General features: G+C 57.0%; 46 protein-coding genes (2 of these 46 only partly in view). 19 read left to right on the top strand and 27 right to left on the bottom strand.

Going from position 1 to position 57,671, the window contains the following annotated elements:
* The 3 genes in view from AM329_RS20080 to AM329_RS20070 are tightly spaced (at most 3 nt apart) and all read right to left on the bottom strand, a layout consistent with a single transcriptional unit that may run on beyond the window.
* Positions 1-67: the 5' portion of a hypothetical protein gene (locus tag AM329_RS20080; RefSeq protein ID WP_023314950.1), read on the bottom strand. 386 nt of this gene lie to the left of the window's left edge; only the first 67 of its 453 coding nucleotides appear in the window; it begins with the start codon at positions 65-67; its stop codon lies off the left edge, out of view.
* 3 nt (positions 68-70) lie between these two features.
* The gene (locus tag AM329_RS20075) at positions 71-562 is read right to left on the bottom strand and encodes a PilN domain-containing protein (protein ID WP_023314951.1); all 492 of its coding nucleotides are present in this window, start codon (positions 560-562) and stop codon (positions 71-73) included.
* Positions 562-1,335, bottom strand: coding sequence for a pilus assembly protein PilM (locus AM329_RS20070; protein WP_032608048.1), 774 nt, complete (start codon positions 1,333-1,335; stop codon positions 562-564). Before AM329_RS20070 ends, AM329_RS20075 begins: the two co-directional genes overlap by 1 nt.
* Before the next feature lie 120 nt (positions 1,336-1,455).
* On the opposite strand from AM329_RS20070, the gene mrcA reads away from it, so the two are divergent.
* Positions 1,456-4,008, top strand: coding sequence for a peptidoglycan glycosyltransferase/peptidoglycan DD-transpeptidase MrcA (mrcA, locus tag AM329_RS20065; RefSeq protein ID WP_003861623.1), 2,553 nt, complete (start codon positions 1,456-1,458; stop codon positions 4,006-4,008).
* Between the two features lie 94 nt (positions 4,009-4,102).
* On the opposite strand, the gene nudE is transcribed toward mrcA, so the two are convergent.
* A complete protein-coding gene (gene nudE, locus AM329_RS20060) occupies positions 4,103-4,663 on the bottom strand; it encodes an ADP compounds hydrolase NudE (RefSeq protein ID WP_003861622.1) in 561 nt (186 codons plus the stop codon).
* Positions 4,664-4,990: 327 nt separating this feature from the next.
* Here nudE and AM329_RS20050 point away from each other — a divergent pair, with 327 nt between their 5' ends.
* From AM329_RS20050 to hslO, 4 genes are all read left to right on the top strand, one after another.
* Positions 4,991-7,129, top strand: coding sequence for an intracellular growth attenuator family protein (locus AM329_RS20050; protein WP_032608050.1), 2,139 nt, complete (start codon positions 4,991-4,993; stop codon positions 7,127-7,129).
* 64 nt (positions 7,130-7,193) lie between these two features.
* Positions 7,194-7,877, top strand: coding sequence for a GMP/IMP nucleotidase (gene yrfG, locus AM329_RS20045; RefSeq protein ID WP_023314955.1), 684 nt, complete (start codon positions 7,194-7,196; stop codon positions 7,875-7,877).
* Entirely contained in the window at positions 7,874-8,275 is a 402-nt protein-coding gene (gene hslR, locus AM329_RS20040; protein WP_003861618.1) for a ribosome-associated heat shock protein Hsp15, read from the top strand. Before yrfG ends, hslR begins: the two co-directional genes overlap by 4 nt.
* Positions 8,276-8,299: 24 nt before the next feature.
* Positions 8,300-9,178, top strand: a complete 879-nt coding sequence (gene hslO, locus AM329_RS20035) for an Hsp33 family molecular chaperone HslO (protein WP_023304550.1) — start codon at positions 8,300-8,302, stop codon at positions 9,176-9,178.
* Between the two features lie 122 nt (positions 9,179-9,300).
* Here the strand turns inward: hslO and AM329_RS20030 are convergent, their stop codons facing one another.
* Complete coding sequence (locus tag AM329_RS20030; protein ID WP_032608051.1) at positions 9,301-11,058, bottom strand: DUF4153 domain-containing protein; 1,758 nt, start codon at positions 11,056-11,058, stop codon at positions 9,301-9,303.
* A 375-nt stretch (positions 11,059-11,433) separates the two neighbouring features.
* On the opposite strand from AM329_RS20030, the gene pckA reads away from it, so the two are divergent.
* Positions 11,434-13,053 (top strand): phosphoenolpyruvate carboxykinase (ATP), encoded by a 1,620-nt coding sequence (gene pckA, locus AM329_RS20025; RefSeq protein WP_003861616.1) that lies wholly within the window; start codon positions 11,434-11,436, stop codon positions 13,051-13,053.
* A gap of 97 nt (positions 13,054-13,150) precedes the next feature.
* Here pckA and envZ read toward each other — a convergent pair whose 3' ends face one another.
* On the bottom strand, positions 13,151-14,497 hold the full coding sequence (gene envZ / locus AM329_RS20020; protein ID WP_003861615.1) for a two-component system sensor histidine kinase EnvZ: 1,347 nt from the start codon (positions 14,495-14,497) through the stop codon (positions 13,151-13,153).
* Positions 14,494-15,213, bottom strand: coding sequence for a two-component system response regulator OmpR (gene ompR / locus AM329_RS20015; RefSeq protein WP_001157751.1), 720 nt, complete (start codon positions 15,211-15,213; stop codon positions 14,494-14,496). The genes envZ and ompR overlap by 4 nt, the downstream gene beginning before the upstream one ends.
* A gap of 228 nt (positions 15,214-15,441) precedes the next feature.
* Between ompR and greB the strand changes: the two genes are divergently transcribed.
* The 5 genes from greB to feoC all read left to right on the top strand — a co-directional run bounded on the left by greB (position 15,442) and on the right by feoC (position 21,476).
* Entirely contained in the window at positions 15,442-15,915 is a 474-nt protein-coding gene (greB, locus tag AM329_RS20010) for a transcription elongation factor GreB (RefSeq protein ID WP_003861614.1), read from the top strand.
* Between the two features lie 87 nt (positions 15,916-16,002).
* Positions 16,003-18,333: a Tex family protein gene (locus AM329_RS20005; RefSeq protein WP_032610142.1), complete on the top strand. Its 2,331-nt coding sequence runs from the start codon at positions 16,003-16,005 to the stop codon at positions 18,331-18,333.
* Positions 18,334-18,652: 319 nt separating this feature from the next.
* Positions 18,653-18,880 (top strand): ferrous iron transporter A, encoded by a 228-nt coding sequence (feoA, locus tag AM329_RS20000; RefSeq protein ID WP_003861611.1) that lies wholly within the window; start codon positions 18,653-18,655, stop codon positions 18,878-18,880.
* A 30-nt stretch (positions 18,881-18,910) separates the two neighbouring features.
* A complete protein-coding gene (gene feoB / locus AM329_RS19995) occupies positions 18,911-21,229 on the top strand; it encodes a Fe(2+) transporter permease subunit FeoB (protein WP_032608052.1) in 2,319 nt (772 codons plus the stop codon).
* Between the two features lie 10 nt (positions 21,230-21,239).
* Positions 21,240-21,476 (top strand): [Fe-S]-dependent transcriptional repressor FeoC, encoded by a 237-nt coding sequence (gene feoC / locus AM329_RS19990; protein WP_017384148.1) that lies wholly within the window; start codon positions 21,240-21,242, stop codon positions 21,474-21,476.
* On the opposite strand, the gene bioH is transcribed toward feoC, so the two are convergent.
* Positions 21,451-22,233, bottom strand: coding sequence for a pimeloyl-ACP methyl ester esterase BioH (gene bioH, locus AM329_RS19985; RefSeq protein WP_032608053.1), 783 nt, complete (start codon positions 22,231-22,233; stop codon positions 21,451-21,453). The two genes, feoC and bioH, sit on opposite strands and share 26 nt — an antisense overlap.
* A gap of 36 nt (positions 22,234-22,269) precedes the next feature.
* Between bioH and gntX the strand changes: the two genes are divergently transcribed.
* The 3 genes from gntX to gntT all read left to right on the top strand — a co-directional run bounded on the left by gntX (position 22,270) and on the right by gntT (position 25,209).
* Complete coding sequence (gene gntX / locus AM329_RS19980) at positions 22,270-22,950, top strand: DNA utilization protein GntX (protein ID WP_032608055.1); 681 nt, start codon at positions 22,270-22,272, stop codon at positions 22,948-22,950.
* Positions 22,951-23,011: 61 nt separating this feature from the next.
* Positions 23,012-23,587 carry a Fe-S biogenesis protein NfuA gene (nfuA, locus tag AM329_RS19975; RefSeq protein ID WP_003861601.1) on the top strand — a complete coding sequence of 192 codons (576 nt, stop codon included), beginning with the start codon at positions 23,012-23,014 and terminating at the stop codon, positions 23,585-23,587.
* Between the two features lie 305 nt (positions 23,588-23,892).
* Positions 23,893-25,209, top strand: a complete 1,317-nt coding sequence (gene gntT / locus AM329_RS19970; RefSeq protein WP_017384145.1) for a gluconate transporter — start codon at positions 23,893-23,895, stop codon at positions 25,207-25,209.
* Between the two features lie 85 nt (positions 25,210-25,294).
* Here gntT and malQ read toward each other — a convergent pair whose 3' ends face one another.
* Both malQ and malP read right to left on the bottom strand, forming a co-directional pair.
* Entirely contained in the window at positions 25,295-27,376 is a 2,082-nt protein-coding gene (gene malQ, locus AM329_RS19965; protein ID WP_032608056.1) for a 4-alpha-glucanotransferase, read from the bottom strand.
* A gap of 9 nt (positions 27,377-27,385) precedes the next feature.
* A complete protein-coding gene (gene malP, locus AM329_RS19960) occupies positions 27,386-29,779 on the bottom strand; it encodes a maltodextrin phosphorylase (protein ID WP_023314963.1) in 2,394 nt (797 codons plus the stop codon).
* Positions 29,780-30,351: 572 nt separating this feature from the next.
* Here malP and malT point away from each other — a divergent pair.
* Positions 30,352-33,057 (top strand): HTH-type transcriptional regulator MalT, encoded by a 2,706-nt coding sequence (gene malT / locus AM329_RS19955; RefSeq protein ID WP_003861595.1) that lies wholly within the window; start codon positions 30,352-30,354, stop codon positions 33,055-33,057.
* A gap of 62 nt (positions 33,058-33,119) precedes the next feature.
* On the opposite strand, the gene AM329_RS19950 is transcribed toward malT, so the two are convergent.
* Genes AM329_RS19950 through glpE form a run of 3 tightly spaced genes read right to left on the bottom strand, consistent with a single transcriptional unit; the run spans position 33,120 to position 35,105 of the window.
* Positions 33,120-33,878 carry a DeoR/GlpR family transcriptional regulator gene (locus AM329_RS19950; RefSeq protein ID WP_003861593.1) on the bottom strand — a complete coding sequence of 253 codons (759 nt, stop codon included), beginning with the start codon at positions 33,876-33,878 and terminating at the stop codon, positions 33,120-33,122.
* 16 nt (positions 33,879-33,894) lie between these two features.
* The gene (gene glpG / locus AM329_RS19945) at positions 33,895-34,725 is read right to left on the bottom strand and encodes a rhomboid family intramembrane serine protease GlpG (RefSeq protein WP_003861592.1); all 831 of its coding nucleotides are present in this window, start codon (positions 34,723-34,725) and stop codon (positions 33,895-33,897) included.
* Between the two features lie 47 nt (positions 34,726-34,772).
* A complete protein-coding gene (gene glpE, locus AM329_RS19940) occupies positions 34,773-35,105 on the bottom strand; it encodes a thiosulfate sulfurtransferase GlpE (RefSeq protein WP_003861590.1) in 333 nt (110 codons plus the stop codon).
* A gap of 254 nt (positions 35,106-35,359) precedes the next feature.
* Here glpE and glpD point away from each other — a divergent pair, with 254 nt between their 5' ends.
* The gene (gene glpD / locus AM329_RS19930; protein ID WP_023314965.1) at positions 35,360-36,868 is read left to right on the top strand and encodes a glycerol-3-phosphate dehydrogenase; all 1,509 of its coding nucleotides are present in this window, start codon (positions 35,360-35,362) and stop codon (positions 36,866-36,868) included.
* An 87-nt stretch (positions 36,869-36,955) separates the two neighbouring features.
* Here the strand turns inward: glpD and glgP are convergent, their stop codons facing one another.
* The 6 genes from glgP to asd all read right to left on the bottom strand — a co-directional run bounded on the left by glgP (position 36,956) and on the right by asd (position 47,667).
* Positions 36,956-39,403, bottom strand: coding sequence for a glycogen phosphorylase (glgP, locus tag AM329_RS19925; protein ID WP_023314966.1), 2,448 nt, complete (start codon positions 39,401-39,403; stop codon positions 36,956-36,958).
* A gap of 18 nt (positions 39,404-39,421) precedes the next feature.
* Positions 39,422-40,855: a glycogen synthase GlgA gene (gene glgA, locus AM329_RS19920; protein ID WP_003861584.1), complete on the bottom strand. Its 1,434-nt coding sequence runs from the start codon at positions 40,853-40,855 to the stop codon at positions 39,422-39,424.
* The gene (glgC, locus tag AM329_RS19915; protein ID WP_003861582.1) at positions 40,855-42,150 is read right to left on the bottom strand and encodes a glucose-1-phosphate adenylyltransferase; all 1,296 of its coding nucleotides are present in this window, start codon (positions 42,148-42,150) and stop codon (positions 40,855-40,857) included. The genes glgA and glgC overlap by 1 nt, the downstream gene beginning before the upstream one ends.
* Before the next feature lie 17 nt (positions 42,151-42,167).
* Positions 42,168-44,141: a glycogen debranching protein GlgX gene (gene glgX / locus AM329_RS19910; protein WP_032608058.1), complete on the bottom strand. Its 1,974-nt coding sequence runs from the start codon at positions 44,139-44,141 to the stop codon at positions 42,168-42,170.
* The gene (gene glgB / locus AM329_RS19905) at positions 44,138-46,324 is read right to left on the bottom strand and encodes a 1,4-alpha-glucan branching enzyme (protein WP_023314968.1); all 2,187 of its coding nucleotides are present in this window, start codon (positions 46,322-46,324) and stop codon (positions 44,138-44,140) included. The genes glgX and glgB overlap by 4 nt, the downstream gene beginning before the upstream one ends.
* A 239-nt stretch (positions 46,325-46,563) precedes the next feature.
* Positions 46,564-47,667 (bottom strand): aspartate-semialdehyde dehydrogenase, encoded by a 1,104-nt coding sequence (gene asd, locus AM329_RS19900; RefSeq protein WP_003861575.1) that lies wholly within the window; start codon positions 47,665-47,667, stop codon positions 46,564-46,566.
* Between the two features lie 178 nt (positions 47,668-47,845).
* On the opposite strand from asd, the gene yhgN reads away from it, so the two are divergent.
* Positions 47,846-48,439 (top strand): NAAT family transporter YhgN, encoded by a 594-nt coding sequence (yhgN, locus tag AM329_RS19890; protein ID WP_003861574.1) that lies wholly within the window; start codon positions 47,846-47,848, stop codon positions 48,437-48,439.
* A 79-nt stretch (positions 48,440-48,518) separates the two neighbouring features.
* Here yhgN and gntU read toward each other — a convergent pair whose 3' ends face one another.
* The 5 genes from gntU to AM329_RS19865 all read right to left on the bottom strand — a co-directional run bounded on the left by gntU (position 48,519) and on the right by AM329_RS19865 (position 53,460).
* Positions 48,519-49,859 carry a gluconate transporter gene (gntU, locus tag AM329_RS19885; RefSeq protein WP_003861572.1) on the bottom strand — a complete coding sequence of 447 codons (1,341 nt, stop codon included), beginning with the start codon at positions 49,857-49,859 and terminating at the stop codon, positions 48,519-48,521.
* Positions 49,860-49,862: 3 nt separating this feature from the next.
* Complete coding sequence (gene gntK / locus AM329_RS19880) at positions 49,863-50,390, bottom strand: gluconokinase (RefSeq protein WP_003861569.1); 528 nt, start codon at positions 50,388-50,390, stop codon at positions 49,863-49,865.
* Positions 50,391-50,516: 126 nt separating this feature from the next.
* The gene (gene gntR / locus AM329_RS19875) at positions 50,517-51,512 is read right to left on the bottom strand and encodes a gluconate operon transcriptional repressor GntR (protein WP_003861567.1); all 996 of its coding nucleotides are present in this window, start codon (positions 51,510-51,512) and stop codon (positions 50,517-50,519) included.
* 91 nt (positions 51,513-51,603) lie between these two features.
* Complete coding sequence (locus tag AM329_RS19870) at positions 51,604-52,299, bottom strand: pirin family protein (RefSeq protein ID WP_003861565.1); 696 nt, start codon at positions 52,297-52,299, stop codon at positions 51,604-51,606.
* 123 nt (positions 52,300-52,422) lie between these two features.
* Positions 52,423-53,460, bottom strand: a complete 1,038-nt coding sequence (locus AM329_RS19865; protein WP_003861563.1) for an oxidoreductase — start codon at positions 53,458-53,460, stop codon at positions 52,423-52,425.
* A gap of 257 nt (positions 53,461-53,717) precedes the next feature.
* Here AM329_RS19865 and yhhY point away from each other — a divergent pair, with 257 nt between their 5' ends.
* Positions 53,718-54,206 (top strand): N-acetyltransferase, encoded by a 489-nt coding sequence (yhhY, locus tag AM329_RS19855; RefSeq protein WP_003861561.1) that lies wholly within the window; start codon positions 53,718-53,720, stop codon positions 54,204-54,206.
* 87 nt (positions 54,207-54,293) lie between these two features.
* On the opposite strand, the gene ggt is transcribed toward yhhY, so the two are convergent.
* Entirely contained in the window at positions 54,294-56,039 is a 1,746-nt protein-coding gene (gene ggt, locus AM329_RS19850; protein WP_057979969.1) for a gamma-glutamyltransferase, read from the bottom strand.
* A 122-nt stretch (positions 56,040-56,161) separates the two neighbouring features.
* Between ggt and AM329_RS19845 the strand changes: the two genes are divergently transcribed.
* Positions 56,162-56,533, top strand: coding sequence for a DUF2756 family protein (locus AM329_RS19845; protein WP_022651960.1), 372 nt, complete (start codon positions 56,162-56,164; stop codon positions 56,531-56,533).
* Here AM329_RS19845 and ugpQ read toward each other — a convergent pair.
* Both ugpQ and AM329_RS19835 read right to left on the bottom strand, forming a co-directional pair.
* Positions 56,523-57,263 (bottom strand): glycerophosphodiester phosphodiesterase, encoded by a 741-nt coding sequence (ugpQ, locus tag AM329_RS19840; RefSeq protein WP_022651961.1) that lies wholly within the window; start codon positions 57,261-57,263, stop codon positions 56,523-56,525. The two genes, AM329_RS19845 and ugpQ, sit on opposite strands and share 11 nt — an antisense overlap.
* A protein-coding gene (locus AM329_RS19835; RefSeq protein ID WP_003861554.1) for a sn-glycerol-3-phosphate import ATP-binding protein UgpC crosses the window boundary here: on the bottom strand, positions 57,260-57,671 show its end. Its footprint extends 659 nt past the window's final position; only the last 412 of its 1,071 coding nucleotides appear in the window; its start codon lies beyond the right edge, outside the window; it ends in the stop codon at positions 57,260-57,262. Before AM329_RS19835 ends, ugpQ begins: the two co-directional genes overlap by 4 nt.

The raw sequence follows: 57,671 nt of genomic DNA, 5'->3' as shown, positions 1-57,671 counted from the left end.
CGATCAACCAGCAAAGGACGCGCCGGGAAGGACGTGCATCAGCCCAGCGTTGATACCAGATACCCACCGGCTACCTCCGGCTATGCAGTTTAAAAGAGAACATCCATCGCCCCAGGCTATCCTGTTGCAGTTCGCCTGCCGGTCCGGGGTTAAATCCCGTCACCCTTTTCAGCGCATCGGTCATGGCTGCGAGCGCTGGCAGTGAAGTGGTATAGCCGGTCAGGGTCAGCGAGGGTGGCTGATAACGCAGCGCCGTCAGCCACGCCTGCCGGGGCATTGCGCTGGCAAGCGATTCCAGCGCGGGTTGCCAGGCCGGATCAGACGGCGGCGAAGGGGTTTTCAGCCCCGCTGACTGCGGCTGACGGGCTCTCAATACTTTCTGCACCGCCCGAGTCCCCGCCAGTTCGCTCTGCAACGCCTGTAACGCGAGAGACTGCGTCGCCCGCAGACTGAAACCACCCGCCAGCATCACCAGCAATGAGGCGGCAAACAGCAGCCCCCAGAAACGCAGGCGCTGATTACGTTGCTGCCGACGCCAGGGTAAAAGATTGGGCATGCTCATTACGGCGCCTCGCTCATGGCCAGCGCCAGGGCGACGGTGTAATCAGCACCGCATTCCGGCAGCGGCGGCTGGCACAGCGTCACCGCTTCCCAGGGATCGCGGGCAGCATCAAACACGGCGATATCAGAAGAAGAAAGCGCAAGCAGCGCCGCCAGTTCATTCACCGTCGCCGCTTCTGTGGTGTAGCGCCGCCCCCACTGGTGACGCATCGCCCATAGCCACTGGTGTTGATCTCTCCAGGCGACGCACCGGGCGGGGGCAACAGCAGAGAGAAGATTAGCCAGCGCGCCGGCATCCGGGGCGATTGCTGCCAGACGCAAACGCAGCGCGTTCGCCAGCGTCAACAGGGTATCGACCTCTCTGTTTTGCGCTGCGGTAACCTGAAAAGTGTTGCTGAACGTATCCTGCGCGTAGTCAAAGCAGAGCGTATCGGCGGGCATCTCCAGCTCACGCGCTAATGCGGCGCCTACCCAGGTGAGCTGTTCGCTGTCACGCAAGGTAACGGATGGACGGGGCAACGCGCGTTGCAGAACGCGCGTTGCCGGAAATGAGAGGAATACCCGATGCGAGTGCGGCAATGTTTTCCGCCAGCCACGTAATGCGTTAACCAGCTCTTCTGGCTTAAGTATTTTGCCTTCCCCGATAACGCCGTCCGACAGCGGCACCGCCCACCAGCGCAGTAAACGCCATCCGGCCCGCTCTCTGGTCAGCGCTACCGCAACCACCTTATCCTGTTGAATATGAACACCTGTTTGCCACGTTTTAAAAGCCATGCTTCACGATCTCCTTATCGCCCGTCGGAGTGACGGCTATATCAATGAATCAGGCTTGCCTTTATACTACCGCGCGATTGTTTAGAAACTGCCCAGGCTAAACCAAATGGGAAATCTCCGGTGAAGTTCGTAAAGTATTTATTGATCCTTGCAGTCTGTTGCATTCTGCTGGGAGCAGGCTCGATTATTGGTTTGTACAAATATGTCGAGCCGCAACTCCCTGATGTCGCCACGCTTCGTGATGTGCGGCTTCAGATCCCTATGCAGGTCTATAGCGCCGATGGTGAACTGATGGCGCAATACGGCGAGAAACGTCGTATCCCTTTGACCTTAAATCAAATCCCACCCGTGATGGTGAAAGCTTTTATCGCCACCGAGGACAGCCGTTTTTACGAGCACCACGGTGTCGATCCGGTCGGTATTTTCCGTGCGGCAAGCGTGGCGCTGTTCTCCGGTCATGCCTCTCAGGGGGCAAGTACTATTACTCAGCAGCTGGCGCGTAACTTCTTCCTCAGCCCGGAAAAGACGCTGATGCGTAAGATCAAAGAGGTGTTCCTCGCGATCCGCATTGAGCAACTGCTGAGCAAAGACGAGATCCTTGAGCTTTACCTCAACAAGATCTATCTGGGCTACCGCGCCTATGGCGTAGGGGCTGCGGCTCAGGTCTATTTTGGTAAGCCGATCGATCAGCTCACGCTGAGCGAAATGGCGACCATTGCCGGCCTGCCAAAAGCGCCATCCACCTTTAACCCGCTCTACTCGCTGGACCGCGCCACCGCGCGCCGTAACGTGGTGCTGTCGCGTATGTTGAGCGAAGGCTACATCAGTCAGTCTGAGTACGATAAGGCGCGCAGCGACGTTATTGACGCCAATTACCATGCGCCGGAAATCGCCTTCTCTGCACCGTATCTCACTGAAATGGTTCGCCAGGAGATGGTGAGTCGCTACGGTGATAAAGCGTATGAAGATGGTTATCGCGTCTATACCACCGTGACCCGCAAAGTGCAGCAGGCTGCCCAGCAGGCGGTGCGTAATAACGTGATGGATTACGATATGCGTCACGGCTATCGCGGCCCGTCCAACGTGCTGTGGAAAGTGGGGGAAGGCGCATGGGACAGTAAAAAAATCACTGATTCCCTGAAAGCGCTGCCGACCTATGGCCCGCTGCGTCCGGCTGTCGTCACCCAGGCCGATCCACAGGAAGCGGTGGCGATGATGGCCGATGGCACATCCGTTTCGCTGCGCATGGAGGGTGTCCGCTGGGCGCGTCCGTACCGCTCTGACACTCTTCAGGGCCCGACGCCACGTAAAGTGACCGATGTGGTACAAACCGGACAACAAATCTGGGTCCGTCAGGTCGGTGATGCCTGGTGGCTGGCGCAGGTGCCGGACGTCAACTCTGCGCTGGTCTCCATCAATCCGCAGAACGGTGCCGTGATGGCGCTGGTTGGCGGGTTCGATTTCAACCAGAGCAAATTTAACCGCGCGACCCAGGCACTGCGTCAGGTTGGTTCGAACATCAAACCGTTCCTGTATACCGCGGCGATGGATAAGGGGCTGACGCTCGCCAGCATTCTCAACGACGTGCCAATTTCCCGCTGGGATGCCGGTGCGGGCTCTGACTGGCAGCCGAAGAACTCTCCGGCGCAATACGCTGGCCCTATCCGTCTGCGTCAGGGCCTTGGCCAGTCGAAGAACGTGGTCATGGTTCGCGCGATGCGTGCGATGGGCGTTGATTATGCGGCAGAGTATCTGCAACGCTTCGGCTTCCCGGCGCAAAACATTGTTCATACCGAATCTCTGGCGCTCGGCTCCGCGTCCTTTACGCCGCTCCAGGTCGCTCGTGGCTACTCGGTGATGGCGAACGGGGGATTCCTGGTCGATCCGTATTTCATCAGCAAAATCGAGAACGATCAGGGCGGCGTACTGTTTGAAGCGAAACCGAAAATTGCCTGCCCTGAATGCGATATTCCGGTGATTTACGGCGACACGCCAAAATCCAATGTCCTGGAAAACAAGGATATGGAAGATGTGGCGATCTCTCAGGAACGTCAGAATCTGGCGGTGCCGCAGCCTCAGCTGGAACAGGCCAATCAGGCGCTGGTCGCCCAGAGTGGCGCGCAGGAGTACGCCCCGCACGTGATCAGCACGCCGCTGTCGTTCCTGATTAAGAGCGCACTGAACACCAACATCTTTGGCGAACCGGGCTGGCAAGGCACCGGCTGGCGAGCGGGCCGCGATTTGCAGCGCCACGACATCGGCGGCAAAACCGGGACAACCAACAGTTCAAAAGATGCCTGGTTCTCAGGTTATGGCCCGGGCGTTGTCACCTCGGTCTGGATTGGTTTTGACGATCACCGCCGCACTCTGGGGCGCACAACCGCTTCTGGCGCGATTAAAGATCAGATTTCCGGTTACGAGGGTGGGGCTAAGAGTGCGCAACCGGCCTGGGATGCTTACATGAAGGCCGCTCTCGAGGGCGTGCCGGAGCAGCCGCTAACGCCTCCGCCGGGCATTGTCACGATCAATATTGACCGCAGCACTGGACAGCTCGCGAATGGCGGTAATAGCCGTGCCGAGTATTTCATCGAGGGTACGCAGCCAACCACGCAGGCGGTGCATGAGGTGGGTACAGAGATCATTGATAACGGCGAGACGCACGAACTGTTCTGACGCCAACTAAAAAGCCGGGTGGCGACTACGCCTGACCCGGCCTACAACATCAATGCAAAACGGCAACCTTCGGTTGCCGTTTTTAATGGTGGCGCTACAAACGACCCTGCCCCTTCAGCCACTCTCGTACCAGGAACAGTGCGCTCACGTTGCGTGCCTCGTTAAAGTCAGGATCTTCCAGCAAATCCATCAGATGAGCCAGCGGCCAGCGAACCTGCGGCAGCGGTTCCGGCTCGTCTCCTTCCAGCGATTCAGGATAGAGATCTTCCGCGACAACGATGTTCATTTTGCTGGAGAAATAGGACGGCGCCATGCTCAATTTTTTCAGGAACGTCAGCTCTTTCGCGCCAAAACCGACCTCTTCTTTCAGCTCCCGGTTTGCCGCTTCAAACACCGTTTCGCCCGGATCGATCAGTCCTTTGGAAAAGCCCAGCTCGTACGATTCTGTGCCCACGGCGTATTCACGAATGAGGATCAGGTGCTCGTCGACGATGGGCACAATCATCACCGCTTCACGCGAGGAGGGGCGCATACGCTCATAAACACGACGCACACCGTTGCTGAACTCCAGATCCACGCTTTCGACATTAAACAGACGCGATTTCGCGACGGTTTCAACATTCAGAATGGTGGGCTTTTGTAAGGGTTTGGTCATCTTGACGGGTCTTTGCTGGGTGAACTGGCTTTATTGTGCGATACGCCGCACGGTTTCGGCAATGTCAATTGCTCTTTATTTACATTTATGCAACGTAATTGAATGCGATTCTCATTTCAAAACAAATGTCAAGAGGTTGAAATGTTTCCAGGAATTTGCTGATATCGCGCCGGAACAGGCTTTGTTATCATTACCGGTCACTGGGATGCGCGTCAACATGCTCAAGTTAGACTCCATACTTGCCGATAGCCGACCACAGAATCTCATTCATTGTACAAAAGGTGCGACTGACAACACCTGTAAGAAGATAAGTAAGATGGGGAAAGCATGAGCACCATTTTGATTTTTCTCGCTGCTGTGCTGGCCTGCGCGTCGATTGCGGTGTGGGTATTCAGGCGCCGCGTACATCGCCGTTATCGGCTGCCCTTTTTGAACGCGTTCGCCGGGGCAAACACGCGCAAGCTTTCGCCAGAGGAACGCAGCACCGTTGAGCAGTATCTCGACACGCTGAACCGATCCCGACTTTCGCCTGGCCCTACCGGCGCCAGCACCGCCCCCGTATCGCTCAACCTTAACGCCCAAAGCGACACCGTTCTGTGCGTGACGCGCTCCATTACCCGCTACGGCATCACAACCGACGATCCCAACAAATGGCGTTACTATCTCGACTCTGTTGAAGTACACCTGCCTCCCTTCTGGGAACAGTATATTAACGACGAAAACAGCGTCGAGCTCATCCATACCGATACGCTGCCGCTGGTTATCTCCCTTAATGGTCATACTCTGAGCGAATATGTTCAGGAAGCGCCACGCTTTGCGCTGGAACGCGCGAGCGGAACGCAGGCCTCTATTCGTGGTGAAGAGACAGAGCAGATTGAACTGCTCAACATCCGCCAGGAAACGCATGAAGAGTACGTCCTGAGCCGCCCGGATGGCATTCGCGAAGCGGTGCTGATTGTCGCCTCGTTCCTGCTCTTTTTCATCTGCCTGCTGACGCCGGACGTGTTTGTTCCGTGGCTCGCGGGTGGCGCAGTACTGCTTCTGGCCGCCGGGCTGTGGGGCATATTTGCCCCGCCGGCAAAAACGTCATTACGCGAAATTCACTGCCTGCGCGGAACCCCAAAACGCTGGGGACTGTTCGGTGAGAACGATCAGGAACATATCAACAATATCTCGCTCGGGATCATCGATCTTATCTATCCACGCCACTGGCAGCCGTGGATTGCGCAGGACCTGGGCCACAAAACGGATATTGATATCTATCTCGACCGCCACGTTGTACGCCAGGGACGTTACTTATCCCTGCACGACGAAGTAAAAAACTTCCCGCTTCAGCACTGGCTTCGCAGCGCGGTGATTGCCGGTGGCGCCGCGTTAATCTTCCTCATGCTGCTGCTTTTCGTGCCGCTGGATATGCCAATTAAATTTACCCTGTCATGGATTAAAGGGGCGCAAACCGTGGAAGCCACCAGCGTACAGCAGCTCGAAGAAGCGGGTGTACGCGTGGGAGATACGTTGCGCCTCAAAGGCACCGGGATGTGTAATATCCACACGCCGGGCGCCTGGAACACGCGCCAGAACTCGCCGTTCGCGCCGTTCGACTGCTCTCAGATCATCTGGAATGACGCCTCTCCGCTGCCGCTGCCGGAATCAGATGTGGTCAACAAGGCCACTGCGCTCACCCAGACGATTAATCGCCAGCTCCATCCAAAACCGGATGATGATTCTCGCGTCAGCCCTGCCCTGCGTTCGGCTATTCAGAAGTCGGGCATGGTGCTGCTGGATGACTTTGGCGAAATCGTCCTGAAAACAGAGGATCTCTGTTCCGCCCAGGATGACTGTATCCGGCTCAAGAACGCGCTGGTCAACCTCGGCAACAGCAAAGACTGGGACGCGCTGGTGAAACGCGCCGAAGCGGGACGCCTGGACGGTGTGAACGTGCTTCTGCGTCCGGTCAGCGCCGAGTCGCTGGATAACCTGGTGGCGACCTCTACCGCCCCCTTCGTGATGCGTGAAACCACCCGTGCCGCCCAGGCGCTTAACAGCCCGGCGCCGGGCGGTTTTGTGATTGCCAGCGATGAAGGCAGCGACCTGGTGGATCAACCTTATCCGCAGGTTTCGCTGTATGACTATCCTGCCCAGGAGCAGTGGAGCGAATTCCAGCGTCTGGCGCAGATGCTGATGCAGACGCCATTCAGCGCGGAAGGGATCGTCACCACCCTCTTCACCGACGCCAACGGCACGCGTCATATTGGCCTGCACCGTATGCCGGATAGCGCTGGCCTGTGGCGCTATATAGGGACATCCCTGCTGCTGATTGCGATGCTGGCGTGCATCGTCTGGAACGGTTATCAGGCCGTACGCCGCTATCAGCGTTCCCGCACGCGGCTGGCAGAAATCCAGGCCTACTACGAAAATTGCCTTAACCCGAAACTGATCTCCTCTTCTGAGAGCCTGATCGGATAACGTCCCTGCGCGACAAGTTGTGCTACCCTGTCGCGCACGTTTCTTCTGGCTGGAGTTCCCCCTTATGCATCTTGATATCGACTGGCAGGCGGTCGATACCGTCCTGCTTGATATGGACGGCACGCTGCTTGATCTCGCCTTTGATAACTATTTCTGGCAAAAGCTGGTCCCGGAAACTTACGGTGAACAGCAGGGGATCTCCCCGGCAGAAGCGCAGGAATTCATTCGTTCGCAATATAGCGCGGTGCAGCATACGCTAAACTGGTACTGTCTTGACTACTGGAGCGAGCGACTCGGTTTGGATATTTGTGCCATGACCACCGCCCAGGGCGCACGCGCCGTACTGCGCGAAGATACGGTCCCGTTCCTGGACGCGCTGAAAGCCTGCGGTAAGCGCCGTATTTTGCTGACAAATGCGCATCCCCATAACCTGGCCGTGAAGCTGGAGCATACCGGGCTTGCTTCACACCTTGATTTATTGCTTTCCACCCACACATTTGGTTATCCGAAAGAGGATCAGCGGTTGTGGCATGCCGTGGTAGAAGAAACCGGTTTACAGCCGGAACGCACGCTGTTCATTGACGACAGCGAGCCGATTCTGGATTCTGCGGCCGCTTTTGGCATTCGCTATTGTCTGGGCGTGACCAATCCGGATTCCGGCCTGGCTGAAAAAAGCTATCTGCGACATCCGGGGCTGAACGACTATCGCCGGATGATCCCCTCACTCACCGTGAAGGAGACGCCATGAAAGAAAAACCCTCTGATGGGGTAAGACTGGATAAATGGCTGTGGGCCGCCCGTTTTTACAAAACGCGCGCCCTTGCCCGTGAAATGGTTGACGGCGGAAAGGTGCATTACAACGGTCAGCGCAGCAAACCGAGCAAGCTGGTTGAACTGAATGCCACGTTAACGCTTCGCCAGGGCAACGATGAGAAAACGGTGGTGGTGAAAGCCATTACCGAACAACGGCGGCCCGCAACCGAAGCCGTTTTGCTGTATGAAGAGACGGCCGAAAGCATAGAGAAGCGCGAGAAAACCGCGCTGGCGCGCAAAATGAACGCGCTAACTATGCCTCACCCGGACCGGCGACCGGATAAAAAAGAGCGCCGCGATCTGATGAAATTTAAACACGGTGAGAGCGAGTAACCCTCACCTGCACGAGAGATGAAAATGGCCCAACACGACCAATTACACCGCTATCTGTTTGAACAATTCGCCGTGCGCGGCGAGCTGGTCACCGTATCCGAAACCTGGAAACAGATTCTGGAAAACCACAACTACCCGCTGCCGGTGAAAACCCTGTTGGGCGAACTGCTGGTTGCCACCAGCCTGCTGACCGCCACGCTGAAGTTCGCTGGCGATATTACCGTTCAGTTGCAGGGTGATGGCCCGATGTCGCTGGCGGTGATCAACGGTAATAACCAGCAGCAAATGCGCGGCGTGGCGCGCGTTCAGGGCGATATCCCTGAAAATGCGGATCTGAAAACGCTGGTCGGAAATGGCTACCTGGTTATCACGATTTCGCCTGAAGAGGGTGAGCGCTATCAGGGCGTTGTCGGTCTGGAAGGCGACACGCTTGCCGCCTGCCTGGAAGATTACTTTATGCGTTCCGAACAGCTGCCAACCCGTCTGTTCATCCGCACCGGTGAAGTAGATGGTCAGCCTGCTGCCGGTGGTATGCTGCTTCAGGTTCTGCCTGCGCAGGATGCGCAGACCAATGATTTCGAGCATCTGGCAACGCTGACGGAAACCATCAAAGCGGAAGAGCTGTTCACCCTGTCGGCGACCGACGTGCTGTGGCGTCTGTACCACGAAGAAGAAGTGACGGTTTACGATCCGCAGGATGTGGAATTTAAGTGCACCTGCTCTCGCGAGCGTTGTGCCGGCGCCCTGAAAACGCTGCCGGATGAAGAGATCGACAGCATCATGGCGGAAGACGGTGAGATCGATATGCACTGTGATTACTGCGGTACGCACTACGTGTTTAATTCGATGGATATCGCGGAGATCCGCAATAACGCCTCTCCGGCGGATCCGCAGGTTCACTAAGCTCTGAGCCTGATGCCCGGCGGCGCTATGCTCGCACGGGCCTACAATGAATTGTGCAATTTTTTGATATGATTGCTAATTGTAGGCCGGGTAAGCGTAGCGCCACCCGGCAAGAAAAAGCACTAACGCCACTGCGCATTATTGTAACTGTCGTAGCTCATATCGACACGCTCCCCAAAAATCTCAATATCCGCCCAGGGCTTCACGACAGATTTCACTTTCCTCTGCCTTAATGCGCGGTCAAGTTCTCCTCTGGTCAATGCCTCCGGCATTTTCCACGCGTCCCCGGCGATCCTCCAGCCCGTGTTAGTTTGTGTGTAAGCCACGATCGTGCGATCGGTAAATTGAAATAGCACGGCTTCCGGCTTGCCGTCGCTGTTAAGATCCATCGGCATAAGTAAACAGTTACTCTGGGCGCTATCGCAGCTCTCGAAGCGATACTGATTGCTGAGCATGGCTTGCCACAATGTCTTATCAGGATGAGCCATTCCCGGTGCGAGCTGGACCTGTTTTTCCAGCATCGCGGCGGTCATCTTACCTGCTCCGCCAGCATTCCTGGAGAGAAGACCATTTATTTCACGCTGGCGTTTTGGGTTAGAGATAAACTGCGGATCGTTTTGCAGCGTGAGCATCGCCTCCCGCCCCTTTCGTCCAGCGTTACTGAGCATATACAGGCTGACTTGATCCGCAGTTATTCTGCCGTCCTGATAGCGGGCCATATGGCTTGCAACACTTATTCGCCACGGATCCAGCACGGGGGTATGGACCAACGCCAGGAAAATGAGGGAAAGCAGCCCGGTCGCCGGGATGACGTACGCATGGATCTTCTGCGGTTCACGGCGCTGAATCAGAGCGCTGGCGCAAAAACCGATCGCCCAGACCAGCGCCACGATGGTTATCAATACCCCGTACAGACGCTCGGGTGACCAGCCGTATTGCGAAATGCGTAGCCACAGCGCCCACCCCGCCAGAACCGGATACGCGGGTACGATAGCCACAGCGAGGCGAATCATCCCTCGCAGCGGGGCATAGTAAGGCAGTGTTTGACGCTGTGGATGCCACACTATCGTCACCAGGAATAACAGCAGCAGCGCTAAGGTGGTCAGCAAGCCCGCGGCGGATATTCTGGCTGAAATGGATTCAAAGCCGACAAAAGGCAACGCGCCAATAAAGAGCAGCGCCAGCGCCGCCATCAGGGGAAGCAGACCGGTGGCGATGAGGGTCAGCAGATTTTGCAGGGCAAAGATTAACCTTACCTGCATGCGCGTGAGCACGGCCGCACTGGCTGAAACCACGCCAATCGCCACTGAAATAAATCCGTCAGAATGAAAGAAAAGCCGATCAAAAAAGCCGATGCCGATAAGTTCGAAAAGCTCGGCCCAGAGGAAAAGCACCAGCCAGAAGAGACCATTCGAAACAAAAATAATGAGCAGTGTCAGCGCGTTATGCCAGTTTCGTTGATAAAAGTCGCTGTAGAACGAGGTAGTCGGGACGGGATCCAGACGCCGCTGAAGCCATGGCAACACGAACAGCGTCATCAGCAGCAGATGAAAGCCGAAAACGAGCATCTCATCTCTGAGATTCCAGCTTTCGAGTCCTGCAACGCTCCACTTAAGCCAGCCGCCCATACCCGCGACTGCCGCGCCGATCATCCCGAGTGACAGCCACAAAAATGGCTTTCTGAATGACGTCATGGCAAGAGACAACGTGGTTGTCATTACCACGGTGGCAGGTACTACACACATCAGCCACAGCGTATCCGATGGCAATTTTGCGTACTCGATATACCACGTGATTAGATAGCAAATTACGCCCTGTAGAGCCCCCGCCAGCACGACGGCTACGCGCGTTAAAGCGGATAACGTCTCACGGTTTTCCATTTCTCATCCCTTGTTCATGAAAATCTATTGTCTCATCAAAGCAAAACTCTGGCCCCCACCTCAAACTCTGAAAATAGCTGACCCAAGAGACCTGAATCGTTTTCCCAGTGTAACCCTTACGTAATTTTCTTACATGTATGCGATTACATTCACATTCTTCTGGATAAATTCACCAGAGATTAACCTTTTAAGAACATTTTCCCCATCCAAAAAGCGATTCCTGCGATAATCTGCCCGCCCTGTGACTGGAGTCGCAGCGTTTTCCGTTAGTAAGGGTTTTGACCAGATACGTAAATCTATGAGCCCCGTCGCGGTTAACATCCTCAGAAAAACCCTACAATTTCAGGCAGTACATATTGGCTAAGGAGCAGTGATATGCGTGTTAATGGTTTAACCCCGCAAGATCTCAAGGCTTATGGTATTCACGACGTCCAGGAAGTGGTCTACAACCCCGATTACGATACGCTGTATCAGGAAGAGCTCAATCCGGCACTGGAAGGATACGAGCGTGGTGTGTTGACGAACCTGGGTGCTATCGCCGTCGATACGGGTATTTTTACCGGTCGTTCGCCGAAAGATAAGTATATCGTCCGAGATGACACCACCCGCGATACGCTGTGGTGGGCTGATAAGGGCAAAGGTAAGAACGATAACAAACCGCTCTCCCCGGAAACCTGGCAGCATCTGAAAGGACTTGTCACCCATCAGCTTTCCGGCAAGCGTCTGTTTATTATTGATGCGTTCTGCGGCGCTAACGCCGACACCCGTCTCTCCGTACGATTTATCACCGAAGTGGCCTGGCAGGCGCATTTTGTGAAGAACATGTTCATTCGTCCAACCGATGAAGAACTGCAAGACTTCACCCCTGACTTTATCGTGATGAACGGCGCGAAATGCACCAACCCGCAGTGGAAAGAGCAGGGTCTGAACTCCGAAAACTTTATCGCCTTCAACCTGACCGAGCGTATCCAGCTGATCGGCGGTACCTGGTACGGCGGCGAAATGAAGAAAGGGATGTTCTCGGTCATGAACTACCTGCTGCCGTTGCGCGGTATCGCCTCCATGCACTGCTCGGCGAACGTCGGGGAAAAAGGCGATGTAGCAGTGTTCTTCGGCCTTTCCGGCACCGGTAAAACAACGCTGTCCACCGATCCAAAACGTCGTCTGATTGGCGACGATGAACATGGCTGGGATGATGACGGCGTGTTTAACTTTGAAGGCGGCTGCTACGCGAAGACCATTCGCCTGTCGGAAGAGGCAGAGCCGGATATCTACCACGCGATTCGCCGCGATGCGCTGCTGGAAAACGTCACCGTGCGTGCCGATGGCTCTATCGACTTCGACGATGCCTCGAAAACGGAAAACACCCGCGTCTCTTACCCGATCTACCACATCGAGAACATCGTCAAGCCGGTATCGAAGGCGGGTCACGCCACGAAGGTGATTTTCCTGACCGCGGATGCATTCGGCGTGCTGCCACCGGTTTCCCGCCTGACCGCCAGCCAGACGCAGTACCATTTCCTCTCCGGCTTTACCGCTAAACTGGCGGGTACCGAGCGCGGTGTGACCGAGCCAACCCCAACCTTCTCCGCCTGCTTCGGCGCGGCGTTCCTGTCGCTGCACCCAACGCAGTACGCGGAAGTGCTGGTGAAACGCATGCAGGCATCCGGCGCCCAGGCATACCTGGTAAACACCGGCTGGAACGGTACGGGCAAACGTATCTCCATCAAAGATACACGCGCCATCATCGACGCGATTCTGGATGGTTCGCTGGATAACGCCGAGACCTTTACGCTGCCGATGTTCGATCTGGCGATCCCAACAGCGCTGCCGGGCGTGGATACGCGTATCCTGGATCCGCGTAACACCTACGGTTCACCGGAACAGTGGCGTGAGAAGGCTGAATCGCTGGCGAAACTGTTTATCGAAAACTTCGAGAAGTATACCGACACCCCGGCGGGTGCTGCGCTGGTGAGTGCGGGACCGAAGCTGTAGGTAAAAGCAAAAAGGCAACGAAAGTTGCCTTTTTTAATGTTTTTTCCCTCTCCCCGTGGGAGAGGGCCGGGGTGAGGGCATCAGGCCCCACCCTTTTTTAACTCTCTTTCACCTGACCCCGTAAAACCGGCACCGGTAACCACGCACGAATGCTCAAACCACCCCGCTCGCTGGTGCCAATTTCCAGCAGTCCGTTATGGTTATCAACAATACGCTGCACAATCGCCAGGCCTAAGCCGGTTCCGCTGGTGCTGCGCGCGCTGTCGCCGCGCACAAATGGCTGGAACAGGTGCTTACGCTGCTCAGGCTTGATGCCCGGGCCATCGTCTTCCACCTGGAACCAGGCGCGGTTGAGTTCCGTACCGCTGCTGACTTTGATCCAGCCGTTGCCGTAGCGCGCCGCGTTGACCACCATATTCGCCACCGCGCGTTTAATGGAGAGCGGGTGCATACGTACCTGAATCTCACCTGCCTGAAGGTCGGTCGCAATTTCACGTTCGTAGCCGCTTTCGGCAGCAACCACTTCGCCCAGAACCGCATTCAGATCCGCCATCTCCATCGGCATCTCCTGCCCGGTGCGCAGGTAGTCGATAAACTGCTCGATGATGGCGTTACACTCTTCGATATCCTTGTTGATGGACTCTGCAAGATAACCATCCTGCTCGCCCATCATCTCCGTCGCCAGCCGGATACGCGTCAGGGGCGTGCGAAGGTCATGGCTGACCCCGGCCATCAGCAGCGTACGGTCGTCCGCCAGCTGTTTAACGCCTGCCGCCATGTGGTTAAACGCACGCGTTACCGAGCGCACTTCCGATGCGCCATACTCGCGCAGCGGCGGTGGGATAATACCTTTACCGACCTGTAATGCCGCATGCTCCAGGTCGACCAGCGGTCGGTTCTGGATGCGAATAAACAGCCATGCGCCGCCGATGGCCAGCAGCATGATCGCCAGGGTGTATCGGAACAGCGGTGAGAAGTCGCCCTGATGAATCTCGGTGAGCGGAACACGCACCCAGATGTTGGGTGACAGCCAGGTTTTCAGCCAGACAACCGGCGAGCTTTTATTGACCTCAACGCGCACTTCCGTCGGGCCGCCAAGCTGCTGCGCCATCTGCTGGCTGAGGAATTCATAGTGCTGCGCCCAGCGCAGGCCAGCATCTTCCGCCGCTTCGTTCGAGTAGAGAGAAATGCCCAGCTCACGGTAGATTTCCCGACGGAACGCCGGGGGAACAACCAACTGCGTGCCGTCCTCCAGTTGCAGTTTGTCGGTCATCAGCATACGCACTTCGTATGCCAGCACCTTATTAAACTGCTGGAGGCTCGGCAGGATTGCAAAGTTCAGCACCACCAGGTAGGTCGTCACCAGACTGACAAACAGCAGGGTGACGATCAATAACAGCGTGCGGGCAAACGAACTTCGCGGCGAGAAGCGCATTCGCCTCATGCTTTAGAGCCGTCCGGGACAAACACGTAGCCCAGACCCCAAACGGTCTGAATATAACGAGGATGCGCCGGATCTTCTTCCACCATACGACGCAGACGAGAGATTTGCACGTCGATAGAACGCTCCATCGCGGAGTATTCACGACCACGCGCCAGGTTCATCAGCTTGTCACGGGAGAGCGGCTCACGCGGGTGGCTGACCAGCGCTTTCAGCACCGCGAACTCACCGCTGGTGAGCGGCATTGGCTCATCTTCACGGAACATCTCACGGGTGCCGAGGTTCAGCTTAAACTTACCGAATGCAATGACGGCCTCTTCCTGAGATGGCGCGCCCGGCAGTTCGTTCGCCTGACGACGCAGCACGGCGCGAATACGCGCCAGCAGTTCACGCGGGTTAAACGGCTTTGGAATGTAGTCATCAGCGCCAATCTCAAGGCCGACAATACGGTCGACTTCTTCACCCTTCGCCGTCACCATGATGATCGGCATCGGGTTGCTCTGGCTGCGCAGACGGCGGCAAATAGAGAGCCCGTCTTCGCCAGGCAGCATCAGGTCCAACACCATCAGGTGGAAAGATTCACGCGTCAGCAGACGATCCATCTGTTCCGCGTTCGCGACGCTACGAACCTGGAAGCCCTGCTCGGTCAGATAACGTTCCAGCAGCGCACGCAGGCGCATGTCGTCATCTACGACCAGAATTTTGTAGTTCTCTTGCATTGTGTGTACTCCCAAAGGTTCGGATAAGCCTGGAACAGCGTATTCTAAAAAAGTGCACGGGTTCGACCAGCAAATTCTGGTATAAATTCTAGACGAAATTGTTACAAAGCATATTTAACAGCAGCTTATCTGTTCATTTCATCACATAAATCATTATTAATCTTGTCTGTTACACTGTGCGCTACGTATTGTGCGCAAAGACAGTTAACCGGCATTAAAGGCTGCACCATGAAAACGCCTCTGATCACCCGCGAAGGGTACGAGAAACTCAAAAAAGAGATGGATTACCTGTGGCGCGAAGAGCGTCCGGAAGTGACCAAAAAAGTCACCTGGGCCGCAAGTCTGGGCGACCGCAGCGAGAATGCGGACTATCAGTACAATAAAAAGCGACTGCGCGAAATCGATCGCCGGGTACGCTACCTGACGAAGTGTCTCGAGAATCTCAAAATTGTCGATTACTCCCCGCAGCAGGAAGGTAAAGTGTTCTTCGGCGCGTGGGTCGAAATTGAAAACGACAACGGCGACACCCTGCGTTTTCGTATCGTCGGCTATGATGAAATTTTCGGTCGTAAGGATTACATTTCTATCGATTCACCAATGGCCCGCGCCCTGCTGAAAAAAGAGGTGGGCGATTTAGCCGTTGTCCAGACGCCCGCAGGTGAAGCAAGCTGGTACGTCAACGAAATCGTGTATGTTAAATAGTCCGAGAGCGCCCTCCCCGGCTGGCATTTTTTGGTGTCAGCCCGTATAACTATCCCCCTGATTTTCGATCCACAAGATGAACTGACCATGATGAAAGAGTCGCTCTGCCGCATTATTGCGGGTGAACTTCAGGCCAGAGCCGAACAGGTAGAAGCTGCCGTTCGCCTGCTTGATGAAGGGAACACCGTGCCGTTTATTGCACGTTATCGTAAGGAAGTCACCGGCGGTCTGGATGACACGCAGCTGCGAAACCTGGAGACCCGTCTGGGCTATCTGCGCGAGCTGGAAGACCGACGTCAGGCGATCCTCAAATCTATCGGCGAGCAGGGCAAGCTGACCAGTGACCTGGAAAAAGCCATTAACGGTACCCTGAGTAAAACCGAACTCGAAGACCTCTATCTGCCGTACAAACCGAAGCGCCGCACGCGCGGGCAGATTGCGATCGAAGCCGGCCTTGAGCCACTGGCCGATCTGCTGTGGAACGAGCCGTCTCACGATCCGGAAACCGAAGCCGCCAAGTTTATCGACGCCGATAAAGGCGTAGCAGACACCAAAGCCGCGCTGGACGGTGCTCGCTATATTCTGATGGAGCGCTTCGCCGAAGACGCGGCGCTGCTGGCCAAAGTGCGTGATTACCTGTGGAAGAACGCGCATATCGTCTCCACCGTGGTGTCCGGCAAAGAGGAAGAAGGCGCGAAATTCCGCGACTATTTCGATCACCACGAACCCATTTCTACCGCGCCGTCTCACCGCGCGCTGGCGATGTTCCGCGGCCGTAACGAAGGCGTGCTGCAACTCTCCCTGAATGCCGATCCGCAGTTTGACGAGCCGCCTAAAGAGAGCCACTGCGAGCAGATCATTATGGATCATCTGGGCCTGCGCCTGAACAACGCACCGGCGGACAGCTGGCGCAAAGGCGTGGTGAGCTGGACCTGGCGCATTAAGGTGCTGATGCACCTCGAAACCGAGCTGATGGGCACCGTGCGCGAGCGCGCCGAAGACGAAGCGATCAACGTCTTCGCCCGTAACCTGCACGATCTGCTGATGGCTGCGCCAGCTGGCCTGCGCGCCACCATGGGTCTCGATCCGGGTCTGCGTACCGGCGTGAAGGTGGCCGTGGTTGACGGCACCGGCAAGCTGGTTGCCACCGACACCATTTACCCGCACACCGGTCAGGCAGCGAAAGCGGCTGTCGTCGTCGCCGCGCTGTGCGAGAAGTACAACGTTGAGCTGGTTGCCATCGGTAACGGTACGGCGTCCCGCGAAACCGAACGTTTCTATCTCGACGTGCAGAAGCAGTTCCCGAAAGTGACGGCGCAGAAAGTGATCGTCAGCGAAGCGGGGGCATCAGTCTACTCCGCCTCTGAGCTGGCAGCGCAGGAGTTCCCGGCTCTGGACGTTTCCCTGCGCGGCGCGGTCTCTATCGCCCGTCGTTTGCAGGATCCGCTGGCGGAGCTGGTGAAGATCGACCCGAAATCCATCGGTGTGGGCCAGTATCAGCACGACGTGAGCCAGACGCAGCTGGCGCGCAAGCTGGATGCGGTAGTGGAAGACTGTGTTAACGCCGTCGGCGTGGACCTGAACACCGCTTCCGTTCCCCTGCTGACCCGCGTGGCGGGCCTGACCCGTATGATGGCACAGAATATCGTCGCCTGGCGTGATGAGAACGGTCAGTTCCAGAACCGCCAGCAGCTGCTGAAGGTGAGCCGTCTGGGGCCGAAAGCATTTGAGCAGTGCGCGGGCTTCCTGCGCATCAACCACGGCGATAACCCGCTGGATGCCTCTACCGTTCACCCGGAAGCGTACCCTGTAGTTGAGCGCATCCTGGCCGCGACTCAGCAGGCGCTTAAAGACCTGATGGGCGACAGCAGCGCGCTGCGTAACCTGAAAGCGGTGGATTTCACCGACGAACAGTTCGGTGTGCCGACGGTCACTGACATCATCAAAGAGCTGGAAAAACCGGGCCGCGATCCGCGTCCTGAGTTTAAAACCGCGACCTTTGCTGACGGCTTAGAAACCATGAACGACCTGCTGCCGGGCATGGTGCTGGAGGGGGCGGTAACCAACGTCACCAACTTTGGCGCGTTTGTGGATATCGGCGTGCATCAGGACGGTCTGGTGCATATCTCTTCCCTCGCAGACAAGTTCGTTGAAGATCCGCACACCGTGGTCAAAGCGGGCGACATCGTGAAGGTGAAAGTGCTGGAAGTGGATCTCCAGCGCAAGCGTATTGCCCTGACCATGCGTCTGGACGAGCAGCCGGGCGACACTAACGCGCGCCGTGGCGGTAATGGCGGTGGCCGTGAACAGCAGCGTCCGGCAGCGAAAGCCGCGAAGCCACGCGGACGTGACGCACATCCAGCAGGCAACAGCGCGATGATGGATGCGCTGGCAGCGGCGATGGGTAAGAAACGCTAATACTGTAAATGCCCGGTGGCGCGACGCTTACCGGGCCTACGGTTTTGTAGGCCGGGCAAACGCAGTGCCGCCCGGCAAGCAGGCCGCAGGGAATTAAAATAAATAAGTTGTATCCATATTTAAACCACGAATTATCACCTCATTAACAAATAGCCTTCTTTTTATTTTCACCTCAATTTCGCAAATATTGAGCAAGGTCAAGCAGACCGCAAATTAATACGATTAACAACATCCCGTCACATTTTTATTATTGCTGATAAAAACTATTCTCATTATCATCGCAGTGTAGATTATTTAACCTCTCGTGGAATCAGGCGCTATGCAATTCACTCCAGACAGTGCGTGGAAAATTATCGGTTTTACCCGTGAGATAAGCCCGGCCTATCGGCAGAAGCTGCTGTCCCTGGGCATGCTACCCGGCTCATCGTTCCAGGTGGTGCGCGTTGCGCCGTTGGGCGATCCTGTTCATATCGAAACCCGACGCGTTAATCTGGTTCTGCGTAAAAAAGACCTCGCATTAATTGAAGTTGAATCTTTATCCCGTTAACAAGCCAGCGGTTTCAGTGAGTCTATTACAATGAAAAAATTAACTATTGGCTTAATTGGCAATCCTAATTCCGGCAAGACAACCTTATTTAATCAGTTAACCGGCGCACGCCAGCGTGTGGGAAATTGGGCAGGCGTAACGGTTGAACGCAAAGAGGGCCAGTTCACTACAACAGATAATCAGGTCACGCTGGTTGATTTACCGGGGACCTATTCACTCACCACGATTTCATCCCAGACCTCACTCGATGAGCAAATTGCCTGCCACTATATTCTGAGCGGCGACGCGGATCTGCTCATCAATGTGGTGGATGCCTCCAATCTCGAACGAAATCTGTATCTCACGTTACAGCTGCTGGAGCTGGGTATTCCCTGCATCGTGGCGCTTAACATGCTCGACATCGCCGAGAAGCAAAAGCTGCGCATCGACGTCGATGCCCTCTCCGCACGCCTGGGCTGCCCGGTGGTTCCGCTGGTTTCTACCCGCGCACGCGGCATTGACGCCCTGAAGCTGGCGATTGACCGCCACACGGGCAATGCCGACGTCGAACTGGTCCACTACGCCCAGCCGCTGCTGCGCGAAGCCGGGCAACTGGCGCAGGAGATGGACAACAGCATGCCCGCCAGACAACGTCTGTGGCTTGGCCTGCAAATGCTGGAAGGCGATATCTACAGCCGCGCCTACGCAGGCGATGCGGCGGATAAGCTGGGCTTCGCGCAGGCTCGCCTGAGCGACGAGCTGGACGATCCCGCTCTGCATATTGCGGATGCGCGCTATCAGGCCATCGCCGCTATCTGTGACGTGGTCAGCAATGCATTAACCGCTGAACCCAGCCGCTTCACCGCCGCCGTGGATAAGATTGTGCTCAACCGCTTCCTCGGTTTGCCGATCTTTTTACTGGTGATGTACGTGATGTTCCTGCTCGCCATTAACATCGGCGGTGCATTACAACCTATTTTTGATGGCGGCTCTGTCGCTATCTTCGTACACGGTATTCAGTGGCTGGGCTACACCCTCCACTTCCCGGAATGGTTGACCATCTTCCTTGCGCAGGGGATCGGCGGCGGGATCAACACCGTCCTGCCGCTGGTGCCGCAGATCGGCATGATGTACCTGTTCCTCTCCTTCCTTGAGGATTCCGGTTACATGGCGCGCGCGGCCTTCGTGATGGACCGCCTGATGCAGGCGCTGGGGCTGCCGGGCAAATCGTTCGTGCCGCTGATTGTCGGTTTTGGCTGCAACGTGCCGTCAGTCATGGGCGCGCGTACGCTGGATGCCCCGCGCGAACGCCTGATGACCATCATGATGGCGCCGTTCATGTCCTGCGGCGCGCGTCTGGCGATCTTCGCGGTCTTTGCCGCGGCGTTCTTTGGTCAGGAAGGGGCGCTGGCCGTCTTCTCCCTGTATGTGCTGGGTATCGTGATGGCTATTCTCACCGGCCTGATGCTGAAGCACACCATCATGCGTGGCGAAGCGTCGCCGTTCGTGATGGAACTGCCGGTTTATCACGTTCCGCATCTGAAAAGCCTGATTATTCAGACATGGCAGCGCCTGAAGGGCTTCGTTCTGCGCGCCGGTAAGGTGATTGTGGTGGTCAGCATTTTCCTGAGCGCCCTGAACAGCTTCACCCTGAGCGGCCAGGCCGCGGACAACATTAATGACTCTGCCCTGGCCTCCGTCAGCCGGATCATTACGCCGGTCTTCAAACCGATTGGCGTTCAGGAAGACAACTGGCAGGCAACCGTGGGCCTGTTCACCGGCGCGATGGCAAAAGAGGTAGTTGTCGGCACCCTGAACACGCTTTACACCGCGGAAAACATCCAGGAAGAGGAGTTTAATCCGGCAGCGTTCAACCTCGGCGATGAACTGCTTGGCGCGGTGGAAGAGACCTGGCAGAGCCTCAAAGACACCTTCAGCCTGAGCGTACTGGCGAACCCGATTGAAGCCAGCAAAGGCGACGGCGAAATGGCGACCGGAGCAATGGGCGTGATGGGCCAGAAATTTGGCAGCGCGTCGGCGGCCTACAGCTACCTGATCTTCGTCCTGCTCTATATTCCATGCATCTCGGTCATGGGCGCCATTGCCCGTGAGTCCAGCCGCGGCTGGATGGGCTTCTCCATTCTGTGGGGGCTGAACATTGCCTACTCGCTGGCGACCGTGTTTTATCAGGCCGTCAATTACAGCCAGCATCCGCGCTACAGCCTGGTCTGTATCCTCGCGGTGATCCTGTTTAACGTAATGGTGATTGGCCTGCTGCGCCGGGCGCGTAGCCGCGTTGACGTTAACCTGCTGGCAACGCGCAAAACCCCAACGACCTGCTGTAACAGCCCAGCAGGCGACTGTCACTGAGGGGAAAAAGATGGCATCGTTGATTCAGGTTCGTGACTTACTGGCGTTACAGGGACGAATGGAGGCGAAGCAGCTCAGCCTCAGCCTGCATACGCCGCAGCCGATGATCGATGCCATGCTGGAAAGGCTGGAGGCGATGGGGAAAGCCGTGCGCATTCAGGAAGAGCCGGACGGTTGTCTGTCCGGCAGTTGTAAGAGTTGTCCTGAAGGCAAAGCCTGTCTCAGGGAGTGGTGGACGCTTCGCTGATAAAACCGGACAGCGCCGAACAAAACTCAGCAGGATGAGAGATGAACGGCGCATGTGCCGCTTTGGCAACCACCATTGATTTACTCTCCGGCCACTGCGCATCCAGCAGCGGAACCACCTTGCGCGGAACCAGTCCATCCAGATAGCCATAAATACGCAGATGCGGCACCGTTAACGACGCCAGCGGCTCGCGCAGATCGGCCGTTTTCAGGATCTCCAGTCCACCGTTCAGCACCTCAACCTCCGGCATCGGCAGAGAAAGCACCGTCTGCTTCAGCGTCCGTGCGTCCTGACGGGCGGTTTCTGTTCCCATGGTTTGTAGCGCCAGAAAACGCTCCACCGTCCACTGGAAGTCTTCGCTCAGCTGATGCTGGAACCCGGCCAGCACCTCGGGTTTAATGCCCGGCCACGCCTCGCGGGCGCTGAAACAGGGTGATGAGGCAACGGTGATCAGCGCCTGGACCCGCTCAGGATGGCGCAGCGCAATCTGGCTTACCACCAGCCCGCCCAGGCTCCAGCCGAGCCAGACGGCTTTTTGCGGCGCCGCTTCCAGAACCTGCTCCGCCATGTCGTCAAGCGTCATCGCGCCATAGCCGTGGCTACGGCCATAGCCCGGTAGATCCACCAGGTGTACCGTGAATTGCGAGGCCAGTTCCTCACTTATGCAACGCCACACTTCGGCGTTCAGTCCCCATCCGTGCAGCAGCACAAGATGACAATTTCCCGTCCCAACGGTCTGCCACCACAGCGTCTTCATCAGTTAACGTTCTCTTTTTTCACATGGAGGTTGCGTATGCTAACAGTGCCCGGCTTGTGCTGGCTATGCCGAATGCCACTTGCCTTGAGCGCGTGGGGCGTCTGTTCCGTTTGCACGCGAGCGCTGGGTTACCTGAAGGGCTGTCCGCAATGCGGCTTGCCTGCCGTCAGCCAGACGCTTCCCTGCGGCCGATGCCTGAAAAAAGCGCCGCCGTGGAGCGCGCTGGTGGCGGTGGATGATTATGTATTGCCGCTGAGTCGTCTGGTTCATCAGTTCAAATTTTCCAGCCAGATCGCGCTGGCGCAGCCGCTGGCACGCCTGTTATTACTGGCGGTATTGCAGGCGCGAAGAACGCGTGGGCTACCGCCGGTCGACACGCTCGTGAACGTGCCACTGTTTCAGCGCCGCCACTGGCGGCGGGGATACAATCAGAGCGACCTGCTGTGTCGTCCGCTCGCCCACTGGCTGGGTTGCCGGTACCCAGCCTCTGCGCTGAAACGTACTCATGCCACTGCCGTTCAGCACCGGCTCAACGCCCGGTCGCGCAAAAGGAACCTGAAAAACGCCTTTCGCCTTGAATTGCCGGTCAACGGCCTCCATATCGCGATTGTGGATGATGTCGTCACCACGGGCAGTACCGTGGCTGAACTTTCCCGACTGCTTTTGCAAAGCGGCGCCGCGTCAGTTCAGGTATGGTGTCTGTGCCGTACCTTGTAGCCCTTCTTCAATGGGCGTATGATTATACCCAGGTAATTTAGTCAACTATTAGGCCAAAGCTATGATCCGTATTTCCGATTCTGCACAAGCGCACTTTGCCAAACTGCTGGCAAATCAGGAAGAAGGGACGCAGATCCGCGTGTTTGTGATCAATCCAGGCACTCCGAATGCAGAATGTGGTGTCTCTTATTGTCCTCCGGATGCCGTGGAAGCAACTGACACTGCCCTTAAATTTGAACAGCTCACCGCGTACGTTGATGAGCTGAGCGCGCCGTATCTTGAAGATGCGGAGATTGATTTCGTCACCGACCAGCTGGGTTCTCAGCTGACGCTGAAGGCACCGAACGCGAAAATGCGTAAAGTCTCTGACGATGCCCCGCTGATGGAGCGTGTGGAATATCTGCTGCAATCGCAGATCAACCCGCAGCTGGCCGGCCACGGGGGACGTGTTTCCCTGATGGAAATCACCGAAGATGGTCTGGCAATCCTGCAATTCGGCGGCGGCTGTAACGGCTGCTCCATGGTCGATGTCACCCTGAAAGAAGGGATCGAGAAGCAGCTGCTGAACGAATTCCCGGAACTGAAAGGCGTGCGCGATCTGACAGAGCACCAGCGCGGCGAGCACTCCTACTACTGATTCAGTGCCCGTCTGTATTGCCCGGTGGCGCTGCGCTTACCGGGCCTACATTTTCTTGCCTCCCCCTCTATATGTTGACCTGCGTCTCATAATTCAAATTTTGCCTCCCTGGGTGATTCTCAATCACATCATGTTACCCGTATCATTCTCGTGGGCACTCAACACCCTTATAACAGCCGACTAAACTTAACGTTTTCGCAGGCATCAGTATGAGTGCCGTTAACACTCTGTTCCCAGTTGGGACAACCGGAATTTGTCGTTGAAACAATGACGTTACCCATAACAATTCAAAGGCCAGGTCAATCATGCCATTAGTCATCGTCGCTATCGGTGTTGTGTTATTACTGCTCTTAATGATCCGCTTCAAAATGAACGGATTTATCGCTCTGGTTCTGGTGGCACTTGCAGTCGGTCTGATGCAGGGAATGCCGCTGGTTAAAGTTATCAGCTCCATTAAAGCCGGTGTCGGCGGTACGCTCGGCAGCCTGGCGCTGATCATGGGCTTCGGCGCCATGCTCGGTAAAATGCTCGCGGACTGCGGTGGCGCACAGCGTATTGCCACCACGCTGATCGACAAATTTGGTAAGAAGAACATTCAATGGGCAGTGGTGTTAACCGGTTTTACCGTCGGTTTCGCGCTGTTCTATGAAGTGGGCTTCGTTCTGATGCTGCCGCTGGTGTTCACCATCGCCGCTGCCGCCAACATTCCGCTGCTGTTCGTGGGTGTGCCGATGGCTGCGGCGCTGTCCGTCACCCACGGTTTCCTGCCGCCGCATCCGGGTCCAACGGCTATCGCCACCATCTTCCACGCCGATATGGGTAAAACCCTGCTGTTCGGTACGATTCTGGCGATCCCGACGGTGATTCTGGCAGGCCCGGTGTATGCGCGCTTCCTGAAAGGCATCGATAAGCCTATCCCGGAAGGGCTGTACAGCGCCAAAACCTTTACTGAAGAAGAGATGCCAGGCTTTGGCGTCAGCGTCTGGACCTCACTGGTACCGGTGATCCTGATGGCGATGCGTGCCATAGCAGAGATGGTTCTGCCGAAAGGTCACGCGTTCCTGTCCGTTGCGGAGTTCCTGGGCGACCCGGTAATGGCAACGCTGATTGCGGTATTGATTGCGATGTTTACCTTCGGTCTTAACCGCGGTCGCTCCATGGATCAGATCAACGATACGCTGACCTCTTCCATCAAAATCATCGCCATGATGCTGCTGATCATCGGCGGCGGCGGCGCGTTCAAGCAGGTGCTGGTCGACAGCGGCGTGGATAAATACATCGCTGCCATGATGCACGAAACCAACGTCTCTCCGCTGCTGATGGCGTGGTCTATCGCCGCCGTTCTGCGTATTGCGCTGGGCTCTGCGACCGTTGCGGCGATTACCGCAGGCGGCATCGTGGCACCGCTGATTGCCACGACGGGCGTCAGCCCTGAACTGATGGTTATCGCGGTCGGTTCGGGCAGCGTGATTTTCTCCCACGTGAACGATCCGGGCTTCTGGCTGTTCAAGGAGTACTTCAACCTGACCATCGGTGAAACCATCAAGTCCTGGTCCGCGCTGGAAACCATTATTTCGGTGTGCGGTCTGGTCGGGGTGCTGCTGTTGAATATGGTGGTTTGATGTAAAAAGCCGGGTAGCGCTGACGCTTACCCGGCCTACATTCTATTCCCTCTCCCTCTGGGAGAGGGTTAGGGTGAGGGTGAAACTACCGCTTATTACCCACCGCTCTTCTGCGCTTGTCCAAATCCTTAATCAACCTGTTCACCCCGTCATCGGCGAACATCGCTTCAAGCGTTGTGGACAGTTTGCGTCGCCAGTTTTTGTATTGATAGCTGGTGCCGGGGATGTTTACCGGCTCCGCCATATCAATCCAGTCTTCCGGTTGCAGACCGAGCAATGCGCTGTTGCTGTCGGCAATATAGCGCTGTAAGCCACGATTAAGCGTTGGCGTCATCGACATCAGCGACGCCTTATGCCCGGCGCGCTTCGGCAGACAACCATGTTTATGCAGCGCGTCCAGCAGCCCCTGCTTCGCCAGCTCGCGATCCTGATATAGCCCGCGCAGAACCTCTTCATCCGGGTAGAGACCTAACGTTTTGCCGAGCGTCAGGTCGCCGCTTTCCCAGTAGCCTCTGAGCGTAGGAAGATCATGCGTCGTCGCGACTGCCATTGACTGTTCAGGGTACGCTTTCGGCGCGCGGAAGGTTTTCTCATGGTCGTTTTCAAAATAGAGCACTTTGTAGGAGTAGACGCAGCTATCGCGGAGCTTACTGACAATTTCCACCGGCACGGTTCCGAGATCTTCGCCAATCACCATGCACTGATGACGTTTACTCTCCAGCGCGAGGATTGAGAGCAAATCGTCCACCGGATATTGCACGTACGCCCCGTGGTCAGCCGTTTCACCGTACGGGATCCACCACAGGCGCAGCACGGACATCACGTGGTCGATACGCAACGCGCCGCAGTTCTGCATGTTAGCGCGCAGCAGGTCGATAAACGGCTCGTAGGCACGCGCCGCCATCACGTGCGGATCCATTGGCGGTAAGCCCCAGTTCTGACCAAGCGGGCCCAGAATATCCGGCGGCGCACCCACCGAAGCTTTCAGGCAGTAAAGCTCGCGGTCACACCAGGTTTCCGCCCCGCCTTCCGCCACGCCGACGGCCAGATCGCGATACAGACCGATCGGCATGTTATAGCCCTGGCTCACCTGCCAGCAGGCGGCAAACTGGCTGTACGCCAGCCACTGCAACCAGAGATAGAAATCCACCTCGTCGGCATGCGTCTCACAGAACGCCTTCACTTCCGGGGTATCCACGGACTGATACGCTTCCGGCCACACCGGCCAGCCCCAGCGCATCTCATCCTCCTGGACCTGATACGCATGCAACGCATCAAACGCTGCCTGCCAGTAAAGGCTCTCACCTTCCTGCATCACAAACTGGCGGAAGGCTGCCATCTGCTCGTCGTCACGCTTCGCAAAGCCCTTCCATGCCAGACGCAGAGCCGCCATTTTCAGCGCGGTCACGGAGGCATAATCGACCCAGTCCGCATCGCGGGCCTGTTTCAGCATCTGTTGGGTGGTCTCAAGCTTCCACCACGCCTGCGCCTCTTTGCTGTTTTTGAAATCGTCTAACGCGTTAACGTCGATGTAGATCACGTTCAGCCAGCGGCGGGAAGACGGGCTGTACGGGCTGGCGCTTTCCGGGTTGGCCGGATAGAGGGCGTGGATCGGGTTGAGGCCGATGAACGCGCCGCCGCGCTCGCCCACGGATGCCAGCATCTTTTTCAGGTCGCCAAAATCGCCAATGCCCCAGTTGCTGTCCGAACGCAGGGTATAGAGCTGCACGCAGGCGCCCCACAGCTTTTTGCCTTCAAGCAGCGCCTGCGGCTCATAGCAACGCTTTGGCGCCACGATCACCCGACAGTGAAAACGCTGGTCGTCCCGGGTAAGCGTAAGCGTGTGGTAGCCCTCCGGCAGCTTCGCCGGAAGGTTAAGGGTTTTGCCGCCTGTGGCATGGCCTTTGTGCTGATGCCCCTCTTCGGTGGTGAGCAGCCAGCTGAACTCGCCGCGCCCTTCCACCGCCAGCGGCATCTTTTTGCCCGCGGTAAAGACCTTCACGTTCGGCACCGGCGCACCCGACGCTTTCGCGTCGGTTTTGTGCATGGCATCCAGCAAACGTCTTTTGGTGTCCGCACCAATAGACTGCGGTTTGCCGTGCGCATTGATGTAACTGAGGCTAATTCCCGCCGCCTGCGCGGCACTGTCCAGACGTTTACTCTCCATCGCGCTTCCTTAGCGTTTTGCCTGCCAGATACGAGCCTGATAATCACGGATTGAGCGGTCAGAGCTGAACATACCGCAGCGCGCGGTGTTCAGGATACACGCGCGGGTCCAGGCATCCTGGTCGCGATACAGCACGTCGACCTGCTTCTGCGCTTCAACATAAGCCGAGAAGTCAGCCATCACCAGGTACGGGTCGCCGCCCTGTTTGTCCATGCTGTGCAGCATCTGGTCAAACGCGTGCTTGTCGCCGTCGCTGTACTTCCCGCTTTCCAGCTCTTTGAGCACCGCATCCAGCACTTTGTCTTTTTTACGCCATTTCACCGGGTCGTACCCTTTGGCTTTGATGGCTTTCACTTCTTCAACAGTATGGCCGAAGATAAAGATGTTCTCTTCGCCGACCTTCTCGGCAATTTCGACGTTCGCACCGTCCAGCGTGCCGACGGTCAGCGCACCGTTCAGGGCCAGCTTCATGTTGCCGGTACCGGACGCTTCTTTACCGGCGGTAGAGATCTGCTCGGAAATATCCGCCGCCGGGATCAGCATTTCAGCCGCAGAAACGCAGTAGTCCGGCAGGAACACCACCTTCAGCTTGTCGCCCACTTTCGGATCGTTGTTGATCGCCGCCGCCACTTTATTAATGGCGAGGATAATGTTTTTCGCCAGGTAGTAGCCCGGCGCCGCTTTCGCACCGAACAGGAACACGCGCGGAACGCGGTCGGCCTGTGGATTCTCGCGGATCTCTTTATACAGCGCCAGAATGTGCAGCAGGTTCAGGTGCTGACGTTTGTACTCGTGCAGACGTTTGATCTGGATATCGAAAATCGCATTCGGGTTGATCTCAATTCCGGTGCGCATTTTCACGAACTCAGCCAGACGAACCTTGTTCTCCAGCTTAATGGCGCGGTACTGCTCGCGGAACTTCGCGTTGTCGGCCTGTTTTTCCAGGTTGATGAGCTGGTCCAGGTCGTTGGCCCACTCTTTCTTCAGGGTCTTGTCCAGCAGGCCAGCCAGCAGCGGGTTGCACTGCTTGATCCAGCGACGCGGCGTGATGCCGTTGGTCACGTTATGGAATTTGGTCGGCCACAGCTGGTGGTATTCCGGGAAGAGATCTTTGACCACCAGATCCGAGTGCAGCGCCGCCACGCCGTTCACCGCAAAGCCGCTGACCACGCACATGTTCGCCATGCGCACCTGTTTGTCGTGTACCACGGCCAGCTTCGCCCAGACGGCTTTGTCACCCGGCCAGGTTTTCTCCACCAGCGTTTTGAACTGGTCGTTAATCTTATTGATGATCTGCATATGGCGCGGCAGCAGCGTTTTCACCAGCTTCTCATCCCAGCACTCCAGCGCTTCCGGCATCAGGGTGTGGTTGGTGTAGGCGAAGGTGCGGCTGGTGATGGCCCAGGCGTCGTCCCAGCTCAGCTGATGCTCGTCGATCAGCACGCGCAGCAGTTCCGGGATGGCAATGGTCGGATGCGTGTCGTTAAGCTGAATAACTTCGAAGTCCGGCAGTTGAGCCAGCTTGCGGCCCGCCAGGTGGTGTCGACGCAGAATGTCCGCCACGGAGCAGGCGCACTGGAAGTACTGCTGCATCAGACGCAGCTTTTTACCCGCCAGATGATTATCGTTCGGATAGAGGACTTTAGTCAGCTTCTCGGCGTCGATCCCCTGCTGCTCGGCGCGCAGGAAGTCACCGTCGTTGAATTTGGTCAGGTTAAACGGATGCGCGTGCTTCGCCTGCCACAGACGCAGCGGCTGCGCCACGCCGTTACGGTAGCCGAGTACCGGCAGGTCCCAGGCTTCACCGGTAATGGTGAACGCCGGTTCCCAGAGTCCCTGCTTCGTGACTTTCCCGCCAATCCCGACCTGCACATCCAGCTGCGCGTTGTGGCGGAACCACGGATAGGTATTGCGGTGCCAGTCGTCCGGCGCTTCCATCTGATGGCCGTCGGCAAATGACTGACGGAACAGGCCGTACTGATAGTTCAGGCCATAGCCAATCGCCGACTGGCCCACCGTTGCCATGGAATCCAGGAAGCAGGCTGCCAGACGTCCCAGACCGCCGTTACCCAGCGCCGGGTCAACCTCTTCTTCCAGCAGATCGGTCAGGTTGATGTCGTGTTCTTTCAGCACGTCACCGACCTCCTGATACCAGCCAAGGTTCAGCAGATTGTTACCCGTCAGACGGCCAATCAGGAACTCCATCGAAATGTAGTTGACGTGACGCTGGCCTTTCACAGGCTTCGCCACAGGCTGAGCGTCCAGCTGTTCTGCGAGCGCCCCGCTCACCGCCTGCCACCACTGGTGAGGCGTCATCTCGTTTGCAGCATGAAGGCCAAAACGCTGCCACTGACGCGTCAGGGCAGCCTGAAATTGAGCTTTGTTGAAAGTAGGCTGTGACATAGGGAATCGGCATCCTGTAGAGAGAAAACACATTTGGCGCTAGTGTGCCTGGCTCATTGCGCCTCTTCCTCCTCCTGTCGGGGATTAGGCAGGGAGGAGTAGCGGGGATGAGCATAAAAGTGTGATCGAGGCCACTGTGTAAGTGTGCGCTTCGCGGAAAAAGCGATCCCGGAAGAACCTCAAAGAAATGAAATGCAGTTTCGGAAGAAATTAATCATCGCTGAAATGATTACTTACGTAGAATAATATTTCCGCGCGTCGGGATTATTCAGCACCACTATTAAGCCCATGCAACTTTCCCCAAAGTTAATTAACTTCACCGTCATTATCTCTTTCTGAAACCAGTTTCAGCGCAACCGAGCGTCATGCAGACAAGCCAGAAGCAGCGCGGCATCCAGCCATTTACGGAAAGTTCCATCAGTGATGAGAATGTTTTGTGACAGAGTGCAAATTCAGAGCCTCCAAACCCAGACATAACTTGCAATAGTTCCTCTATTGGCCGAACTTATAGATATTAATTACGAAGCGCAAAAAAAATAAATTCTCTCGTTCCCCACAGTGAAGTGAAAACTATGTTGATTCCGTCCAAATTAAGTCGCCCGGTTCGTCTTGACCATACTGTGGTCCGCGAGCGCCTGCTGGCTAAACTTTCCGGTGCGCATAATTTCCGACTGGCGCTGGTTACGAGTCCTGCGGGTTATGGAAAAACAACGCTCATTTCGCAATGGGCGGCAGGTAAAAGCGATCTTGGCTGGTACTCCCTGGATGAAGGTGATAACCAGCAGGAGCGTTTTGCCAGCTATTTAATTGCCGCGATTCAGCAGGCGACCAACGGACACTGCGTCACCAGCGAGGTGATGGTGCAAAAGCGCCAGTACGCCAGCCTGTCCTCTCTTTTCTCCCAGCTGTTTATCGAGCTGGCCGAATGGCATCGCCCGCTGTATGTGGTGATTGATGATTATCATCTGATCACCAACCCGGTTATTCACGAGTCCATGCGTTTCTTCCTGCGCCATCAGCCGGAAAACCTGACGCTGGTTGTCCTGTCGCGTAACCTTCCGCAGTTGGGCATTGCCAACCTGCGGGTGCGCGATCAGCTTCTGGAAATCGGCAGTCAGCAGCTGGCCTTTACCCATCAGGAAGCGAAGCAGTTCTTTGACTGCCGTCTGACGTCTCCGATTGAGGCGTCTGAAAGCAGCCGCCTGTGCGATGACGTTGCCGGCTGGGCCACGGCGCTGCAGCTGATTGCCCTCTCCGCGCGGCAAAACAACAGCCCGACGCATCAGTCCGCACGCCGCCTGGCGGGCATCAACGCCAGCCACCTGTCGGATTATCTGGTGGATGAGGTACTCGACAGCGTTGACCTCTCCACCCGCCATTTCCTGCTGAAAAGCTCCCTGCTGCGCTCCATGAACGACGCGCTGATTGTGCGCGTCACCGGTATTGAAAACGGGCAGCTCCAGCTCGAAGAGATTGAACGTCAGGGTCTGTTCCTGACGCGTATGGACGATCACGGCGAATGGTTTAGCTACCATCCGCTGTTTGGCAGCTTCCTGCGCCAGCGTTGCCAGTGGGAGCTGGCCGCAGAGCTGCCTGACATTCACCGCGCCGCCGCCGAAAGCTGGATGGCGCAAGGTTTCCCGAGCGAGGCTATCCACCATGCGCTGGCCGCCGGGGATGCCGGTATGCTGCGCGATATTCTGCTCAACCACGCGTGGGGACTGTTCAACCACAGCGAACTGACGCTGCTGGAAGAGTCGTTAAAAGCGCTGCCGTGGGAAAGCCTGCTGGAGAATCCGCGTCTGGTGCTGCTCCAGGCCTGGCTGATGCAGAGCCAGCATCGCTACAGCGAAGTGAACACCCTGCTGGCGCGCGCCGAGCAGGAGATGGAAAGCGAGATGGATACCACCCTGCACGGCGAATTTAACGCCCTGCGCGCACAGGTGGCGATTAACGACGGGGACCCGGATGAAGCTGAACGGCTGGCGATGGTCGCGCTGGATGAGCTGCCGCTGGCGAATTTTTACAGCCGTATTGTGGCCACCTCGGTACACGGCGAAGTGCTGCACTGTAAGGGCGATCTCACGCGTTCGCTTTCACTCATGCAGCAAACCGAACAGATGGCGCGCCGCCACGATGTCTGGCATTACGCCCTGTGGAGCCTGATCCAGCAAAGCGAGATTTTATTTGCTCAGGGGTTTCTGCAAGCAGCCTGGGAAAACCAGGAGAAAGCGTTCCAGCTGATCCGTGAACAACATCTGGAACAGCTGCCGATGCACGAGTTCCTGTTGCGTATTCGCGCTCAGCTGCTGTGGGCATGGTCGCGTCTGGATGAAGCAGAAAGCTGCGCCCGCCAGGGTCTGAATGTCCTTTCGAGCTTCCAGCCGCAGCAGCAGCTCCAGTGTCTGGCTCTGCTGGTGCAGTGCTCGCTGGCACGCGGCGACCTGGATAATGCCCGTAACCACCTTAACCGCCTGGAAAATCTGCTCGGCAACGGACAGTACCATAGCGACTGGGTCTCCAACGCCGATAAGGTCAGGGTGATTTACTGGCAGATGACCGGCGATAAAAAGTCCGCCGCCAACTGGCTGCGTCACACGCCTAAACCGGAATTTGCCAATAACCACTTCCTGCAAAGCCAGTGGCGCAATATTGCCCGCGTGCAGATCCTGCTGGGTGACTTTGAGCCTGCCGAGATCGTGCTGGAAGAGTTAAACGAAAACGCCCGCAGCCTGCGTCTGATGAGCGATTTAAACCGCAACCTGCTGCTGTTAAACCAGCTTTACTGGCAGGCAGGACGTAAAAACGATGCCCAGCGCGTACTGCTGGAAGCGTTGCAGCTGGCGAACCGCACCGGGTTTATCAGCCACTTTGTAATTGAGGGTGAAGTGATGGCCCAGCAGCTGCGCCAGCTGATTCAACTCAACACGCTGCCGGAACTCGATCAGCATCGCGCCCAGCGCATTCTGCGCGAGATTAACCAGCATCATCGCCACAAGTTTGCGCACTTCGATGAGAACTTTGTTGAACGTCTGCTGAACCATCCGGAAGTGCCGGAGCTTATCCGTACCAGCCCGCTCACCCAGCGTGAATGGCAGGTGCTGGGGCTGATCTATTCCGGCTACAGCAACGAGCAGATTGCCGGTGAGCTGGCGGTGGCGGCGACCACCATCAAAACGCACATTCGCAATCTGTATCAGAAGCTGGGCGTGGCGCACCGTCAGGATGCGGTGCAGCATGCGCAGCAGCTGTTGAAGATGATGGGGTACGGAGTGTAAATCCTTTGCGGTCTGATGCCCTCACCCCGGCCCTCTCCCACAGGGAGAGGGAGAATGGCTTCTCAACATAACTCTAACTGCAAATTATTATCTTTAATCACCTGCATCACGCCCGCCGGTGGCATCACATCAGTATAAACCGCATCCACCATGCTGATGCTGCCCATGTTCACCATCGCGTTACGACCAAACTTGGAGTGATCCACCACCAGCATCACGTGACGTGAGTTTTCAATGATCGCGCGCTTGGTGCGCACCTCGTGGTAATCAAACTCCAGCAGCGAGCCGTCGGTGTCGATGCCGCTGATCCCCAGAATGCCGAAATCGAGGCGAAACTGAGAGATAAAATCGAGCGTCGCTTCGCCGATAATGCCCCCGTCGCGGCTGCGCAGTTCGCCGCCCGCGAGGATGATGCGGAAATCGTCTTTCTGCATCAACGTGTTGGCCACGTTCAGGTTGTTGGTCACCACGCGGAGGTTCTCGTGGTTCAGCAGCGCATGGGCGACCGCTTCCGGCGTGGTGCCGATATCAATAAACAGCGTCGCGCCGTTCGGGATCTGGCTCGCCACTTTACGGGCGATACGCTCTTTCTCTGCCGTTTGCGTCGCCTTACGGTCATGCCATGAGGTGTTCACCGAGCTGGACGGCAGCGCGGCACCGCCGTGGTGACGCAGAATACGGTTCTGATCGGCCAGGTCGTTGAGGTCACGACGGATGGTTTGCGGGCTAACGGCAAACTGCTCCACCAGCTCTTCAGTACTGACGTATCCCTGTTTTTTTACCAGTTCGATAATGGCGTCATGACGTTGTGTTTGTTTCATGAAATATCCCTGGGAATTATGTTCGCTTTCGCGCATGGAGCGTATCAGCCAGCGCCATCGCCAGCCCGACCGCCAGGCCGGTAACGTGCGCACCATTGGCGATAGACATACCAAACAGATCAAACCATCCGGCAATAAGCCATATTAATGCAAAGGTTATTAATCCACGTTGTAAATAGATGCCGCTATCCGGGTCGCGCTCGCCTCTGAGCCAGGCGTAACCCATCAGGGCGTACACCACGCCGGATAACCCGCCAAACCATGGACCGCTGAATTTATGCTGCACGTAGCCGCTTAACAGGGCGCTGATAAGGGTGATCACAATCAGCTTGCCGCTGCCGAGCCGCTTCTCCACCGCCCCGCCGAGATACCACCACCACAGCAGGTTAAAGAGGATATGCATCACCGAGAAGTGCATCAGCGCATGCGTGAAGTAGCGCCAGACGTCAAATTGCAGGGAGGGATCGTACGGCCATGCGAGGGCAATCATCACGCTCTGGTCACCCACCACGCTCATAATAATGAAGACGATGATGCAGGCTACCATTAAAAGCAGCGTAAACGGTCCTGCGCGCTCGCGGAGGGTGGCGAGAAACGGAAAACGTTGATAGTGCAGGCCACTGCCGGTCTGGCCGGATTGCCAGCTTGCCGCCAGATAACGCGGGTCGCCCGGGTTTTCCAGGAAACGCGCCAGCTCGGCGTTCACGCGCCCAGCCTGGCTTTCGTCTGCCAGCCAGACATCCGTCTGTGTATGCTGCTGAATAGTCAGGATAATGCCCTGCGTCGCCATATAGTCGACAAACGCCTGGGCGACGCGCGGGTTGCTAAAAGAGGTGATCATCAACATGGGCAGCGGTCGCTTATTTCCACACAAAAGGGGACAGTATAGCGGGATCAGCGCTCAAACGCGTATTCAACTTCTGCCGGGAAATGACGATGCCAGGCATCGAAGCCGCCATCGACGCTGTATACCGCCTCGTAACCCTGCTGGAGCAGATACTGCGCCGCGCCTTTACTGCTGTTGCCGTGATAGCACATCACCATCACCGGGGTATCGAAGTCGTTATCGCGCATAAACGCGCCCAGCGTGTCGTTGGTGAGATGGAACGCGCCCGGCGTGTGGCCCATCGCAAAGCTCTGCGGATCGCGGATATCCACCAGCACCGCTTTTCCCTGGTGCATCTTCTGGTGGGCTTCTTCTACGTTAATACATTCAAACTGATCCATGGTGTTCTCATCTTATATTCAGGTGTGGTGCGGTTTTCCCCTCACCCTACCCTCTCCCGGAGGGAGAGGGCTGGGGTGAGGGCATCAGACCGCACGATTTTACCCCGTAGTGTACGTCCTGGCGGCGGGTAAACGCCATTATGTTATCCATATCACTCTAAATTGTTTTTTTGATGTTACCAAAAGCGCGTTCCTTTGCTATTATGAGCGATATCGAACATTTTTGAGCTTTAACGAAAGTGCATGAGGGTGTTATGGAAACCAAAGATCTGATTGTGATAGGCGGTGGCATCAACGGTGCCGGTATTGCGGTTGATGCCGCAGGACGCGGTTTATCCGTGCTGATGCTGGAAGCTAACGATCTCGCCTGCGCGACGTCGTCCGCCAGCTCCAAGCTGATCCACGGTGGCCTGCGCTACCTGGAACACTACGAATTCCGCCTGGTCAGCGAAGCGCTGGCCGAACGCGAAGTGCTGCTGAAAATGGCCCCGCATCTGGCGATCCCGATGCGCTTCCGCCTGCCCCATCGCCCGCATCTGCGTCCGGCGTGGATGATCCGCATCGGTCTGTTTATGTACGATCATCTGGGTAAACGCACCAGCCTGCCGGGTTCAACCGGTTTGCGTTTTGGCTCAGAATCGGTCCTTAAGCCTGAAATCGTGCGCGGTTTCGAATATTCCGACTGCTGGGTGGACGATGCGCGTCTGGTACTGGCTAACGCGCAGATGGTCGAGAAGAAAGGCGGCGAGGTGAAAACCCGCACCCGCGCCACCGCCGCACGCCGCGAAAACGGCCTGTGGATTGTGGAAGCGGAAGACGTGGATACCGGCGAGAAGTTTAGCTGGAAAGCGCGCGGCCTGGTGAATGCCACCGGCCCGTGGGTGAAACAGTTCTTCGACGACGGCATGCACCTGCCTTCACCGTACGGCATCCGCCTGATTAAGGGCAGCCACATCGTGGTGCCGCGCGTGCATACCCAGAAACAGGCTTATATCCTGCAAAATGAAGACAAGCGCATTGTGTTTGTGATCCCGTGGATGGACGAGTTCTCCATCATCGGCACCACCGACGTGGAGTACAAAGGCGATCCGAAAAACGTTGAGATCGACGAGAGTGAAGTCAGCTACCTGTTGAAAGTGTACAACGCGCACTTTAAGAAACAGCTGGCGCGCGATGACGTGGTCTGGACCTACTCCGGCGTGCGTCCGCTGTGTGATGACGAGTCTGACTCACCGCAGGCCATCACCCGTGACTATACGCTTGATATTCACGACGTTGACGGTCAGGCGCCTCTGCTCTCCGTGTTTGGCGGTAAGCTCACCACCTACCGTAAACTGGCGGAGCACGCGCTGGAGAAACTGGCGCCGTATTACAAAGGCATCGGCCCGGCGTGGACGAAAGGCGCCGTGCTGCCTGGCGGCGATATCGGCGATAACCGCGACGATTACGCCGCGAAGCTGCGTCGCCGCTTCCCGTTCATTACCGAAGGCATGGCGCGCCACTACGCCCGCACCTACGGCAGCAACACCGAACTGTTCCTCGGCGACGCGAAAGAGATTGCCGATCTGGGCGAGCATTTTGGCCATGAGCTATACGAAGCCGAGCTGCGCTACCTGGTGGAACACGAGTGGGTGCGCCGTCTGGACGATGCCATCTGGCGTCGTACTAAAGAAGGGATGTGGCTGAATGCCGAGCAGCAGTCTCGCGTGGCGCAGTGGCTGGCGCAACATGCGGGAAAGCGTGAATTGTCGCTGGCGTCGTAATTGAAAAAAAGCCGGGTGTCGGCTCCGCCTTACCCGGCCTACTCGATCCCGTAGGCCCGGTAAGCGCAGCGCCACCGGGCTTTGTTTTTACAACCGCACCGGATCAATATGCCAGATATTCTCGGCATACTCTTTGATGGTCCTGTCTGACGAGAAGTAGCCCATGTTGGCGATGTTATGCATCGCGGTGCTGGTCCACTTCTCCTGCTGACGGTACAGTTCGTCCACCTTATCCTGACAATCCACGTAGCTGCGGTAATCCGCCAGCACCTGATAGTGATCGCCAAAGTTAATCAGCGAGTCCACCAGGTCACGATAGCGTCCAGGCTCCTCAGGGTTAAACACTCCGGTGGCGATTTGCGTCAGCACCTGGCGTAACTCTTCATCCTCTTCATAATACTCACGCGGCGAGTAGCCCTGCTTGCGCAGCGCCTCCACCTCTTCCGCCGTATTCCCGAAGATAAAGATATTCTCCGCGCCCACATGCTCCAGCATTTCGACATTTGCGCCGTCCAGCGTGCCGATAGTCAGCGCGCCGTTCAGGGCAAACTTCATGTTGCTGGTGCCGGATGCTTCCGTCCCCGCCGTGGAAATCTGCTCAGAGAGATCCGCCGCCGGAATGATCAGCTGCGCCAGGCTCACGCTGTAGTTCGGGATAAACACTACCTTCAGCTTATCGCCAATGTCCGGATCGTGGTTCACCACCTTCGCCACATCGTTGATGAGATGAATGATGTGCTTCGCCATGTAATACGCGGAGGCCGCCTTACCGGCAAAGATTTTCACACGCGGCACCCACTCCGCCGTCGGGTCAGCCTTAATGCGGTTGTAGTGGGTAATGACGTGCAGGACATTCATCAGCTGACGCTTGTACTCGTGGATACGTTTGATCTGCACGTCGAACAGCGCTTTCGGGTTCGCCACCACGTTCAGATGCATCGCCAGCCAGACCGCCAGACGCTTCTTGTTCAGCAGCTTGGCTTCCCGTACCGCTTTGTTCACCGTCGGGAAATCGATGTGCTGCTCAAGCTCGCTCAGCTGGCTCAAATCGGTGCGCCAGGTGCGGCCAATGTTCTCATCCAGAACGTCGGAGAGCGGCTGGTTCGCCAGCGCCAGCCAGCGGCGCGGGGTGACGCCGTTGGTCACGTTGCAGAAACGCGTCGGGAAGATCTTCGCGAAGTCCGCAAACAGCGACTGCACCATCAGGTTCGAATGCAGCTCTGATACGCCGTTGACCTTGTGGCTGATCACCACCGCCAGCCAGGCCATGCGTACGCGACGCCCGTTGGATTCATCAATGATCGAGGCGCGGCTCAGCAGACCGGTATCGTTCGGGTACTGCTCCTGCAAGGTCTTGAGGAAGTAGTCATTGATCTCGAAGATGATTTGCAGATGGCGCGGCAGAATTTTGCCGAGCATATCCACCGGCCACGTCTCCAGCGCTTCACTCATCAGCGTATGGTTGGTGTACGAGAACACCTGGCAGGTTACTTCAAACGCGTCATCCCAGCTGAACTTATGCTCGTCAATCAGCAGGCGCATCAGCTCAGGGATCGACAGCACCGGATGGGTATCGTTGAGGTGAATAGCGGTTTTTTCCGCCAGATTCGCATAGGTTTTGTGCAGCTGATAGTGACGGCTAAGGATATCCTGAATCGTTGCCGAGACGAGGAAATACTCCTGACGCAGGCGCAGCTCGCGGCCTGAGTAGGTCGAGTCATCCGGATACAGGACGCGGGACACGTTCTCAGAGTGGTTTTTATCTTCCACCGCCGCGAAGTAGTCGCCCTGGTTGAATTTACCCAGGTTGATCTCGCTACTGGCCTGCGCGTTCCACAGGCGCAGCGTATTGGTCGCATCGGTGTCGTAGCCGGGGATGATCTGGTCGTAGGCCACGGCCAGGATCTCCTCGGTTTCCACCCAGCGGGATTTTTTACCTTCCTGCTGAATACGCCCGCCAAAACGCACCTTGTAGCGCGTGTTGTGGCGCTTGAACTCCCACGGGTTACCGTACTCCAGCCAGTAGTCCGGGGACTCTTTCTGACGGCCATCCACGATGTTCTGCTTGAACATGCCGTAGTCGTAGCGAATACCGTAGCCGCGCCCCGGCAGCGCCAGCGTCGCCAGTGAATCGAGGAAGCAGGCGGCAAGACGCCCGAGACCACCGTTACCCAGCCCCGGGTCGTTCTCTTCGTCAATCAGCTCTTCTAAATCCAGCCCCATCTCTTCCAGTGCGTTTTTGACGTCGTCATAAATCCCGAGCGATAACAGCGCATTGGAGAGGGTGCGACCAATCAGAAACTCCATCGACAGGTAATACACCTGTCGCGTCTCCTGCGAAAGCTGGGCGCGGTTGGAGCGCAGCCAGCGTTCGACCATACGGTCGCGCACCGCAAACAGCGTGGCGTTCAGCCACTCATGTTTGTTGGCAATAACGGGATCTTTCCCAATGGTAAACATCAGCTTATAGGCGATGGAGTGTTTCAACGCCTCAACGCTGAGCGTGGGGGAAGAGTAGCTAAATGGAGCATTCATATCAGTAACTTCGCCTCGTTACATCAAGCGTTGATAAAGGTCGCGGTAGGACTGCGCCGCAACGTGCCAGCCAAAGTCCATGGACATCGCCTGACGTTGTACGTAACGCCACAGGGATGGACGGGACCACAAGACGAAAGCACGCCGGATCGCCCGAAGCAGCGACCAGGCATTACTGTCCTCGAAAACAAACCCGCTGGCGATACCATCCGCCAGGTTTTCCAGGGAGCTGTCAGACACCGTATCCGCCAGCCCGCCCGTGCGGCGTACCAGCGGCAACGTACCGTATTTCAGACCATAGAGCTGCGTCAGGCCGCAGGGCTCGAAACGGCTCGGCACCAGAATCACGTCCGCGCCGCCCATGATGCGGTGCGAGAACGCTTCGTGATAGCCAATCTGCACGCCCACCTGCCCCGGATGTTCCGCCGCGGCCGCAAGGAAACCTTCCTGCAATACCGGGTCGCCCGCGCCGAGCAGCGCCAGTTGCCCACCCTGCTCCAGTAATCCCGGCAGCGCTTCCAGCACCAGATCCAGCCCTTTCTGGCTGGTCAGGCGGCTGACCACCGCAAACAGCGGTACCTTGTCGTTGACCTTCAGCCCCATCGCAATCTGTAGCTGGCGCTTGTTCTCCGCTTTGTCCTCCACGGAGTCGCGTCCATAGCGCGCCGCCAGCAGGAGGTCCGTTTCCGGATTCCAGATCTGTTCATCTACGCCGTTCAGAATGCCCGACAGACGACCTTCACGGTGGCGCTGTTGCAGCAGCCCTTCCATACCGTAACCGAACTCCGGCTGGGTAATTTCACGCGCGTAGGTTGGGCTGACCGCCGTGATATGGTCGGCGTAGTACAGACCCGCCTTCAGAAACGAAATCTGTCCGTTAAACTCCAGCCCGTGCATGTTAAAGAACGACCATGGCAGATCGATGTCATTCATATGATGCGCGTAATACATGCCCTGATACGCCAGGTTGTGCACCGTAAACACCGATTTGGCCGGGTGCCCCTTCGCCGCCAGATACGCAGGAGCCAGCCCCGCGTGCCAGTCGTGCGCGTGCACCACGTTCGGACGCCAGAACGGATCCAGCCCGACGGCCATCTCCGCCCCCACCCAGCCGAGCAGGGCAAAGCGCAGCACGTTATCGGTATAGGCGTACAGGTTGGTATCGTGATACGGGCTGCCGGGTCGATCGTATAAATGCGGGGCATCAATCAGGTAAATCCCTGTGCCATTGTAATGTCCAAACAGCAGGGTGATACGTCCCGCGAAGGTCTCGCGACGGGTAACAACCTTTGCATCGGGAATACCACGCCGGATATCCGGAAAAGCGGGCAACAACACGCGGGTATCCACCCCTCCGGCAATTTGCGCCGCCGGTAGTGCACCAAGAACATCCGCCAGTCCGCCCGTTTTTAACAACGGGAACATCTCAGAACATACGTGTAAAACCTGCATCATCGCTCCTGTTTGATTTGCAGCTTCCGCAACATTTCCCGTGTTACTAACACGATCCCCTCTTCCGAACGGTAGAAACGACGCGCATCTTCTTCCGCATTTTCCCCAATCACCATCCCTTCGGGAATGACGCAGGCACGGTCGATAACGCAGCGACGCAGACGACATGAGCGCCCTACCCAGACATCCGGCAGCAGGACTGCCGAATCGATATTACAGAATGAGTTTATACGCACGCGCGGGAACAGCACGGACTGCACCACCACCGAACCGGAGATAATGCACCCGCCAGAGACCAGCGAGTTGAGCGTCATACCGTGGCTGCCGGAGCGGTCCTGGACGAACTTCGCCGGCGGCAGCGATTCCATATGGGTGCGAATCGGCCAGTTCTGGTCGTACATATCCAGCTCAGGCGTGACGGACGCAAGATCGAGGTTGGCTTTCCAGTACGCTTCCAGCGTTCCCACATCGCGCCAGTAAGGTTCCGCATTCGGATCGGACTGCACGCAGGACAGCGGGAAGGGGTGTGCATACGCCATGCCAGCTTTGGTAATTTTCGGGATAATGTCTTTGCCGAAGTCGTGACTGGAGTTCTCGTCTTTGTCGTCCTCTTCCAGCAGTTCATAAAGATAATCGGCATCAAAGACATAGATCCCCATGCTGGCGAGCGATTTGGTGTCGTCTCCCGGCATGGTTGGCGGGTTCGCCGGTTTTTCGACAAAGTCGATAATCTTGTCGTCGCCATCTACATGCATCACGCCAAACGCGGTTGCTTCCGCAACAGGCACCGGCAGGCACGCCACGGTGCAGCGCGCCCCTTTTTCGACGTGGTCGATCAGCATGTGGGAGTAATCTTGCTTGTAGATGTGGTCCCCGGCGAGGATAACGATGTATTCCGCGTTGTAGCGGCGAATGATGTCGAGGTTTTGGGTCACGGCATCCGCCGTGCCGCGGTACCAGTTCTCCCCGTGAACGCGCTGCTGCGCCGGGAGCAGATCGACAAACTCGTTCATCTCTTCGCTGAAGAATGACCAGCCGCGCTGAATGTGCTGCACCAGCGTGTGCGACTGATATTGGGTAATGACGCCAATACGGCGAATGCCTGAGTTCAGGCAGTTTGACAGTGCAAAATCGATAATACGGAACTTACCACCAAAGTGAACGGCCGGTTTAGCGCGCTTGATGGTCAAATCTTTCAGACGGGTACCACGCCCGCCCGCGAGTATCAGGGCAACTGTTTTTAATGGTAGCTGGCGCGCCAACATTAACGGATCGTTCTTCTCTAATCTAACCATGACTAACTCCTTTTTTATCATCTTTGGAATACGCACACTCCGTGCGCAGGCCCGTGCCAGACAGCCATAACAACCGGATTATCCGCTCCGGCAAAGGGAGGAATGGCTCGCCACTCCCCGTCAGGTAAAACAATCTCTGCGACGTCATCCGTCGCGTTCAGCGTCACCAGCCACGCATCCGAAAGCAGGATTTGCAGACAGGGTATGCCGTGTTGCCACTCTTGCGCGCTTAACGGTTGCGCGTCTTTATTCAGCCAGCGAACGTTGCCGTCGCCCTCTTCCCACCAGCGATCGGCGGTGAGCGCGGGGATGCGCTGGCGAAGATGGATCAGCGCCGCGGTGAAATGGGTCAGCCCGCTGTTCGCTTCTCCCCAGTCGAGCCAGGTCAGGGTGTTGTCCTGGCAATAGGCGTTGTTGTTGCCGTGCTGGCTGTGGCCGTGCTCATCGCCCGCCAGCAGCATCGGCGTGCCCTGCGACAACAAAAGCGTCGTCAGCAGCGCATGAACGCTGGCGCGTCGCCGCTCGATCACATCCAGACTTCCGCCTAACCCTTCTATACCATGGTTAAAGCTATGGTTATTGTTAGTCCCATCGCGATTCTCCTCGCCGTTTGCCTCATTGTGTTTCTGATTGAAACAAACGCAGTCGCACAGCGTAAAACCGTCGTGCGCCGTCACCACGTTAATGGTGGCCGACGGACGTTTGCCGTCACGCTTAAAGAGATCGCTGGAGCCGGCAAAGCGACTGGCAAACTCCCCCAGCGACAGATCGCGCGTCAGCCAGAAGCGGCGGACGGCATCGCGGAAGTGGTCGTTCCACTCGGCAAACAGCGGCGGGAAGTTCCCCACCTGATAACCGCCCTCGCCGATGTCCCAGGGCTCCGCAATCAGCTTCACCTTTGAAAGCACCGGGCAGTTTTTGATGGCCTCAAACAGCGGCGCCTGCTGGCTGAACGCCGGGGTGCGCCCCATCACTGGCGCCAGGTCGAAGCGAAAACCGTCCACGTGGAACGTCTCAACCCAGTATTTCAGGCACTCGTACGCGTAATGCGTAACGGCCGGATGACTGAGGTTGAGGGTGTTACCGCACCCGGTCCAGTTCTCGTAATCGCCGTCGTCCCTGATCCAATAATAGCTACGGTTATCGATTCCGCGCTGTGAGAGCGTCGGGCCGTCAAGATCGCTTTCCGCACTGTGGTTCAACACCACGTCCAGAATGACCTCGATACCCGCCGCGTGAAGCGCCTTCACCGCATCGCGAAACTCATCCCGCGCCTTCTCAGGATTCACCGCATAACGCGGATCGAGGGCGAACAACGCCAGCGGGTTGTAGCCCCAGTAGTTGCTTAACCCGAGACGCTGTAGCCGCGGCTCGCTGGCGAAATGCGCCACGGGCAACAGCTCCAGCGCGGTGATCCCTAAGTGCTTCAGGTACGCGACCATCGTCGGATGCCCAATCGCTTTGTAGGTGCCGCGCATCTCTTTGGGAATTGACGGGTGCAGATACGTCAGCCCTTTGACGTGGGCTTCATAAATAACGGTGTTGCCCCAAGGCGTACGCGGCGGGGCATCGTCTTCCCAGTCGTAGAGATCGTGCATCACCACGCTTTTGGGCGCGACGGGCGCGCTGTCGCGGTGGTCAGGTTCGCCGTAGCCAACGTGGAACAGCGGGTCATCTTTAAACTCACCGTCCACCCGGTGCGCACAAGGGTCAATCAGCAGCTTCGCCGGGTTAAACCAGTGCCCCTGAGAGGGCTCCCAGGGGCCGTGTACGCGAAAACCGTAGTGCATCCCCGGCCGTCCTCCGGCCAGATAGCCATGCCAGGCATCCCCCGTGCGCGCCGGTAAATCGTAACGGTGCTCGTTACCTTCCCCGTCAAACACACAGAGTTCCACCCGCTCCGCATGGGCGGAAAAGAGCGTGAAGTTCACCCCCTTTCCGTCAAAACTCGCCCCGAGCGGTTCGGGTTTACCTGCCGTAAGCTGCGTCATTCTCCCTCCCGCACCAGCCAGATTGTGCCAAGCGGCGGCAGCGTCAGGCTCAGGGAGTTCGGACGGCCATGGCTTTCAATGGCATCGCTCTGCACCAGCCCGCCGTTACCCGCATTGCTGCCGTGGTAGTGCATGGAGTCGGTATTGAGAATTTCGCGCCATTTGCCCGGCTGGTTAATGCCGAAGCGGTAGTGTTCACGCGGCACTGGCGTGAAGTTGCTGGCGACGATGATCTCGTTACCCGCCTTGTCGCGGCGCGCAAAGACAAACACCGAGCGCTCGTGGTCGTCCACCACCAGCCACTCAAAGCCGTACGGGTCGAAGTCCAGCTCGTGCAGCGCTTTGTGGTGGCGATAGGTCAGGTTCAGGTCGCGGACCAGACGCTGTACGCCGTGGTGCCAGTTGTCCGCACCTTCCAGCAGATGCCAGTCAAGGCTGGTATCGTGGTTCCATTCGCGCCCCTGCGCAAATTCGTTGCCCATAAACAGCAGCTTTTTGCCCGGGAAGGCGAACATCCAGCCGTAGTAGGCGCGCAGGTTGGCAAACTTCTGCCACGCGTCCCCCGGCATGCGGTCGAGAATGGATTTCTTGCCGTGCACCACTTCATCGTGCGACAGCGGCAGCATGAAGTTTTCGGTGTAGTTGTAGAGCAGCCCGAAAGTGAGCTTATCGTGGTGATACTGACGATAAACCGGGTCGAGCTTCATGTAGTCGAGCGTGTCGTGCATCCAGCCGAGGTTCCACTTGTACCAGAAGCCCAGTCCGCCCATTGACGGTGGACGGGAAACGCCCGGGAAGTCGGTGGACTCTTCCGCCATGGTCACGGCACCTTCCACCTGCTCCCCGATGATGCGGTTGGTGTTGCGCAGAAACTCAATCGCTTCGAGGTTTTCACGCCCGCCATACTCGTTCGGGATCCACTCACCCTCTTTGCGGCTGTAGTCGCGGTAAATCATCGACGCCACCGCATCGACGCGCAGGGCATCAATGCCGAAACGCTCGATCCAGTACAGCGCGTTCCCGACCAGGTAGTTCGATACTTCACGGCGACCGTAGTTGTAGATCAGCGTGTTCCAGTCCTGGTGATAGCCTTCGCGCGGGTCGCTGTGCTCGTAAAGCTTTGTGCCGTCGAACTCTGCCAGCGCAAAATCATCCGACGGGAAGTGGCCCGGCACCCAGTCGAGGATGACGTTCAGCCCGGCGGCGTGCGCGGCATCGATGAAATAGCGGAAGTCATCGCGCGTACCAAAGCGGCGCGTAGGCGCATACAGCCCGGTTGGCTGATAGCCCCAGCTGCCGTCGAACGGGTGCTCGTTGATCGGCAGCAGTTCCAGGTGCGTAAAGCCCATCCATTTGGCGTACGGCACCAGCTGGTCCGCCAGCTCGCGATAGCTCAGCCAGAAGTTGTTATCGGTGTGGCGACGCCACGAGCCGAGATGCACTTCATAGACGGAGATCGGCGCATCAAAGCGGTTAGCCTGCTTGCGCTCTTCCGTCTGGACAACCTTCTCCGGCAGGCCGCAAATCAGCGAGGCGGTATTCGGGCGCAGTTCGGCCTCAAAGGCGTACGGGTCAGATTTAATGCGCAGCTTGCCGTTGGCATCGATCATCTCGAATTTGTAGAGCTGACCGTTGTGCGCGCCGGGGATAAACAGCTCCCAAATGCCGGTTTCCCGGCGCAGGCGCATGGGGTGACGACGACCGTCCCAGTAGTTGAACTGCCCGACAACGGAGACGCGCTGGGCGTTTGGCGCCCATACGGCAAAACGCGTGCCGGTGATACCGTCCATGGTATCCGCATGGGCACCCAGCGTTTCGTAAGGGCGTAAATGGGTCCCTTCGGACAGCAGCCAGGCGTCCATCTCTTTTAAAAGCGGGCCGAAGCTATAGGGATCGTCAATCAGGTTTTGCTGACCGTGCCAGATAACGGCAAGCTGATAACGAAAAGGATTTTTACGGCGGGGCATGACGCCCGAGAAGAAGCCACGCGAGTCGAGGCATTCCAGATTACCCACCTTGCGGCCGGTTTTGGGTTCGATAACCCACACTTCTGTTGCATCCGGTAACAGCGCACGAACTTCCAGTCCGGCCTCTGTACGGTGCATCCCTAGCACAGAAAAGGGGTCGGCAAAGTGACCCGCAATAAGCGCATTAATCACGTCTCTCGAAATACGATCGGACATGGTATTCATCCTGTTTTTTTATGTCGCCCTTTTTACGCGCTCCGGGACGACTTTTAATGTGACCTAAACGGTGCAGTTAATCCTCTCTGCTCCGCCCTACCCTCAGGTGAGAAATAAATCTTCCTTAAAGCATAGCCAACGTCGTGGGTCCTCCTGATAAAAAATAAGACATCTGCGTTTTACTCCATGTAGTACGCAAAAAAAGGGGGTGACAATCACCCCCCGTGTTTAACAAATTATTACGCCAGCTGGCGCAGCATGCGGCGCAGCGGCTCGGCGGCACCCCACAGAAGCTGGTCGCCAACGGTGAACGCGGAGAGGTACTCCGGCCCCATGTTCAGCTTGCGCAGGCGGCCAACCGGGGTGGTCAGCGTGCCGGTGACGGCTGCCGGGGTCAGTTCGCGCATGGTGATATCGCGATCGTTTGGCACCACTTTCGCCCACGGGTTATGCGCGGCCAGCAGCTCTTCCACGGTCGGAATAGACACATCTTTTTTCAGTTTAATGGTGAAGGCCTGGCTGTGGCAGCGCAGCGCGCCGATACGCACGCACAGACCGTCAACCGGAATGGTGTTCGCGGTGCCGAGGATTTTGTTGGTCTCAGCCTGGCCCTTCCACTCTTCGCGGGTCTGGCCGTTATCCAGCTGTTTGTCTATCCACGGGATCAGGCCGCCGGCCAGCGGTACGCCGAAGTTATCCACCGGCAGCTCGCCGCTGCGGGTGAGCTGAGTGACTTTACGCTCGATATCGAGGATCGCGGACGCCGGGTCTGCCAGCTCGGCAGCGACGCTCTGGTGCAGCTGGCCCATCTGGGTCAGCAGCTCGCGCATATGACGCGCGCCACCGCCGGACGCCGCCTGGTAGGTCGCCACGGAGACCCACTCCACCAGATCCTGTGCGAACAGACCGCCGAGAGACATCAGCATCAGGCTGACGGTGCAGTTACCGCCAACAAAGGTTTTCACGCCGTTGTTCAGGCCGTCGGTGATGACGCCCTGGTTAACCGGGTCGAGAATAATGATGGCATCGTCTTTCATGCGAAGCGAAGAGGCCGCGTCAATCCAGTAGCCCTGCCAGCCGCTTTCACGCAGCTTCGGATAGATTTCGTTGGTATAATCGCCGCCCTGGCAGGTCACAATAATGTCGAGTGCCTTCAGCGCCTCCAGGTCGTAAGCATCCTGCAACGTGCCTGTGGTACCCCCAAAGGACGGTGCAGCCTGGCCGAGCTGGGAAGTGGAGAAGAAGACCGGGCGGATGGCGTCGAAATCGCGCTCTTCAACCATGCGTTGCATGAGTACAGAGCCGACCATACCGCGCCAGCCGATAAAACCAACGTTTTTCATAGCATTTTTTTCCTGCAAGGGGTGTGTGCTGATTGTGCAAGCCAGTATTGAACTGGGATATGCTTCACATTACAAAATGCTGCCAAAGTCGCAAGCGAAATTAATCGATGATTGCCCGGCAATCAGAAAAAGTGCTAATCATCGCAATGACCACAATAAGTATCAGGGATAATTTAAGATGAGTGAAATCATTTCCGCAGCGGTTTTATTGATCCTGATTATGGATCCGCTCGGTAATCTGCCGATCTTCATGTCGGTGCTGAAGCACACCGAGCCGAAGCGCCGTCGGGCGATCATGATCCGCGAGCTGCTCATCGCCCTGCTGGTGATGTTTATCTTCCTGTTCGCCGGTGAAAAAATTCTCGCTTTCCTGAACTTACGCGCCGAAACGGTCTCCATTTCCGGCGGGATCATTTTGTTCCTGATTGCCATTAAGATGATTTTCCCGAGCGCGGAGGGCAGCAGCAGCGGCCTGCCTGCGGGTGAAGAGCCGTTTATCGTGCCGCTGGCGATTCCGCTGGTCGCCGGGCCAACGATTCTGGCCACGCTGATGCTGCTGTCGCATCAGTATCCGAATCAGATGAGCCATCTGGTGATTGCCCTGCTGATCGCCTGGGGCGGGACGTTTATTATCCTGTTGCAGTCGTCGCTGTTCCTGCGCCTGCTGGGTGAGAAAGGGGTGAACGCGCTGGAGCGCCTGATGGGGCTGATTCTGGTGATGATGGCAACGCAGATGTTCCTGGACGGGATCCGAGCGTGGATGAAAGGATAGGTAAAAGCAAAACGGCAATCCTTGATTGCCGTTATTAGTGTTTGCTCCCTCTCCCCGTGGGAGAGGGAGAAAACCGGGATTAGCTCAGCAGCGTAAACGCAATCATCCCGACAACCGCACCCGTCGTGCCGAGGATGGTTTCCATCAGCGTCCAGGTTTTCAGGGTTTGCGCTTCGGTTGCGCCGGTAAATTTACCGAACAGCCAGAAGCCTGCATCGTTCACGTGAGACACCACAATCGAACCACCCGCGATACAGATAGAGAGCGCCGCCATCTGCGCGCCGGAGTAGTTCAGCTGTTCAATCACCGGCATTACCAGACCCACGGCGGTTAAGCACGCCACGGTCGCGGAGCCCTGAATGATACGCACCGCCGCGGCCAGCACAAAGCAGGTGACCGCAATCGGCAGGCCCATTCCGGTCAGCGCTTCGCCCAGCGCCGGGCCAACGCCGGAATCCACCAGCACCTGCTTGAACACGCCGCCCGCCCCGATCACCAGCAGGATAATCCCCGCCGGTTGCAGCGCGGCACCACAGATCTCCATCACGCGGTCTTTCGGCATGCCCTGACGCATTGCCAGGCCGTAAATCGCGACCAGACACGCCACCAGAATCGCAGTGAACGGATGACCAATAAATTCGAACCATTCGTAAGCGGTTGACCCCACCGGCACAAAGCGTGCAGCGATGGTTTTCAGGCCCACCAGCACCAGCGGCAGCAGGATCAGCGACAGACTGAAGCCGAAGGACGGCATTTTACCCTCGCCCAGGTGCGGCTCGGTGATGTCGTCCGGAATGTGCAGCTCAACGTAACGGCTGATAAAGTTTCCCCACAGCGGACCGGCGATAATCATCCCCGGGATCGCCGCACACAGGCCAATCAGGATCATCCAGCCAAAGTCAGCATGCATCTGGGAGGCCAGCAGCATCGGCGCAGGCCCCGGCAGCAGGAACGCCGCCGCCGCCGCCACGCCCGCAAACAGCGGAATGACCAGCTTCACGAGGTTAGTACCGGTATGGCGCGCCATGGAGAATGCGACGCTTATCAGCAGCACAACGGCCACTTCAAAGAACAGCGGCAGCGCGCAAATCAGACCGGCCAGACCAATCGCGTAGTGCGCACGGCTGTGCCCGAAGGATTTCAGCATCTTGACGGCAATCTGATCGACCGCGCCCGTCTCGTGCAAAATCTTGCCAAACATCGCGCCCAGTGCCACCACAATGGCCAGGAAGCCGAGCGTGCCGCCCATCCCTTTTTCCATCGTCGCCGCGATTTTATCGAGCGGCATGCCGGAAAAGAGACCAGCACCAATAGAAACCACCATCAAAGCAACGAAGGCGTGCATACGTGCCTTCATCACTAAAAACAGCAGCAGCAATACGGAACCCACTGCTGTCAAAACTAGCGTTAATGTACTCAAAACTTACTGCCTTTTATTAATAACCTCGATGGTGCTGGCAACAACACCTTCCAGCGGCTGATCGATATCAACCACTAAGACATCCTGCTCGTCAGCACCCGGCTCCTGCAACGCTTCGAACTGCGTTACCAGCATCTGGGTTTTGAAGAAGTGGCCTTTACGCGCCTTCAGGCGGCTTTCAATCACCCCGAAATCGCCTTTCAGGTAGATGAAAGAGAGGTTCGGGTTGCCGTCGCGCAGCAGGTCGCGATAGGTTTTTTTCAGCGCGGAACAGACGATCAGGGAGACTTTATTGGTGCGCTGCATCGCGAACGCGGCGTCATTCAGCGCCTGCAACCACGGTTTGCGGTCGTCGTCGTTCAGCGGCTCGCCGGAAGCCATTTTCATGATGTTGCTACGCGGATGGAGGAAGTCACCATCAAGAAACGCAGCCTGGAGTTGATGCGCCACTTCGCTCGCCACGGCAGATTTACCGCTACCGGACACGCCCATCAGGACGTAAACGTGGTGATCGTGATTAGTCGTGCTCAAAGGGTGTCCCTCAGTCAATTGTTACGGGTAACAGTTATCGGTAACATTGTCCTGCCGGGGCATAAGAGAAGCAATATCCAAACGTGCGCGAAGTGAATAAGTGTGAGCTACTTCAAATTTGTCGGATTAAATAGATCCACCCGGTGACAAGGTGAAACCTAAATCTAACATTTTAGGGGTAACTGCCTCACCACGAATGCGCGCCAGCAGGCGTTCTGCACCAATGCGGCCCATGCGTTCACGCGGGGTCAGGACGCTCGCCAGACGCGGCTCCATCACCTGGCCAATGTCGTGGCCGTGGAAACCGGCAATCGCCATATCATCCGGGATTTTTAAACCCAGACGCTGGCACTCAAACGCCGCGCCGACCGCAAGGTCATCGTTGGTACAGAAAATACCGTCCAGTTGCGGATACTCGCGTCGCGCCTGACGCATCAGCTCAATACCCGACGTGTAAGAAGAAGATTGCTCCACCATCACGCTGTACGGGGTTAAACCGGCGTCGAGCATCGCCTGCTCGTATCCCTTCTGTTTGATGATAGTACGTTCATCCAGACGCGCACCCAGATAGGCCACATGGCGATGACCGCGGGCGATGATCGCCGCCGTCATCTGACGCGCCGCTTCAAAGTTATCGAACCCCACGGCGATGTCGAGGCACGGCGACTGGCTGTCCATCAGCTCCACCACCGGAATGCCTGCCACTTCAATCATTTTCAGCGTGCGCGGGGTGTGAGTACGTTCCGTTAAAATCAGGCCGTCGATGTTCCAGGAAAGCATCGATTCAAGACGTTCCTCTTCCAGTTCCGGCTTGTACCCGTAGTGGGCGAGCATGGTCTGATAGCCAAACGCATCGGTGACGCTTTCGATGCCACGCAGCACTTCGGCGAATACCTGGTTGGTTAAGGAAGGAAGCAGGACACCCACCGCACGGCTGGTCGCATTGGAGAGAATATCGGGCGCGCGGTTGGGGATATAACCCAGTTCATCAAGGGCGGCGGCAATCTTGCCACGCAACGCCACGGAAACCTGTTCCGGGTTACGTAAAAAACGGCTGACCGTCATTTTGGTCACACCGACGCGATCGGCGACATCCTGAAGTACGGGGCGTTTCTTTTTCATCGTCCTGAGAAATCTTGAAGTGAGAGATTTGCTCAGTTTATCACGGACAAAGCTCAACCTTCCCCGTTTAAAGGGAAGGTTGAGAAATTATTTAGACCGGCGGCAGGTCAAACAGCAGAATTTCACTTTCGCTGTCGGCATGCACGGAGAGCGCCTGCTCATCCCAGACGGCCAGACCATCGGCGGTTGTCGCTTTGGTGCCATTGATGGACACCTCCCCTTTCACCACCTGGATCCACACGCGGCGGTTGGCGGCGATCTGGTGCACAGACTGTTCATCTTTCGCCAGCGCCCAGCGGTACAGCTCCATATCCTGATGCACTTTCAGGGAACCTTCACGCGCATCCGGCGAGAGCACCAGCTGTTTGCCCTGTTTCGCGTCGAAGCGGCGCTGCTCGTAGCGTGGCGTGATGCCGGTCTCTTCTGGAATGATCCAGATTTGATACAGGTGCAGTTTTTCCGTTTTGCTCGGGTTGTACTCAGAGTGACGCACCCCGGTCCCCGCGCTCATAATCTGGAACTCGCCCGCCGGAACCTGCTCTTTGTTGCCCATGCTGTCCTGGTGCTCAACCGCCCCTTCCAGCACATAGGTCAGGATTTCCATGTCTTTGTGCGGGTGGGTACCGAAGCCCTGGCCTGCATCAATCACGTCATCGTTAATCACGCGCAGTGCGGAGAAGCCCATGAAGTTCGGGTCGTAGTAGTCGGCAAACGAGAATGAATGCCATGAGTCCAGCCAGCCATGATTCGCGTGACCACGTTCGTTTGCTTTGCGTAAGTAGATCATTGTTTTCACCCTCAGTTCGTTTCGATGGAGTAAGTGTGGACGCAAACGCCCTGGGATCATAGAGGGTGAAAATTGACTCTTCTGTTCAAAAATTGTGAACAAGCGCAGAGGAGCCGTTTTTGCTTATTTCGCGAGGGTTACCGTGGCAGGAGAAGCCTGTTCGAAGGCCCGTTCGAGGATTTCCAGGTTGGTCAGAACGTCAGATTCCTTGACGTAATTCGCCGTGCCGTTTGTGAGGGTCTCAAACAGCGCATCATAGACGCGTCCATAGTCGCCCGTTTCCGGCTTCAGCTCTTCCCTGACCGTCACGCCCTCGTCGTTCACGTACTCCAGCACGCCCACGGAATCATCTGCCGCAAAGCCCGGTTCACCCGGCATGATATTGGCCTTCAGGCTGGTCTCCTGCTGGTCAATGCCGTACTTGATAAAGGAGCCTTTCTTGCCGTGAACGATAAATTTCGGGTAGTCGATTTTCACCAGATGGCTGGTTTTCACGATGGCTTTGAGATCGCCGTAGAACAGCTGTGCTTCAAAGGTATCGTCCGGGTTGGCCTTATTGCGCAGGCTGCGGATGTCATACGCCACGTGGTCCGGGCGGCCAAACAGGGAAATAATCTGGTCCATGGTGTGCACGCCCAGACCGTAGAACGACCCGTCCTGCGGCAGTCCTGGCTGGGTTTCCGCCACCGGGCGGTAGTAATCGAAGTGGCTTTCGATTTCCACGATCTCGCCGAGTTTGCCGCTCTCAATCGCCTTTTTCGCCGTCAGGAAGCAGCTGTCAAAGCGTCGGTTCTGGTACGGCGTGACGGTCAGGCCTTTGCTTTTCGCCAGCGCAAAGAGTTCCTTCGCTTCGGCGATGGTCGGGGTGAACGGCTTTTCCACCAGCACGTTTTTACCTGCTTCCAGCGCGCGTTTCGCGTAGTCAAAGTGGCTGTCGGCGTGGGTACAGACCACCACCAGCTTCACCTGCGGATCATTTAACACTTCATCAAGATCGCTGGTGAAATGAATATGGGAATACTGCGGAGACTGTTCTTCCGGCTTCGCGCTGCGGCGGTAGATATGAGCGACGTGCCAGGTCTCTTTACGGTTGAGAACATACGGAAGGTGGTAACGCGTGGTGCTTTTGCCAAATCCAATAAATGCGCAATGTAGTGTCATGGCTCAGTCCTTTTTCGAAGGTTGCTGAGTCTAACCATAACAAAAAAAAGCCAGCTAAAAGCTGGCTAAAGTAATACTGGAAGCAATGTGAGCAATGTCGTGCTTTCAGGTTCCCGTAGGAGGTCTTCCTGAATGCAAAGCAATAATAATCATTCTCATTCGCACTTGTCCAACACTTTTTGCAAAAAATAGCGATTGACTCAACTTTTAAAGTCATTGATGTTGGAAGGGACTTTTAACTGACTGAGGAACAAGGAATGAGTGAGATAGTGATACGCCACGCTGAACCGAAAGATTACGACGCCATTCGTCAGATCCACGCCCAGCCGGAGGTGTACCACAACACGCTACAGGTTCCTCATCCTTCAATGGAAATGTGGCAAATGCGGCTAGGCGAACAGCCGGGCATTAAACAGCTGGTTGCCTGCATTGATGATATCGTGGTCGGCCACCTCACCATTGATGTCGCCCAGCGACCACGCCGCAGCCACGTTGCCGATTTCGGTATATGCGTTGGCGCAGAGTGGCATAACCGCGGCGTGGCCAGCGCGCTGATTCGCACCATGATTGATATGTGCGACAACTGGCTGCGCGTCGACCGCATCGAGTTAACGGTGTTTGTGGATAACGAACCGGCAATCGCGGTGTACAAAAAGCACGGGTTTGAGATTGAAGGCACCGGCAGGCGCTATGCCCTGCGCAACGGCGAGTATGTGGATGCGTATTATATGGCGCGAATGAAGTAGTTTGTTGCCGGGTGGCGGCTTCGCCTTACCCGGCCTACGTCCGTGTCGTTGTAGGCCCGGTAAGCGCAGCGCCTCCGGGCAACAAAATCAATACCCCGCCGTTAAATCATCCACCGAACGCGGGTCCGACGCGCCAAACAGCGCGCCATCCGGTCCGACCATAATGCTCTGGGTGCTGCCCATCGCCTCCTTCACCGCCACCTTCTGCCCGCGCTGCTCAAGCAGCTTGAGGGTGTCCGGGCTAAAGCCCTTCTCCACGCGCAACTCGTCCGGCAGCCACTGGTGATGGAAACGCGGCGCATTGGTCGCTTCGGCGACGTTCATCCCAAAGTCGATGCTGTTCACCACCATTTGCAGTACGGTGGTGATAATCCGGCTCCCGCCAGGGCTGCCGGTCACCAGCCAGGTTTTGCCGTCTTTCACCACAATGGTGGGCGACATGGATGATAGCGGACGCTTCTTTGGCCCTACTGCATTTGCATCGCCGCCGACCAGGCCGTAGACGTTCGGCACGCCCGGTTTGGCAGAGAAATCATCCATCTCGTTGTTCAGCAAAATACCGCTATTGCCCGCCACAATCCCAGTGCCGAAGGTGGTGTTAAGCGTGTAGGTCACCGCCACCGCGTTTCCGTCTTTGTCCACGACCGAGAAGTGGGTGGTCTGGTTACTTTCATACGGCGCCAGCTTGCCCGGGCGGATCTCGCTCGACGGCTTAGCCTTGTTGATGTCGATCTGATCGGCAATCGATTTGGCATAGGCCTTGTTGGTCAGCGCCTGCCACGGCACCTTCACGAAGTCCGGGTCGCCGAGGTATTCCGAGCGGTCAGCGTAGGCGCGCTTTTCCGCCTCGGCCATCACCTGCATGGCATCGGCGCTACCGAAGCCATACTTGTGCATATCGAAGTTTTCCAGAATATTGAGGATCTGCACGATGTGAATGCCCCCGGAAGACGGCGGCGGCATGGAGAAGACCTCGTAGCCGCGATAGGTGCCGCTAATCGGCTCGCGCTCCACCGCCTTATATTCCGCCAGATCCGCTTTGGTGATCAGCCCGCCGTTCTTCTGCATCTCATCCGCAATCTGATCGGCAATCGGCCCCTTATAGAAGGCATCCGGACCGTTTTCGGCAATCAGTTCGAGACTTTTTGCGAGGTTCTTCTGCACCAGCTTATCGCCCTTCTTCAGCGGCTCGCCGTCTTTCCAGAAGATAGCCTTGCTGTTCTCATGATTGGGAATAACTTCGCTGCCGTAGGTTTTGAGGTCGTCCGCCAGCGCGTCGTTGACGACGAAGCCGTCGCGCGCCAGCCTGATGGCAGGCTGCACCACTTTATTCAGCGGCAGCGTGCCGTATTTTTCCAGCGCCAGCGAGAAGCCCGCAACGGTGCCCGGCGTGCCGGAGGCAAGGTGCGAGGTCAGGGATTTTTTACTGTCCGGGTTGCCCTGATCGTCGAGGAACATATCGCGGGAGGCCTGGTTCGGCGCCATCTCACGGAAGTCGATGGCTGTGGTTTTACCGTCTTTCGTGCGCAGCATCATAAACCCGCCGCCGCCCAGGTTCCCCGCCTGTGGATGCGTCACCGCCAGCGCATATCCCACCGCGACCGCCGCATCCACCGCGTTACCGCCCTGTTTAAGAATATCGACGCCCACCTGCGTTGCCAGCGCGTCAACCGAGGCCACCATGCCGTGCGTCGCCCGCACGGGGTGAAAAACATCCTCCTCCACGCCGTAAGAGACCGGTGGAGCGGCGGGCGGGTTGGCCGCCACGGTGAATGTGCCGCCTGCCATCAGCGCAGCGATGGCGACCCAGCGCAAAAAGGTTGGTTTCATCATTATTGTTCTCCAGGTGAAGGGGCCCATATTCCCCGCTTAAGCCTGGTTCACAACTCTTAAAAAATCATCGTTATGCAGGAATGAGGATAAACTTAAGAGAAGCCTCAAAGGAGGAGATAACCATGAAACGATTACTGATCCTGACCGCGCTGCTTCCGTTCGCCGCGCTCGCACAGCCAATCAACACCCTGAACAACCCGAACCAGCCGGGCTACGTCATTCCGAGCCAGCAGCGTATGCAGACGGAGATGATGAGCCAGCAACAGCAGCAGAAAGGGATGCTCAATCAGCAGTTAAAGACGCAGACCCAGGTGCAGCAGCAGCACCTGCAAAACCAGATGAATACCAACACCCAGCGCGTACAGCAGGGCCAGATGCTTGAACAGCCGCTGCCTAATGCAAACGGTGGGATGTTAGGAGGCGGAGTATCGCAAAGCAGCGGTCAGCAGCACATGCTGCCGACCCAGCAGAACGGCAGTATGCTTAATAAATAAAGTTCGGCCCGATCTGGTCAATCGCATCGGTACAGATGCTGTCCACGCCCCAGCGCAGCAGCTCGGCTGCACGCTGGGGTTTGTTGACGGTATACACCAGGATATGCAGACCGGCCTCCTTCAACAGCGTCACGCGCGCTTCATCCAGCAGCTTATGGTTGAGGTGGATCGACACGCAGCCTAAGCGGGTCGTCAGCGCGCGCCAGTCTTCTCGCCACGCATCCAGCAGCAGCCCGCGCGGCAACTCCGGAACGGCGGCCTGTGCGGCTTCCAGCGCGTCGATATCAAACGACGACAGCAGCGGCGCGGTCATCCCTTCCCACAGCTCACGCGCGGCAATGGCAATCACTTTACCCGTCAGCGGCCCGGTGCCGGTGGTCGGTTTGATTTCAATATTGGCCATCATGCCGTGTTGACGACAGCGGTCCGCCACTTCCGCCAGCAGCGGCAGCGGTTCGCCTTTGAATTCGCCGCTGAACCAGCTTCCGGCGTCCACCTTCAGCAGGTCACGCCACGGCAGTTCACCCGCCACGCCCCAGCCGTTGCTGGTGCGTTCGAGGTTGTCGTCGTGCAGCAGGAAAATTTCGCCGTCCTTCGATAGCTTGGCGTCGAACTCGATCATCGTGTGGCCGTAGCGTGCGCCAACGTCAATTGCCGCCAGGGTATTTTCCGGCGCCAGTTTACCGCCACCACGGTGGGCGACGATGTGGGGGTAAGGCCAGTTGCTCATACTCGTTGTCCTGTTTCACCGTCAAATAAGTGCAGGTGATTTTCCGGCATATGCAGCCACAGCGTGCTGCCTGCTTTCGGGCGCTCCTGATGCGGCAGACGCACTACCAGCTTTTGCTCGCCCCAGCGTCCGTGCGCCAGGTTGTCTGCGCCCAGCATCTCCAGCGTGTCCATCACCAGCGGCACGCCGCCGTCCGCCTGAGACGTCAAACCAATATGCTCGGGGCGGATACCAAGCGTCATCTTACGCCCGGCGTAGCCACGATAGTACCAGTTGATCGGCAACGCCATCCCGCTTTCCAGCTCGAAGTGGGTTCCCGCCGCATTGATCCGCCCGTCCAGCAGGTTCATCGCCGGGCTGCCGATAAAGCTCGCCACAAAACGGCTGGCCGGTTTCTCGTAGACTTCC

The organism is Enterobacter cloacae complex sp. AR_0002 (assembly GCF_001922365.1).
Taxonomy (GTDB): Bacteria; Pseudomonadota; Gammaproteobacteria; order Enterobacterales; family Enterobacteriaceae; genus Enterobacter; species Enterobacter hormaechei_C.
Note: the sequence above shows the minus strand (reverse complement) of the source record. Positions and strands in the feature narration are given on the sequence as shown.

Excerpts from the sequence above, each read along its gene's own strand:
- AM329_RS19950 (WP_003861593.1), bottom strand. The coding sequence starts at position 33,878 with ATGAAACAAACACAACGTCATGACGCCATTATCGAACTGGTAAAAAAA.
- bioH (WP_032608053.1), bottom strand. The coding sequence starts at position 22,233 with ATGAAGACGCTGTGGTGGCAGACCGTTGGGACGGGAAATTGTCATCTT.
- glgP (WP_023314966.1), bottom strand. The coding sequence starts at position 39,403 with ATGAATGCTCCATTTAGCTACTCTTCCCCCACGCTCAGCGTTGAGGCG.
- hslR (WP_003861618.1), top strand. The coding sequence starts at position 7,874 with ATGAAAGAAAAACCCTCTGATGGGGTAAGACTGGATAAATGGCTGTGG.
- glpD (WP_023314965.1), top strand. The coding sequence starts at position 35,360 with ATGGAAACCAAAGATCTGATTGTGATAGGCGGTGGCATCAACGGTGCC.
- AM329_RS20030 (WP_032608051.1), bottom strand. The coding sequence starts at position 11,058 with ATGGAAAACCGTGAGACGTTATCCGCTTTAACGCGCGTAGCCGTCGTG.
- AM329_RS20070 (WP_032608048.1), bottom strand. The coding sequence starts at position 1,335 with ATGGCTTTTAAAACGTGGCAAACAGGTGTTCATATTCAACAGGATAAG.
- greB (WP_003861614.1), top strand. The coding sequence starts at position 15,442 with ATGAAAACGCCTCTGATCACCCGCGAAGGGTACGAGAAACTCAAAAAA.
- AM329_RS19870 (WP_003861565.1), bottom strand. The coding sequence starts at position 52,299 with ATGATCTACTTACGCAAAGCAAACGAACGTGGTCACGCGAATCATGGC.
- gntR (WP_003861567.1), bottom strand. The coding sequence starts at position 51,512 with ATGAAAAAGAAACGCCCCGTACTTCAGGATGTCGCCGATCGCGTCGGT.
- yhgN (WP_003861574.1), top strand. The coding sequence starts at position 47,846 with ATGAGTGAAATCATTTCCGCAGCGGTTTTATTGATCCTGATTATGGAT.
- glgB (WP_023314968.1), bottom strand. The coding sequence starts at position 46,324 with ATGTCCGATCGTATTTCGAGAGACGTGATTAATGCGCTTATTGCGGGT.
- pckA (WP_003861616.1), top strand. The coding sequence starts at position 11,434 with ATGCGTGTTAATGGTTTAACCCCGCAAGATCTCAAGGCTTATGGTATT.
- feoB (WP_032608052.1), top strand. The coding sequence starts at position 18,911 with ATGAAAAAATTAACTATTGGCTTAATTGGCAATCCTAATTCCGGCAAG.
- AM329_RS19865 (WP_003861563.1), bottom strand. The coding sequence starts at position 53,460 with ATGACACTACATTGCGCATTTATTGGATTTGGCAAAAGCACCACGCGT.
- glgA (WP_003861584.1), bottom strand. The coding sequence starts at position 40,855 with ATGCAGGTTTTACACGTATGTTCTGAGATGTTCCCGTTGTTAAAAACG.
- AM329_RS20075 (WP_023314951.1), bottom strand. The coding sequence starts at position 562 with ATGAGCATGCCCAATCTTTTACCCTGGCGTCGGCAGCAACGTAATCAG.
- asd (WP_003861575.1), bottom strand. The coding sequence starts at position 47,667 with ATGAAAAACGTTGGTTTTATCGGCTGGCGCGGTATGGTCGGCTCTGTA.
- nudE (WP_003861622.1), bottom strand. The coding sequence starts at position 4,663 with ATGACCAAACCCTTACAAAAGCCCACCATTCTGAATGTTGAAACCGTC.
- feoA (WP_003861611.1), top strand. The coding sequence starts at position 18,653 with ATGCAATTCACTCCAGACAGTGCGTGGAAAATTATCGGTTTTACCCGT.
- ggt (WP_057979969.1), bottom strand. The coding sequence starts at position 56,039 with ATGATGAAACCAACCTTTTTGCGCTGGGTCGCCATCGCTGCGCTGATG.
- yhhY (WP_003861561.1), top strand. The coding sequence starts at position 53,718 with ATGAGTGAGATAGTGATACGCCACGCTGAACCGAAAGATTACGACGCC.
- glgX (WP_032608058.1), bottom strand. The coding sequence starts at position 44,141 with ATGACGCAGCTTACGGCAGGTAAACCCGAACCGCTCGGGGCGAGTTTT.
- malP (WP_023314963.1), bottom strand. The coding sequence starts at position 29,779 with ATGTCACAGCCTACTTTCAACAAAGCTCAATTTCAGGCTGCCCTGACG.
- malQ (WP_032608056.1), bottom strand. The coding sequence starts at position 27,376 with ATGGAGAGTAAACGTCTGGACAGTGCCGCGCAGGCGGCGGGAATTAGC.
- gntX (WP_032608055.1), top strand. The coding sequence starts at position 22,270 with ATGCTAACAGTGCCCGGCTTGTGCTGGCTATGCCGAATGCCACTTGCC.
- malT (WP_003861595.1), top strand. The coding sequence starts at position 30,352 with ATGTTGATTCCGTCCAAATTAAGTCGCCCGGTTCGTCTTGACCATACT.
- ompR (WP_001157751.1), bottom strand. The coding sequence starts at position 15,213 with ATGCAAGAGAACTACAAAATTCTGGTCGTAGATGACGACATGCGCCTG.
- ugpQ (WP_022651961.1), bottom strand. The coding sequence starts at position 57,263 with ATGAGCAACTGGCCTTACCCCCACATCGTCGCCCACCGTGGTGGCGGT.
- glpE (WP_003861590.1), bottom strand. The coding sequence starts at position 35,105 with ATGGATCAGTTTGAATGTATTAACGTAGAAGAAGCCCACCAGAAGATG.
- gntT (WP_017384145.1), top strand. The coding sequence starts at position 23,893 with ATGCCATTAGTCATCGTCGCTATCGGTGTTGTGTTATTACTGCTCTTA.
- AM329_RS20005 (WP_032610142.1), top strand. The coding sequence starts at position 16,003 with ATGATGAAAGAGTCGCTCTGCCGCATTATTGCGGGTGAACTTCAGGCC.
- AM329_RS19845 (WP_022651960.1), top strand. The coding sequence starts at position 56,162 with ATGAAACGATTACTGATCCTGACCGCGCTGCTTCCGTTCGCCGCGCTC.
- hslO (WP_023304550.1), top strand. The coding sequence starts at position 8,300 with ATGGCCCAACACGACCAATTACACCGCTATCTGTTTGAACAATTCGCC.
- AM329_RS20050 (WP_032608050.1), top strand. The coding sequence starts at position 4,991 with ATGAGCACCATTTTGATTTTTCTCGCTGCTGTGCTGGCCTGCGCGTCG.
- glpG (WP_003861592.1), bottom strand. The coding sequence starts at position 34,725 with ATGTTGATGATCACCTCTTTTAGCAACCCGCGCGTCGCCCAGGCGTTT.
- yrfG (WP_023314955.1), top strand. The coding sequence starts at position 7,194 with ATGCATCTTGATATCGACTGGCAGGCGGTCGATACCGTCCTGCTTGAT.
- nfuA (WP_003861601.1), top strand. The coding sequence starts at position 23,012 with ATGATCCGTATTTCCGATTCTGCACAAGCGCACTTTGCCAAACTGCTG.
- glgC (WP_003861582.1), bottom strand. The coding sequence starts at position 42,150 with ATGGTTAGATTAGAGAAGAACGATCCGTTAATGTTGGCGCGCCAGCTA.
- envZ (WP_003861615.1), bottom strand. The coding sequence starts at position 14,497 with ATGAGGCGAATGCGCTTCTCGCCGCGAAGTTCGTTTGCCCGCACGCTG.
- feoC (WP_017384148.1), top strand. The coding sequence starts at position 21,240 with ATGGCATCGTTGATTCAGGTTCGTGACTTACTGGCGTTACAGGGACGA.